This is a genomic window from Polyangium mundeleinium, assembly GCF_028369105.1.
Taxonomy (GTDB): Bacteria; Myxococcota_A; Polyangia; order Polyangiales; family Polyangiaceae; genus Polyangium; species Polyangium mundeleinium.
The window spans coordinates 3,155,001-3,212,671 of the sequence record NZ_JAQNDO010000001.1 but is presented as its reverse complement, the minus strand read 5'-3'; the positions used below and the strand labels follow the sequence as shown (position 1 = coordinate 3,212,671).

Sequence of the window (57,671 nt, the reverse complement as noted above, 5' to 3'; positions counted from 1 at the left end):
GACTTGGGCCATGTCTTCGGCGTCTCCTCGGCGCGCACTGCGCGCGGAAGCGAGAGGCCCGGGTGCGCTTGCCGCGCGAAGATCACCGGGCCCCCCCGTGCAAGCGGAGGCTACACCAGGCGTGCGGGCACATGGAATGTCTTGCGATGTGGGGAGGAGCCTCAAGCACGAGCCCGTCTCTTCCCTTGCCGGGGGTTTCGGGGGCGTAGCTTGGCTCGCCCGAGCGAAGCCCCGAGCGTTGACAGGGGGGCAGGATCAGGTCAGACAGACGACGCGCGATCCAGGCCGTTTCGCGGTCTTGACCAGCAGGCGGACCTGTGCTTTCTTTGCGCGCCCCGAAAAACGAAGGGTTCCGAAGGGTCCTACGATGAAGCGCACGTTCCAGCCCCACAACACCCGCCGCGCGCGTACCCATGGCTTCCGGGCGCGCATGGCCACGAGCGGTGGCCGCAAGGTCATCAACAACCGCCGGCGTAAGGGCCGCGCGCGCCTCGCCACGTCGATCTACAAGAAGTGAAGTCGTGGGCGAACCACGCCCTCGACAGACATTCACGCGAGCCCAGCGGTTACGGCGCCGCCCTGATTTCCTGCGCGTTCAGGAGGGCGGCGCTCGGGTCACGACGCGTCACCTCCTGATCCTGATCGCACCCCGCCCCGACGACACGACCACACGCCTCGGCGTGGTGGCGTCGCGGAAGGTGGGGTGCGCTGTGCAGCGCAACCGGGCCAAGCGTCTGCTCCGTGATGTCTTTCGCCGGAACGTGGCGTCGTTTCCGCGTGGCGTCGACGTCGTGGTGATCGTGCGTCCGGGCGTGGACGAGCTCGCCTGCGGAGAGCTCGAAGCGGAGATTCAGGCTGTGCTGCCGCTCGTACACAAGCGAGCGAGCGGCAAGCCGAACCCGAACGCGCAGGTGGACCCGAGAAACCGCTCCGACGACGGGCGCAAAGGCGGCCCTTGACCTTGCAAGCAGGAACGCGGGCCCCCAAGCTTCGCCTCGCGATCTCGTGATGGGAGCCTCGGCCGACGCGTCCTGCCTCGCCACACCTCGCGCCCTCCGGCGTCGTCCTCCGCGCCCTGCATCATGCTGGCCAAGCTCCTCCTCCTGTTGATCCGCGTCTACCAGCTGACGCTCTCGAAGGTGCTGCTCGCGCTCTTCGGCCCCGTCTGTCGGTTCGAACCCTCCTGCTCGCGGTACGCCGCCGCGTGCATCGCGGGTCATGGGGCGCTGCGCGGGAGCTTGCTTTCAGTGAAGCGCCTGTGTAAGTGCCACCCGTTCCATCCGGGCGGCTACGATCCTCCGCCGCCTCCACGGATCGGCCGCTCGCGTACGGAAGAGCCCGCGCGGCACGGCCCGGATCAAAGGGTGGGAAGTACGAACCTTTCTTCCCACGACGACGCTCGAGTTTCGCCGTGGAGCAGTGGCGCGGTCCATGAGGCTGGTTAGTTTCCCCTCGCATGCTCGCCAGGCGAGCGAGTCCGTCCGGGGGGATCACGCGGTCACGGGGCGGGGCAAGGACCAGTAGGGTTTCACGGCAAGGAGATTGCCGAAGGATTTCATGGAACGCGGCAAAATCGTTCAGTGGGTGCTCATCGGCATCGCTGCCATCCTGTTCTGGCAGTTCGGCGGCAGCCTGTTCGGCAAGGGCAACGAAGACGTCCAGCCGAACACGTTTTACGACGCCGATCGGCTGCCGGACGACAAGAGGCAGCCGGAGCAGATTTGCACGATCAACGGTCCGCGCTTCGAGGCGGAGCTGTCTTCGCGTGGCGGCTCGCTGCGCCACCTTCGGCTCACCGATGAAGGCAAGTACTCGAAGGCCGGCAAGCCGATCGATCTCGTCACGACCTCGCAGGAGTGGCGCCAGCCGTTGCGCACGGACCTGCGTTTGCCCGGGGTCGCGAAGCAGCAGACGCCCTACGACAACCTCGACTGGACGCTCGCAGCGCAGGACGGCAAGTCGTGCACGTTCGTCTACGAGGACGCGTCCTCGAAGCTCACGAAGGTTGTGCGCGAGACGGGCAAACCTTTCGAACTCGAAATGACGCTCGAGGTGAAGAACCTCTCCGCCGAGCCGCTCAAGCACAGGCTCACGGTGGACCAGACCTCGTGGCGCACGACCGAGGAGACCAAGGGCAGCCTCGGCCGCATCTCGGAGCACATGACGGACGTCGTCGCGGCGACGACGGAGAAGGTCGATCGCCTGCACGCCGACGCGTTCGAGCCGAAGGACTTCAAGGACAAGGAGTTCACGAACGAGCTCTGGCGCCGCAGCCCCGGCGCCGCGAAGTGGGTCGCCGTCAGCAGCGTCTACTTCACGAAGGCCGCGATCCCGGTCGAAGGCCCCGCGGCGTTTGCCGAGACGCAGATCGAAGAGGACTGGAACCGCGCCAAGTACAACGCGGCGGATCGCGAGAAGGACAAGGACACGCACGGTCACGTCTACCGCGCGCGCCTCGCGTACCCCGAGGTCGAGCTCGCGCCGCAGGCGACGCAGACGTACAAGGTCCTGAGCTTCACGGGCCCGAAGGAGCGCGAGGTGCTCGCGGCTGCCGGCCCCGGCATCACCGAGGTGATCGATCTCGGCACGTTCTCGCCGATCGCGAAGGTCCTCGTCGGCTACCTGAAGATCCTCCACAAGGCCGTGGGGAGCTGGGGATGGGCGATCGCGCTGCTCACGATCACCGTGCGCATGCTGCTCTTCCCGCTCAGCATCTCGCAGATCAAGAGCAGCGCGGCGATGCGCCGCCTCAAGCCGGAGATGGACGAGCTCAACGCTCGTTACAAGGACGACCCCGCGCAGCGCGGCCTCGCGCTCCAGGAGCTCTGGCGCAAGCACGGCGTGACGAACCCGGTGCTCGGCTGCATCCCGGTGCTGCTCCAGATGCCCGTGTGGTTTGCGCTCTACCAGGCCTTACAGACGGCGGTCGAACTCTACCACGTGCCCTTCCTGTCGGCCCGGATCATCCCGGATCTCTCGGACAAGGGCGCCTACTTCGTCATCCCCGTGATCCTCGGCGCGTCGAGCTTCTTCCAGCAGAAGCTCATGCCACCGCAGGGCGACCCGATGCAGCAGAAGATGATGCAGTACATGCTGCCGGGCATCTTCGTGGTGATGATGCTCTACCTGCCCGCAGGCCTCGGCGTGTACATGCTGACCAACACGTGGCTCGGCATCGCCCAGCAGGTCGCGGTCGAGCGCTACCTGAGCCGCAAGACGCAGGGCCCCGCCGGCATCGAGGTGCGCGAGAAGCCAGCGAAATCTTCGGGCGACGAAACCAAGTCGGCGCCTGCTCTTGGAAAGGGAAAGGCACGTGTCCGTGGATAATGGAGCTCCCGGGAAGACCAGCGTGAACGCCGAAGGCACCCGGCACGACGACGACGAGCGCGACGAGCGCGCCGCCGAGGCGAAAGCCCCGTTCGAGGAGGATGGTCGCGCCGATCAAGCGCTCGACTTCGTCATCGATACGCTCGCCGCGATGGGCATGGACTGCACCGTGGACCTGCTCGAGAACGAGCCGGAAGATCCGCCCGAGGAGATCCGGCTGGAGATCGAGGGCAGGGACGCCGGCCGCATCATCGGCAAGAAGGGCCAGACGCTCGCCGCGCTGCAGTTCCTCGCCAACCGCGTGATCAACCGGCCTGGCAAGCAGCGTCGCCACGTGATCATCGACGCCGAGGGCTACCGCGCGCGCCGCGAGGAGACGCTCACCTCGATGGCCCGTCGCCTCGGCAAGCAGGCCGTCGAGGAGGGGAAGATCATCACGTTCGAGCCGATGAACCCGCAGGATCGCCGCGTCGTGCACCTCGCGCTCGCGAAGTTCCCCGGCGTCGTCACGAAGAGCGACGGCGAAGGCGACGCGCGCCGCGTGCAGATCATCCCCGTTCGCCGTTGATTGTCCGAAGCGATCGTACGGGGCGGTGAGTTCGTCGCCCCGCGATCCACCGCATCCACACGCTCCATGATCGGTTGACAGCGTGGGGACGGTATGCATAATGCCGCTCCCTCGTCGTCTCCGGCAGGCGTGGAGCCGTTTGCCCCAACAGCCGGGACCATCCCCAGTCGAAGGACCGCGACATGCTCACCTCGAACGTACTTGCGAAGATCGAAACCCCGCAGCTCCGCGAGGGGCTCCCGGAGTTCCGGGTCGGCGACACCGTCCGGGTCCACTACCGCATCGTCGAGGGCGAGAAGGAGCGTATCCAGGTCTTCCAGGGCGTCGTTTTGAAGCAACATCGGGCTGGTGCGCGCAGCACGTTCACGGTCCGCAAGGTGAGCTTCAACGTGGGCGTGGAGCGTATCTTCCCGACGCACAGCCCCCGCATCGACAAGATCGAGGTGGTCTCGCGCGGCGTCGTTCGTCGCTCGCGCTTGTTCTACCTCCGCTCGCTGGCCGGCAAGGCCGCCCGCGTGCGCGACGCCAAGGACGGCTGATCCGGAAGGCCCCACCTCGGGGCCTCCCGTCTCCGCTCTCTCCCGCTCTCGTCGAACGCATTGCGAAGGGTGTCCCAGGGCTGATTCAGCCCAGGACACCCTTTCGTATTTCAGCCGTTCACGCATCTCGGTCCTGCGCCCTTCCGCGTCGGTCCGTGCTTTTTCCACGCGCCTGCGGCGCTCCGTCGTCGCTCCGGGTTCCGGCACGAGTGCCCTTCGACGTGCTGCGCTGCGTCGTGCTCCGAGGTGCCTCGTGCACCTCGCCGAGGGTAAAGAGTACTTCTTCTTGATCCTCGGTCCGGCCCCCACGGTATGCTGCCGCCGAGGCGGACGAGGTCTTTGGTCCGTCAACACGAGAAGGACACTATGAACTGCCCGCGTTGCGGCGCGCCTGCCACACCCGCCGACAAGTTCTGCGCGATCTGTGCCTCTCCGCTCGGACCTCCGGGGCCCGGCGCCTTTGGTCCTCCTCCGCCCCCTCCCGCCTTCGGGCAACCGCCGGGCTTCGGACCTCCGCCTGGGCCGCCGGGCTTCGGACCGCCTCCCGAGCCGCCGGGCTTCGGACCGCCCCCGCCGGCTCCACCCGGCTTCGGCGGCGGCTACGGGCCGCCCCCCTCGCCCACAGCAAACCCCGCTGCGTTCGGACCTCCGCCGCCTCCTGCGTTCGGCGCGCCCCCCGGGCCGGGTGGCTTCGGACCGCCTCCGCCGCCCCCCGCGTTCGGGCCGCCCCCGGCGGCGCCGGGGGTTTCCGGTGGATTCGGGCCCCCGCCTGCGCCGCCTGGATTCGGGCCCCCTCCCGAGCCACCTGCGTCGCCGGCCGGCTTTGGGCCGCCACCTGCGCCGCCAGGCTTCGGGCCGCCCCCCGAGCCGCCTTCCCCGCCGGGCGGTTTTGGTCCGCCGCCTGCGCCCCCAGGCTTCGGGCCGCCGCCTGCGCCCCCAGGCTTCGGGCCGCCTCCGCCGGAGCCCGCGGGTTTTGGTCCGCCTCCGGCCCCGGGTGGCTTCGGGCCGCCGCCTGCGCCCCCCGGCTTCGGGCCTCCGCCTGCGCCCCCAGGCTTCGGGCCTCCGCCTGCGCCCCCAGGCTTCGGGCCGCCTCCGCCGGAGCCCGCGGCCGGTGGGTATCCCCCGCCGCCTGGACCCCGGGCGTTCGGCGCGCCGCCGATGCCGGACAAACTCGAGGGGTACGGGCCTCCGCCGAAGCCCGAAAGTAGCTTCGAGCCGCCGCGGGGGCCTGGGCGCGGAAACGCCGCGACCGCGGTCCCGGGGACCCCTCCGCCGATGCCCGGTCGGCAAGGAGCCGCGCCGAGCCCCGACGGCCGCCGCGCGCTCGCAGGCTTCCTGGTGAGCTACCAGGAGGATCCGCTCGGTAAGTTCTGGCCGCTCTGGCAGGGCAAGAACTCGGTCGGCCGCGCGGACACGGGTCAAAAGGTCGACGTGGAGATCGCGCACGGCACGACGTCCACGCATCACGCGACGATCGACTGCGAAGGTGGGAGGTTCATCCTGAGTGATCTCGGCTCGACGAACGGCACCTTCCACAACGAGGAAGCCATCGGCTTCAAGGGCAGGCGCGAGCTGCGTGACGGCGACAAGATCCGTTTCGGCGGCTTCAGCGTCATCACCATCATCGTGACGGCTCGGACCTAGGGGTCGCGCGGAGAAGCCCCGTGCGAAACGCCCTTTTCACCCTATCCAGCTCCTCGACGAGATGACGCCCCCGCGCGCTCGCGTCGCCCGAGGCAGCCGTCCCCCGCGCTCATCGCGCAGGGCGGACGTGCTTCCCTGCCTCGACGCACGAGAGCACGCGGCGGCCACGCTCGTGGACCACGCGCGCGCGCGAAGGTGCTCGTCACCCCGCGCCTGCGCCGGCCCGCCGAGGACCCCCCATGTTGGAGGCTCAAGCATGAACCCGTTGCCCCACGGAGCCGCCCGCGCCGTCGCTCGATCGGCGCGCAAAGCTCCCCTGTTCGCGCTCCCCGCGCTCGCGGCGCTCGCGGCGATCCTCTTCGCCACCGCGCCCTCCTTCGCCGCTCCGGAGGCCAAGATCCTCCGCATCGATCCGCGCACGAGCACGGTCGACGGCTCGCCCGTGCTCACGACCGTGATCGACCTCGTCCAGAACAAGCGCATGTCGGACGCGACGCGGCCCTGCGCGGCGCTGAACGGCGACGCGTTCTACGACTGCGTGGCGAACGCGGTCGAGCAGCCGAACGCGCTCTACTCGTCGTTCGACTTCCCGGAGAAGAACGCGGTGCTCACCGTCGTCGTCGACGGCTCCGACACCGTGGCCCGGTTCGAGTCGAAGGCGCGCTGGGGTGAGAGCACGAGCCAGCCCGGCGTGGGCACCGCATGGCTCATCCTCATCGACGCCGCGTCCTCGATGGGCACGCGCTTCGACGAAGCGAAGTCCGTCGCCACCGCGTTCGTCAACGCGATGGGCCCGAACGACATCGTCGACGTGATGTTCTTCAACGACAAGAGCGTCGTCGAAGACTCGAAGTGGGTGAACAACAAGCAGACGGCGCTCCAGACGATCTCGAGCGTCAAGAACACGTTCCCCACGCAGGGCCGCACGCGCCCGCTCTTCAACATCATCAAGACCGCGGCCACCGACGGCTTCAAGGAGCTCGGCAACGTCGGCACGAACGTCGTCGTGCCCATGCACCAAGCCATGGTCGTGCTCTCGAACGGCGCGGCTGGCGCTGATCCGAGCTCGAACTCCGCGGCCTCGAACCTGCTCAAGGACTACCTCACGAAGGGCCGCTTCCCGGAGAACAACGAAGTCCTCCCGAAGACGCCGGTGCCGGTCATCTCGGTCTGGTTCCCGAGCAAGCTCGTCGAGGAGTTCGCCGCGAACTCGCGCGAGTTCATGGAAGGGCTCTCGAACCCCGAGATCGGCGGCTACTACAGCATCCTGCGCGACAGGCAGGAATCGCGCGCGGTCAACATCGTCAACGCGGTGCGCTCGCGCTTCAACAAGATGCACATCGTCAAGTGGCGCGTCTCGTGTGTCGCGCTGAGCTTGACGCAGACCTTCCGCCTCGCGTTCCTCAACACCGATCCGTTGATCGCCGGCGACGCGACGTTCCAGAACGTGCCCGTCGGCATCGACCCCTCGCAGTGGCCGCTCGACATCGATCGTGAAGCCACCGAGCGCGCCGCGCAGAAGGATCCGGTTCACCCGGGCGGGACCGTGAAGGTCTTCGGCAACTTCTGCTGGGGCGGCAACACGCAGCGGGCCGAGCTCTACATGGTCCCGAAGAACCAGCCCGCGCCCGCCTCGCTCCAGGGCGGCAGCATCGACGACGCGAAGAAGGCGCAGCGCACGCTCATCGAGCAAGGCATGCGCGGCAAGGCCACGACGGCCGGCGAGAGCATGGTCGAGTTCGAACTTCCGAACACGGACAAGTTCCTCGCCGGCAAGGGCGATCAGATGACCGCGCGCCTCGTCGTCTACGACAACCAGGCCAAGCGCACGAGCGCCATCACCGCCGACAAGATCATCACGGTGAAGGCGAAAGAAGCGCCGCTGCCCTACCTGCTCATCGGCGCCATCACCTTCGGCGGCGTCGTCCTCGTCCTGCTCGCCGTCTCGATCTTCCGCAGCGGCGGCAACAAGCGCCGCACAGGCCCCGCGCCCACGACGGCCCCGCGTCCTGGCGGTGGCTCGCCTCCGATGGGCGGCGGCTACGCGCCCGCCGTGCCCATGGGCGGCGGCATGCCCGGCATGGGCGGCCCGGACTTCGGCGGCGGGTACGGTCCTCCTCCGATGGGTGGCGGCCCCGTGGGCGGCGCCGCGAACCGCGCGGTGCTCTCCGGCTCGCTCGGCATCTTCACGTTCAACCCCGGCACGGAGATGCGCGTCGGCCGCGACGCCGCGACGTGTCAGATCGTGGTGAACGAGCCGCGCGTCTCCGGCAGCCACGCCGTCGTCAAGTTCGAGAACGGCCAGCTCTTCGTGCGTGACGAGAACTCGAACAACGGCACGAGCATCAACGGCAACCGCATCCCGCCGCTCGTGTGGACGCCCGTCTCGCCCGGCGCGATGCTCCGCTTCGGGCCCATCGAGTTCAACGTCCGTTTCGAGTAGTCTACACTCGAACGATCGTCGTCCCGGCCTCCACCCCCCGGCCCTTCCGCGATGAGCGACCCTCAGGCCCTCGGCACCCGCGTCCGGATCGAGTTCGCCCAGGCCAGCGATCCTGGCCGCGATCCGAACAAGCAGGTCAACGAGGACTCGTGCGGGTACGCCGAGACGCGCTTCGGCCACCTCGTCGTCCTCTGCGACGGCATGGGCGGGCATTACGGAGGCCGGGAGGCGAGCCGCACCGCGATCGCCACGATCTTCGAGGTCATCGATCAAGCCCCGCCCGGCGCCACGGCCGCGGCCGCACTCAAGGCCGCGATCGAGGAGGCCGGGCGTCGCGTGTACCAGCTCGGCGGGCCGCCCGAGAACCGCGGGCGGCCCGGCTCGACGGTCGTCGCCATGCTCATCGGTGATCGTGGCCTCGACGTCGCGCACGTCGGCGACAGCCGCGCCTACTGCATCCGCGCGGGCCAGATCTACCCACTCACGCGAGACCACTCGATGGTGCAGGGCATGATCGACGCCGGCATGCTCACGGAGGCCGAGGCCATCGGGCATCCCGACGCGAACAAGATCACGCGCGCCCTCGGCATGCGCCCCGAAGTCGAGGTCGAGGTTCGCCCCGAGCCGATGGAGATGTTCCCGGGCGACATCCTGCTCCAGTCGAGCGACGGCCTCACCGACCTCGTCCTCGGCGTCGACATCCTCGGCGCCGTGCGCCAGGCCCTCGCCTCGGGCGCGCTCCCGCACGCTTGCAACCAGCTCGTCAACCTCGCGAACGATCGCGGCGGCCACGACAACATCACCGTGCAGATGGTACGCATCGTCGAGCACGCGCCGCGCGCGTCGCACACCATCCCGCAGGCGCCCGCGAACGCGCCGGAGCCTACGAGCCCGCGGCCCGCGCCCCCGCAGGAGACGCGACCGATGACCGCGGTCGACACGGCGAAGACCGCGACGGGGACGAAGCTCGGCCTGCCCCCGCCCGTGCCGGTCCCCACCTTGCTCTCGCCTGCCGCCTCCTCCGCGGCGCCGACCGCGCCAGATCAGAGCGGCCTGCCCATGCCTCCGCCTTCGCCCTCGTCGCCGGGTTTTGCCCCGGTGCAGCCGACGGCCGTGGATCGCCCCGTCGCGCCCTCGCCCACGATGCCCGAGCAGCCGCGCCTCGCGCCGTTCGCGGCCCAGCTCCCCTTGCCGCCGCCCTCGGCGCGTTATGCGCCTCCCCAGGCCACCCAGGTCTCGGGCCAGGGCCCCTCGAAGACGCACCCGCCGGAGGCCCCTTCGCCCGTCCCGTCAGTGCCGATTTCCGTGGCGACCCGCGGGCGTCCTTCCCAGGCGGGCATCGTGTACGTGATCATCGGCATGTCGGCCGTGATCGCGGTGCTGCTCCTCCTGCTCATCTGGGCGCTTTTCCTGCGCTGAACACCGCTGGCGAACGCCGCCCCGGCGCGCCTATCCTGCTTCCGTCACGCGAGGCGCGGCCGTCCCCGTTGCTCTCCGCGGACGTTCGTGGTGAAAGGTAGCCCGCATGGTCCCCGGCTTCGGCAAGCAGACCCTCACGATCGGCAGCGCTCCCACGTGCGACGTCGTCATCGCGGATCCCAGCGTCGCGCCCGAACACGCGCGCCTCGTCCATCAGGGCGGCGGCAGGCTCGTGTTCATCGGCGGCGGCGCGGCGCCCTCGTTCGCGAACAACCGTCAGCTCGCCCCGGGTGAAGAAGTCCCCTTCGACTTCCGCACCCAGTTCGTCGTCGGCCGCGCGCCCGTCCCGCTCAGCCACCCCGCGATCATCCTGTCGATCATGACCACGGGCAGCACGCCTGCGCCTGCGGGGCAGCTCGTGATCGGCCGGGATCCGGCGCGCGCCTCGCTCGTCCTTCAACACCCGAGCGTGTCGAGCCAGCACGCGACCGTGATGCTCGATCGCATGCTCGTCGTCGACAACGGCTCGACGAGCGGCACGTACGTCGGCACCACGAAGATCCAGGCTGCGCAGCCCACGCCGATCGATCCGAGCGGCGTCGTCGCGTTTGGCCCCGTGCCTGTTCCCGTCGAGCTCCTCGCGCGCCTCGCGCAGGCCTCGCGTGGCGGCGTCGCGCCCGTGCCGAGCGGCGCGTATGCGCAGCAGCCTTCGGCGCCCATGCCACAGACGAACGTCTCGATGCCGCAGCAGGGCTATCCGCCTGCACAAGCGCAGGGCTACCCGCCCGCGCAGCCGCAAGGATATCCGCCCGTCTCGGGTGCTGCGCCGGCCGCGGGCGCGCCGGGCAAGAAGAACAAGACCGTCCTTGGCCAGCTCGATTTCGCGGGGCCGAGCGGCGGCGGGCAGAAGAGCATCGGCCGCACGCCCGACAACGACATCGTCATTCAGCAGCCGCAGGTCTCGAGCCGCCACGCGCTCGTGCACCAGATCAGCGGGCAGCTCTTCGTCGAGGATCGCGGCAGCGCGAACGGCACGTACGTCCGCGGCCAGCGCATCCCGCCGGGCCAGAAGATCGGCATCCAGAGCGGCGAGAAGTTCTTCATCGGCCCGATGCCGCTCCAGATCGAGCTCGGCTCTTCGGGCGCGGTCCAGGTCGTCCAGGAGGAGTACTCGGCCGATCGCTGGGCGGGCAAACCTCTCTACGAGATCGAGGCGTGGAGCCTTGTCCTCGAGGTCCCCGATCGCGACAACCCGAGCGAGATGAAGCGCCTGCTCGACGACGTCTCGTTCAAGGCGCTCCCGGGCGACATGATCGCGCTCATGGGCCCTTCGGGCGCGGGCAAGACGACGCTCTTGCTCACGTTGAACGGCTACCTCCCGCCGACCTCCGGCGTCGTCCGCATCAACGGCGAGGACCTCTACAACATCTACGACAACCTGCGCGGCTCGATCGGCTACGTCCCGCAGGACGACCTCGTGCATCCCGAGCTCACGGTCTTCGAGGCCGTGAAGTACAGCGCGAAGTTCCGCCTCCCGCCCGACTACTCCGAGGAGGAGATCGACGCGCGCGTCGAGCAGACGATCAAGGACCTCGGCCTCGAGGGCGTGAAGAACCTCCAGATCGGCAAGCCCGAGAAGAAGATCCTCTCCGGTGGTCAGCGCAAGCGCGTCAACATCGCGCTCGAGCTCGTCACCGACCCCGTCATCCTCTTCCTCGACGAGCCCACCTCCGGCCTCGCCGCCGACGACACCACCGCGCTGATCACGCTCTTGCACGACCTCACGAAGGCGACCGGCAAGACGATCATCATGACGATCCATCAGCCGGCGAAGGACGAGTACGAGAAGTTCACGCACACGCTGACCATGGGCTACGGCGGCGTGCCGATCTTCTTCGGCCCCACGCAAGGCGAGTCGTACCGCTTCTTCGGCACGTGGAAGGAGCGCGCCGGCCAGCGCAACGACATCGACAACCCGCGCGACATGTTCGAGATGATCGCCTCGCGCGAGAAGGCCCTCTACGACGCGATGCGCGCGCGCGATCCGAACGTGCCGCGCGGGACCGCGAGGAAAAACGCCGCGCTCGAGTGGCGCCGCGAGTACTTCAGCGATCAGAACCCCACCTACCGGAAGATGTACACGGGCCGGCGCGAGATAGGCGCCGGCCAGGGACAGCGCGCGATCCCCGAGCGACGCGCCACCACGAAGGGCCAGCTCGGCCTCCTGCTCTCGCGTTACTTCAAGACGAAGATGCGAGACACCGCCGGCACGGCCATCATGCTCGCGCAGGCGCCGATCATCGGCGTCCTGCTCGCGATCGTGTTCGGCTGGCAGGAGAAGGCCGTCCCTGCGTGGTGCCTCGGCGCGCTCCAGGAGCTCGGCAAGAAGTTCGGCGGCAACACGAGCACCGACAACATCTTGAAGAGCATGACGGCCACCGCCGACAACACCGGCGCCATCTTCTTCCTCGTCGTCGCCGCCGTCTGGTTCGGCACCTCCAACTCGGCGCGCGAGATCGTGGCCGAGCGGGCCATCTACATGCGCGAGCGCATGGTCACCCTGGGCCTGCTCAACTACGTCCTCTCGAAGTACATCCTGCTCGCGTTCTTCTGCATCGTGCAGTGCACGATCCTTCTCGCGATCGTGTTCTTCACGCTCGGCTTCCATGGCGGCCCCGCTGCGTTCTTGATGCAGCTCGCCTCGCTCGTGGCCACCTCGCTCGCGGCCGTCGCGCTCGGGCTCCTCCTCTCGACCGTCGTCACCTCCTCCGAGGCGGCCATGGCCTTGACGCCCCTCGCGCTCATCCCTCAGGTAGTCCTCGGGGGGCTCATGGTCCCGATGACGACGGTCCCCCACCTGAAGCCCCTCATGATGATCATGCCCGCCCGCTGGGGCTTCGAGGGCTCCATCGTCCATGAGCGCATCGCGCTCAAGGAGGATCCCTCGTGGGTCATCGATCTCGGCCGCACCGAGAGCGCGCCTGCCGACTTCATCGAGGCTGGCAAGTTCAAGTGCTCGATCGCGCAGATGGCCTCCGACAACCTCGCGGGCGGCTGGGGCTTCACGAACTACGAGAACACGTGGCTGCCCTTCGCGGTGCTCGGGGGCTTCACGATCTCCCTCGTCGTCGTCCTTTGCATCATCTTGAAGCGCCGCGATCCGGTATGACCACGTGAACCTGCTTCCTTGCCAGAAGAGCGCCCTCGCCCTCGTCCTCGCGGGGTTCGTCGCCGGGACCTTCTCCACCCCTGCCCTCGCGCAGCCTGCCCCGCCCGGCGACGCGCCTTCCCCGAGCGCGCCCGCCGCGCCCACGGGGGCCGCGATGCCCCGGCCGCTCAACTACCAGCCGCCGGTGTATCCGCCCGAGGCCGAGAAGGCCGGGCTCGAAGCCACCGTCACCCTCCAGCTCGACATCGACAAGACCGGCAAGGTCAAGAACGTCGTCGTCATCGAGCCCGCGGGGCACGGCTTCGACGAGTCGGCCGTCGAGGCCGCGAAGAAGCTTGAGTTCGAGCCTGCGCGCAAGGCCGACGGCACGCCTGCGGCCGCGCGCATCCTCTACCGCTACTCGTTCGCGCTGAAGAAGGCTGAGCCTCCGCCCGACGCCGGCTCCGGAGACAAACCCTCCGCCGCGCAGGCCAGCGAAGCGCTCCGCGGCGTCGTGCTCGCGAGCGGCGGCGACGTCCCGCTGGCTGGCGCCACGGTCCTGCTCAGCGGCCCTTCCGGGCAGAACGAAGCCACGGTCGACGGCGACGGCAACTTCCGCTTCGACGCGCTCGGGCCGGGCAAGTACCGCGTGATCATCACGGCGCCTGGCTACGACGCGCTCGACGTCACCGAGGAGATCGCCGCGGGCGAGTCCATCGAGGTCAAGTACCGCCTCGTCGCCACGAGCGACGGCCTCGAAGTCGTCGTGCGTGGCGCGCGCGCGCCGCGTGAGGTCACGAAGCGGACGCTCGAACAACGCGAGATGCTCCGCATCCCGGGCACGAACGGCGACGCCCTCCGCGCGCTGCAAAACCTGCCCGGCGTCGCGCGCCCGCCTGCCATCGCGGGCATCCTGCTCGTGCGTGGCTCGGCCCCGCAGGATACGCAGACGTTCCTCGACGGCACCCAGATCCCGCTCATCTACCACTTCGGTGGTTTGTCCTCGGTCGTCCCGACCGAGATGATCGAGCGCATCGACTTCTTCCCGGGCAACTTCAGCGCCCAGTATGGCCGCGTCATGGGCGGCATCGTCGACGTCGCGGTCCGCGCGCCCAAGAACGACGGCAAGTACCACGGCATGGCGCAGGCCGACCTCGTCGACGCGCGTTTCATCGCCGAGGGCCCCGTGCCTGGCACGAAGAACAAGGTCCGCTTCATCGCGGGCGCGCGGCGCAGCTACCTCGACGCCACGCTCGGCCTCGCCCTCGACGCCGCGGGCGCGGGCATCACGCAGCTCCCCGTCTACTGGGACTATCAGCTCGGCCTCGAGGCGAACCCGACGCCGAGCTCGAGCGTGCGCCTCACCTTCTTCGGCGCGGACGACTCCATCGCGCTCATCGCCGACCAGCCTCCGCCCGGCGAGCCTGCGATCAGCGGCAACGCGGGGTTTCACACGGGCTTTCACCGCATCCAGCTCCGCTACGACAACGACATCGACGACAAGAACCGCTTCTCCGCGGTCGCTGCGGTCGGCATCGACCAGCTCGATTTCGGCGTCGGCCCCTTCTTCTTCAACCTCACGAACTACAGCATCAGCGGTCGAGCCGAGTACACGCGCCGCATCAGCAAGGGCCTCACGCTGAACACCGGCCTCGACGTGTTCACGAACTACGCCGACGCGAAGTACCGCGGCCCTGCGCCGCCGCGCGCGGGCGAGCCCTCGGGCGGCCCCTTCTCCACGCGCCCCCTCATCGAATCCGAGTTCAGCGGCTGGATTGTCAGCCCGGCCGGCTACGTCGAGCTCGAGATCGCGCCGACGGGACGGGCCAAGCTCGTCCCGGGTGTTCGCGTCGACGGCTACAACCGCGTGGACGGCATCGACATCTCTCCGCGCGTCAATGGGCGCATCGACCTCACCTCCAAGTTCCCGCGCTCGACGCTCAAGGGCGGCGTGGGCGCGTACACCCAACCGCCGCAGCCGCAGGAGACGATCCCTCCGTTCGGCACGCCCGGGCTCCGTTCGAACCGCGCCATTCATTATGCGATCGGCGCAGAGCAGGAATTTTCGCGCAACATCGAGCTCAGCGTCGAAGGCTTTTACAAGCAGCTCGATCGCCTCATCTCCCAGCAGCCCGCGGCCGTCGGGGGCAGCACCGAGCGCGGGAACCTCGGCAAGGGCCGTATTTTCGGCGCCGAGTTCCTGCTCAAGTACAAGGCCGACGCGAACTTCTTCGGCTGGTCGCCTACACCCTCTCGCGCAGCCTCCGCACGCCGCTCCCCGGCGCCGACGAGCAGCCTATCTCCTTCGACCAGACGCACATCCTCACGGCGCTCGGCAGTTATCGCCTCGGCGGCGGCTGGGAGTTCGGCGCGCGGTTCCGCCTCGTCTCTGGCAACCTCACGACGCCGAACGTCTGCAACTTCGAGCAAGAAGGCTGCATCCCAAATCGCGCGAACTCCATTTACAACGCCGCCGTCGGCACCTACGTGGCGATCCCGTACAGCGGCCCGTTCAGCGAGCGATTCCCCATGTTCCACCAGCTCGACATTCGCCTCGATCGGCGGTTCCGCTTCAAGAGCTGGCAGCTCTCGCTCTACCTCGACGTCCAGAACGTCTACAACAGCCAGAACGTCGAGGGGATCGATTACAACTTCAACTACACCGCGCGGCAATACGTGACGGGCGTGCCGATCCTGCCGAGCTTCGGCATTCGTGGTGATTTCTAGGCCGATTCGCGAGGAGGGAATGGGATGAAGTACACGCGCTCCTTCCGACGTCACGTGCTCGGGGCGCTCGCGGCCGCGACGCTCGCCGCCCCGATCGCCTCTGCGAGCGGCTGCTCGCCTGGCTGGGTGTCGTCGAACCTCGTCAATGGCCTGCGGGTCTTCTCGGTCACTGCGGACAAACCTTACGCGCAGCCGGGCGAAGAGGTCCGCTTCGACATGTCCTTCTACGACGGCTACCCCGACCCCGAGGGCGACGGCCCGCGCCCCGTCCAGATCCTCTGGATCGGCGGCTGCTACAACCCGCCGGGCGACCTCTATTATGGCTGCTTCCCGCAGCTCTTGAAGACCTTCCAGAGCCTCGGCGAGAGCGGCGGCAACCTCCCGCCCGGGCTCATCGGCTTCGGGCCGACGTTCACGACCACCATTCCCGAGGACATCCTCTCCCAGCGCCCGACGCCCGACGGCGGCTCGAAGTACGGCCTGCAATTCGTGTTTTTCTTCGCCTGCGCCGGCGAGATCAAGCCGATCGAGCTCGACCCTTCGGGCAAGGCGGGCTTCTTCCCGTTCGGCTGCTTCGATTCCGCGGGCAATCGCCTCGCCGCCGACAGCTTCGTCCCCGGGTTCTCGCAGATTTACACTTTCGAGGACGGCCGGACGAACCAGAACCCGCCCGTCGCCGGCATGACGCTCGACGGCGAGCCCATCCCCGAGGATTTCACCGAGGCGCCGACGATCAAGGCTTGCCCCTCCACGGTCGACGAGCGCCGGGCCGTCGGGTGCTTCGCGGGCGACCCCTACGAGAATTGCCCCGAGCACGAGCTCGACCTCATCGTCGAGCCCACGATCGCCGAGATCGATCCCGGCGAAATGGTCGGCGGCGAGCAGATTTACGAGGCGGTCTGGGTCGACTGGCTGGTCGAAGCAGGCGACCTCACGGGCGGCGGAATCTCGCTCATCAGCGGCGTGACCGAGGGCTACAAAGACGAGCACAGCACGAAATGGATCCCGCCCGCCGAGCCCGGCCTTTATCAGATTTGGGGGGTCGTTCGCGACACGCGTGGTGGCTCGACCTACGTGCAGCGCTATATCCGAGTGGAGTGACCATGACCCAGGAACCCACGATCGCCTCCTCCGAATCGAAGGCCCGGACCTGCGCCTGCGGCCATGGCCGCGAGCACCACCTGGTGAGCCCCGAGGGCGTCTACACCATATCCGGGTATCTCCGCCTCTTCTTCGGCATCTCCGCACGGCCGACGAAGGTGAAATACCGCTGTCGCCGCTGCAATGAAGTATTCTCCGTGACGGCGGATCCCGCCATCCTCGACCAACATTACTGATTCCCGTCCGAACGACGCATTTTTCCTTGACGCCGGATCCTATGCGGCGAAAGGATCGTGCGTATGCAACGGTTTTCGCGTTATGCGCCGCTGGAGCTGAAGGCCCACCCCGATCCCGGGACGGAAGACCGCTCCGGGCCGACGCTGACGCTGGGAAGCCTGTTTACCATGCTCGTGACTGTCGGCGGGGATGACGTCCCGCCGGAATACGTCGCAGCGTGCCGCGACATCGACCCTGCGGCCTGGTATCTCGGCCAGGATCTCGAGACGATCCTCAACAAGCTCGAAGACCGGGATCCCGCGCTTCCGGAGCTCATCGGCCGGAACATCTATTTCATGTTCCGTACCCAGCTCCACGAGCTCGGGATCAAGACCGCGACTGATTTCATGGTCCAGCTCCCGGCCATGTGGACCTTTGCCACCCGGGGCGACAGTGGCACGTGGCACGCCACGATGAAGGGCGCGCGGCACGCGATCGTCGAGTCGCGTCAGCCCTTCAACTGCCACTTCGAGGCCGGCGGGCTGCGCGGGTTCATCGAGGCGCTCGACGGATACGACGTGGAGATCACGCATTCGACGTGCATCCGAAACGGTGCCCCTTTCTGCACACTCGACACGCGATGGCAGGAATGAGCGCCATCCGATGAGCGAAAAGGCAGAGGCCGAACAACAAAAGTCGACGCTCGCCGCGCGGCTCCTCGACGAAGAGATGGAGCTGCTCCGCTGGATTGGCGCGCGGATGAGCCGCGTCCTGCTCGGTCGATACGAGGAACTCCCCCTCATCGAGCGCACGGACGAGCTTGGAATCGTGGCGAACATGGTGGCCCGCGTGGCGCGGGAGCTGCGCCGGGGCCGGGAGCGGGACGAGGCGCGGCGCAAAGAGCTCGAAGCGCGCGTGAAGGAGCTGGAGGAGGCGCGCGCGGAGCAGGAGCGGCTGCTCGCGGCGGTCCGGGAGCTCTCCGCGCCTGTCCTCGAGGTGTATCGCGGCGTCTTGCTCGTTCCGATGGCGGGGGCGCTCGACGCCTCGATGCTCGCGCAGGCCGAGGGGCGCGTGCTCGCGCAGGTCTCCGTGGCGGGCGCGCGCACGGTGATCCTCGACATCACGGGGGCCACGGCGATTGATCCCGTCGTGGCCGCGGGCCTCGTGCGAATCGCGCGGGCGCTATCGTTGCTCGGGGCACGCGTCGTGCTTTGCGGCGTCTCGGCGGCGGCGGCCCGTACGGCCGCGGAGCAGGGGCTCGATTTCGCGCCGGCGATCCTGCGCGCCGACCTCGGCAGCGCGCTCGAAATGGCCATTGGGGCCGAGCTCCGCCGGACGCGCCGGATCTAGCGCAAACGGTCCCGGGTGTCCCCGGACAAACCAACCGACCGACCCGAAACGACGCTCGAATCGACGGGGCGGCCGCTCGACGTCCTAGGGAGCGCACCCCAGAGAACGCGTGTGGAAGGTGGCGTGGGGGGAAACGACGGGCGGACGGGCCGCTCGCGTGGACGCCGCGCCGAACGACCTTCAACTCGAAAGGGAGTGCGTCATGGCACAGGAGCAGAAAAAGGGCCAAATGACGGTCGAGGAGGCGGGGCGCAAGGGCGGCGAGACCGTCCGTGACGAGCGCGGCTCCGAGTTCTACTCCGAGATCGGCCACAAGGGCGGCCAGCGCGTGCGCGAGCTCATCGAGGAAGGCAAGCAGGCCGAAGAGGGAGGCAGCGGCGGCGGCAGCTCGAACAAGAGGTGAATTCGGCCGAGCTGATACGGCCAAGTGAAGCATGGCCGCGGCAGGGGCGCGCATCGTGCCCGGCCGCGGCCTTTTTTTCGATTCAGGGCTCGTCGTCGTCGAGGGTGAGCAAATATCGCTCGAGGTCGTCGAGATCGGCGTCCCCGAGGTGGCTCGTCTTGCCGTGCTGGTCCGCGGCATTCCGATCGCGGAGCACGGCGCGGAGCGTGAGCGCGGAGCCATCGTGCAAATACGGCGCGCTCTTCCAGAGCCCGCGCAGCGTGGGTGTATCGAGCCCTGGGAGCGGGCCGCCGAGCCTCGACCCGGAGCCGGGTCCGAGCGTCCCGACGTCGTGGAGCACGTAGTTCTTGTCGGCCGCGAGCGCGCTGTCCGTGAAGCGCGGCGGCGCGTGGCACGTCGAGCAACCAGCCTCGGCCGAAAAGAAGATGTCCTTGCCCTTCTGGCGTGAGGCCAGCGCGGAGGGGTCGTTCGAGCGGTACGGGCTCTTGCCGAACGCGCCGAGTGAAGCGACGTAGGTGGCGAGCGCGTCGAGCTCCGGGGACAAACCGTCCTTCGGGGCGCCGAGCGTCTGATCGATCATCCCCGAATGGAAGACATCGTCCGGCAGAAATCCCGCCCCGCCCATGGGGCCGCGGATGTCGTGCTCGAAGTCCTGCACCTCGTCGAAATTGGCGCTCCAATGCAGGGGCCCGTGCGCCGTGCCCGCCCGCCCCGCGAGCGGGATCGTATTGCGCAGGCCCTCACCTCGCTGGGTGAAATCCCATACGAGGTTGTCCCCTTCCCCGTCGAGGTGGCACGTGGCGCAGGACATGTAGCTCGTGCGGCTCATGCGGGGGTCGCGACTGCTGTAGAAGATCTGTTTGCCCCGCAAAACCTCGTCGGACAGCGGCTCGCTGTCCCCCGTGGCGAGCGTGCCGCGTGGGACGGGCGGGCTCGACAGATCACGCACGTCGTAGACGCGCACCTCGCGCGAGAGCGACGCGTGCACCCATAACGTCTTGCCGTCCTCGCTCAGGACGAGGCCGTCGGGGGCGTGGCCGACGTCGTCGATCGAGCCGGCGACGTCGAAGCTCACGGCGTCGCGCACCTCGACCCGCTCAGCGCCCTGGATCGCCACGTAGATCACGTCGCCCTCGGGGGAAAAGACGACCGCCGAGGCGAAATCGAGGTCGTCGAATGCATACCGCCCGGCCTTGCGCTCGAACGGTTTTTCCGTGGGCCCGCCGAGCTCGATCTCCGTGAGGATCGCGCGCGCGGTCGTCTCGAAGCTCAGCGGTTTGCCCGTCCTGTACATTCCCGTCACGGTGTTCGCGCGGAGCGAGGGGACGAGCGCACGGCCGCCGTCGGGCGAGGGGACGATCTGGTTCAAAAAGCTCGGCACGCCGCTGTTGTTCGTGTCGCTGTCGAGCCCGGTGTCGGGTGGGAGCAGGAGCGGCTCGCCCGCCTTGAGCGCCGCGGGGTTCGTCGCGTCGATCACGGCCACGTTCGCGCCCTCGGCCGTCGCGCGCCAGCGCGTGACGAGCACCGTCCCGTCCGCGATGGCCGCGACGCCGCGTACGTCCGGAAAAACGGGAATCCGCGAAAGGACCTGGTTCCCCTCGGCGCGGACGGCGGCGAGCTCGCCCGTGCCGGAGAGCGTCACGAAAAACACGCCCTCGCTGCGCGGATCGGCGACGATGCCGAAGGGCGCGCTGCCCGGCCCGAATTCGATTTTTCCGCTCGTCGCTTGTTTGTCGAGGTCGTAGAAGACGACCGTGCCGTCGCCCTGACAAGCCGCCGCGAGGGTCGCGCCCGAAATCGCGAGCGTACGCGGCGCGTCGCAGCTCACCTGCGGCGTTGGAGGGACGGGCGGCAGCTCCGTTTCGAGCCGCGCGACGTGATCGTGATCGGTGTTCGCGACCCATAGATCGCTGTGCTTGGGGTCGAGGACGATCGTGCTCGACGCATTCGGCCGGATCGCCATGGGCTTTTGCACCACAGCCACGCCGCGCGTGACCACGAGCTTCTGCCCCTCGGAGATCGCGGTCGCGCCGACGAGCCGTCGGCCGGGCGTCGTATAGACGTGACAAACCTTCGTGAACAGGACGGCCGGGGGAAAGGCCGTCCCGTCGCCGAGGTTCCAGGCGACCTGGGCGCTCGGGCCGCCCTTGACGGCAAGCGAAAAACAAGTATTTTCGCCGACGTAGGCGACCGCGGGGCCCTCGATCGTGCTCAGGGCGAACGGCTCGGGCGTCGGGGGTTTTTCCGAGGTCCCGTCGCCGCAAGACGCGAGGGCTGCCCCGGCGAGGAACGTCGCGAGGGGAATCCCGGCACGCGCGCGTCTCATTCCTCCTCCTCTTCCGAGTAGGGCGGTGGCGGCGGCGGGAGGGCGCAGGGGCCGGTCTTGAACGTCGAGCGGAATTCGGTCTGCGTGGGATTGCCGTTGAAATCCACGACCCCGCCGGCAGGGACGACGACCTCGTACTCGGTGTCGGGTTCGAGCGGCGAGGCGGGCCAGAAGTTCACGATGCCTTCCTGCCCCGAATACTGGCCCTGGATGGGCTCGGTCGTGCCGACCTTGCGGACGAGGAACGAGCCCTCCCATAACGATCCGATATCAACGAACTCGCCGAACGTGAGGCCGATCCGGGTCGTGAGCGGCTGCGCGCTGGCGCTGTCGCGCGGGTTCACCATGGTCACCTCGGGCCCGCGCGTGTCCGGGGCTTCGAGGAAGGGCGCGACGGCGCTCCCCTGGTCCTTCTCGGCTTCGTCGTCGACGCTGAGGACCACGACGTTGCCGATGGGGATGATCGTATCGAGGTCGCCCGTGAGATTGAAGCGGCGGAGGAGCGAGGGCTTCGTCGGATCGGAGACGTCGACGGCCTCGGCGAAATGGCTCTCGCCGATGAACGCCACGTTCTCCTTGAGGAAGACGTATCCACCGTTCCCGTCGGGCGCGTGGTAATCGCCGAGGTACTTGGGTGCCTCGGGGTTCGCGATGTCGTAGATGATGACGCCACCGCCCATGGATTTGCGGGCGTACCAGGCCTTGTCGCCGTTCAAATGGGCGTGATAGGCCTCCTGCCGGACGCCCGCGCCGTCCTGGATCTCGAACGTGCCGCCCGGGATGGGCGTGGGCCGCGCCGGGTCGCCAATGTCGAGCAGCACGGTGCGCGAGCCCTCGGCGGCCATGACCGCGAGCAGGTTGCCCACGGCGAAGATCGCGCCGGCGCGGAGCGGCGGATCGAATTTGAACTTCGTGATGGGGACGGGTTTGGCCGGGTCACTCGCGTCCACGACAAAGATGCCATTGTCGGCTGCGGCGACGTAGACGTACGGGGCTTGCCAGAAGACCGAGAGGACGACACGCGCATACGCGTCGGGCCAGAAGACGCCCTTGAACGAGAGATCACTCGTGACCACGGGCGCCGCGGGGTTGCCGAGATCCCAAAATTGAATGCCGTTCACGCCATTGACGACGGCCCTCCAGCCGTTCATCCGGGCAAACCCGGCGGCGTGGGTCTCGCGCATGAGCGGCGAGAAGCTCGTGCCGACGGGCGCGGGCGCGCAGGGATCGTCGAAGCGGAACGTGGAGAGGCCGCCGCCGCCCCACTCGGGCGCCCACGGCATGACGAGGTACCCGTCGAGCATGGTGACGGTGTTGTGGTGATCCTTGTCGTCCTCGGGGCCGCCATCGAGAAACGCGCAATTGACCCCGAGGACGTCCGTCGAATACGTCTGCGCCGGGCCCCCCGGCCCTTTCCAGGAGAGGGGGCTCGCCGGGCTCGCCGGGAGCGGGCTCGTGGCAGGCGCCGCACAAACGAGCCCCTCGGCCTCGACCGGCTCGCCCCCGCCGCACCCGGCGAGCGCCATCCCGCCGAGCACGGGCAAGACACGGCGGGACCATTCGATGACATCGTATTTTTGCATCCCTCTGCCTCCGAAGTTCCCCCGGAGAGAACATCGGAAGGGTCAGGAGGCGTCAATCGAGTATCAGCGCCGACGCGGCGGGGCCGCGCTCCGGGCCACCTCGCGCGAGAAGATCGCCGCGCGCAGGGTGCGTTTCGTGACGAAGCCGGAGAGGTCGATGCCAAGCTCGACGATGGTCTGTGCGACGGCGGGGCGGATGCCGCTGATGACCGCGTCGGCGCCGAGCAGGCGGATGGCGCGCACGATGCTCATCAGGTGATCGGCCGTGTGGGTCTCGATCGTCTCGAGGCCCGTGAGGTCGAGGACGACGCTCGCGACCTGCCGCTCGACGATGGCCGCGAGCAGGCGGTGCATGATCTCCTCGGCGCGGGTCTGCGTCATCGCGCCGACGATGGGGACCGCGAGCACGCCCCCCGCCACTTCGAGCAGCGGGGCGGAAAGCGTGAGGATCTCCTGGTGCTGGGCCTCGATGATGCCGAGCTTCTGGTCGAGCTCCTCGACGAGCGCGGCCTTGGCCTCGGCCTGCCGGAAAGCCTCGACGGCGCGACGCTCGACCTCGGTGGCCGCCTCTTCGAGCTTGCGGTGGGTCTCCAGGCGCGTGGTGATGTCGACGCTGCAGCCGAGCACGTGCACCTCGCCGCTCGGCCGGACGAGGGGGCGCTTCGTCGTCTGGTACCAGCGCAGCTCCCCCGTGTGCCAGAGGATCTCCTCCTCGACCGTGCGCTCCTCGAGCGTGGCGAAGACCTGCTGGTCGATGCTCAGGAAGCCGTCGGCCCGCGCGTGTTCGTTCAGGGCGCGCTCGTGCTGGCCGACGATCTCCTCGGCCGTCTTGCCGAAGATGTCGGCGAAGGCCTTGTTCGCGAGCAGGAAGGTGCCGCAGTCGTCCTTCACGAAGATCAGGTTCGGATCGCAGTCGATGACCTGACGGATGAAATCTTGCTGCTCGCGCAGATCCCGCTCGGCGCGTAGCTGCTCGGTGACGTCTTGCCCCACGCAGAGGACGAGCCGCTCTTCGGCGCCCTCGCCGTCGACGGGGACGAGGTGGAAGAACATCGAGCGCGTGCCGAGCGCGGTGGGCACGTCGCTCGTGATGATCTCCTCGGTGCCCGTGGCGAGGACACGCGCCTCGACCTCGCGCACGAAGTCGGCGTCGGCCGGGTCGATCAAGAGCGCGCGCGTACCGCTCTCGCGCTCTTCCTTGGCAGCGGCGCCGAGCAAGCGGGCGCGCGTCTCGTTGGAGAACAGGCTCCGGCCCTCGGCGTCGACGAGCGAGACCGTCACGGGCAGGCGATCGAGGACACGGCGCAGGAGCGTGGCGGGGAGCCGATCGTCGCTGGATCGGGGCGCAGGCTCGCGTACGGGCACGGGGCGCGCGTGCACGAGCGCGGCGCGCGTGTCGCCGTCGGGCACGGGCACGATCGTCACGGCGTGCTCCGCGGAGCGGGTCTCGAGCGTGACCTCGGCGCGCGTGGTTTCGCCCGAGAGGACCTTCGCGAGGGCGGCGGCGAGGGAGGGCTCGGCGAGCGGGGAATCAACAAACGTCGTGGTCCAGGCCGTGTTGGCCTTCTGGACCAGAAGGGCTCGGTCGACGATGGCGATCGGCTCGGGGAAGACGCTGAGCGCCGCATCCGAAAGGCGACCGTCGTTCATGGCTCCATGGCGCGAACGTGCATCACGTCGACGAGCTCGCCGCGTGCCCCGCGGGCCGCACGCGTTGGTTGGATGAAGGTCCCCGCGACACAGCGTGCGCCGCGCGCGGTGATGATCGCCCTCGCGGGCAAGGAAGGTCAAGCATGATGGAAGATCGAAGAAGCGGCAACTCAGGAGCGAGCGACCGAGCCGAGGAATGCCGCGAGGAAGGACTCCGATGCGGAGAGGATCCAAGGGAGCGACGCGACGAGTTCGTGGCCGTCGTCGAGCTCGTGGAGCGTGACGTGGCGGCGTTCTTCCGCGAAGTCGCGTGAGCGATCGATCGAGACGACATCGTCACGCGTGCCGTGAAGAACGAGCGTCGGGACACGCACATCGGGGAGCGTGCCGTCGTTGCCGTCCACGGCTTCGAGGTCCTGGAAAAACCCGTAGTCGACGCGGGCCTTGCCGCCCGTCGTGAGATCGTCGACCTCCAGGAAGCCTGTCTCGGCCCAGCGCGCCATGCCCGCTTCGCCGAGGCGCGCGCGCCAGCGTCGCGAGAGGTCGAAGGCGGGCGCGAGGAGCACGAGGGCCGCGACGCGCGCGTCGATCTCGGCCACGCGGCTCGCGACGAGGCCGCCGAGGCTCGACCCGAAGAGGACGGCGCGATCCCGATCGCCGCCGATGCGGCGACGAACCTCCGTGATCATCGCGGAGACGCGCAGGTGCTCGAACGAGGGCAAACGCAGGTCGAGGCGGTCGATGTCGACGCCGCGACGGCCGTAGTGCTCGGCCACGGCGACGCCCTTCTTGGAGCGGGGACCGGAGGCGAAGCCGTGCAGGTAGAGGAAACGCGGATTCGTCACGGTGCGATCGTAGCGCGGCGCGGGGGCCGCGTCTTTCGGCGCGCCTTCGTCCAGCCGCCGAGGTCTTCTTCGAGGGCGCGCGCGACGGCGATGGTGAGGGCATCTTCGTTGCGCCTTGCTGCGACCTGCACGCCGAGGGGCAAACCGAGATCGTCAAAGCCCGCGGGCACTTGCGTGACGGGGAACGCGAGCACGTTGAAGAGGGCCGTGCAGACGAAGTCGAGGGGCGTGAGCAGCGGCTCCCAGTGGCGCGGCGCCGAGCGCGTGTACGTCGGATGCAGGAGGACGCCACGCGGGCCGAGCTCGGCTTCGAGCTCTTCGCGCAGCCGTTTGCCCGCGGAAGACCAGGTGGCGATCGGCGCGGGCACGCTCTTCAGGAGCGCCTCGACGCCCGCGACGATCAGCGCCTGGACCGTGTGCGGCGCCGAGGGGAACGGCGCGCGGAGGAGCTCGCGTGCGATCCGGATCGGGCGGCCGTTGCCGAGCACCTCGCCGTACGTCAGCGCGCCGGCCTCTTCCTCCATCATCGCGGTCCAGATGAAGAGCGCCTTTGAAAGGCCCCGCGTGCGGAGCTCAGCGATCCGCGCGCCGCGGGCTTCGAGCGCCGCTGCCGCGCGTCGCACGGCTTGTCGCTTGCTCGGGCGGATGCGCGCTGCGCCTGTCGTTTCGAGCGGGTACACGGTGACGCCGCGCAGATCGATCGCGCCCGGATCCCCTTCGAGATCTCGCTCGGCCATGAGCCCGAGCAGCGGCCAGAGGTCCTCGGCACGGCGGGTCATGGGGCCCGTGCAGAGGAACGTGTCGAGCGCGCCGGGCACGTCGGGCCAGTAGCCCTGATTCGAGACGAGGCCACCCGTGGGCTTGTGGCCGAACACGCCGCACATCGCGGCGGGGATGCGGATCGAGCCGGCGATGTCGGAGCCGATGCCGAACGGAGACGCGCCAGCCGCGAGGATCGCGGCCTCGCCGCCGCTCGATCCACCAGGGATGCGCGCAAGGTCCCAGGGGTTGTTCGTGCGGCCGTAGATGCGGTTGTCGGTCTCGAGCCAGAGGCCGCCCTCGGGCATGTTCGTCACGCCGAGGACGATGGCGCCGGCCTCGCGCACGCGGCGCACGACACGGGCGTCCTCGGCGGCGCGCAGGTGCTTGCGCGCGAAGACGCCCGCCGTGTGCGGCATGCCCTCGACGGCGATGCCCTCTTTCACCGTGCAAGGGACGCCGAAGAGCGGCGGCAACGGTTCGCTCGTGGTCCTCTGGGCAAGTTTGTCCGCGGCTTCCCTCGCCTCGCGCCGCGCGTGCTCGAACCGATCGGCGACGACGGCGTTGAGGGCGGGATTTTCCGCTTCGATGCGCGCGATGTAGAGGTCGACGAGATCAACAGGCGAGAGGTTTCCTTCGCGCACGAGCGACGCGAGCTTCAGGGCGGAGGCGGAGAGCAGCTCGTCGGAACCGGCGAACGACATCGCGCGGAGTGTAAAGCACATGGCGGCCGCCAGGGTCCGCCATGGCGGCGCCACCCCGCGGCCAACGGTTCTCCCGACGAACCCCGCGCAAACCAAGGGAATCCCGCGCGGCACGGCGCTCGCTTTGGGACGGCGCTCGTGAACGCCAAACCACCCCTGCCCGATCTCGACGCCCTGCGCGCGGCCCACTTCGGTTTCGCGGAACTCCGGCCCTTCCAGCACGAGGCGATCGGCGCGCTCCTCGCCAATAGCGAAGGCGGCCGCGTGCTGCTTGTCGCGCCAACCGGAGGCGGCAAATCGCTCTGTTACCAGCTCCCCGCGCTCGCGCTCCCCGGCACGGCGCTCGTGGTCTCGCCGCTCGTCGCCCTCATGGAGGATCAGGTCCGCAGCCTCGAAGCGCGCGGGATCCCGGCGACGTTTTTCGCGTCGACCCTCTCGGCCGAAGAAAACGGACGCCGCCTCGCCGCGCTGCGCCGGGGCGCCTTCAAGCTCGTGTACGCGGCGCCCGAGCGGCTCGGGCATGCCGGGCTTTGGGCGGCGCTCGCCGCGGCGGGCACGTCGCTCGTGGCGATCGACGAGGCGCACTGCATCGTGCAGTGGGGCCACGACTTCCGGCCCGATTACCTGCGCATCGGCGAGGCCCTCGCCGCGCGCGGACCGACCCGCATGATCGCGTGCACGGCCACGGCGACGCGGGCTGCGCGCGGGGAAATCATGCGGCGGCTCGGATGGGATCCGCGGAAGGTCGTCACCGTGCTGCGGGGGTTTTTCCGACCGAACCTCACGCTCCGCGTGGCGCGGGCGCGGGCGCCACGCGAGGTGCTCGGGGAGGTGCGGCGCGCGCTCGCCGAGGCGCTCGCCGGGCCGGGCGCGGGCATCGTGTACACGGCGACGCGCAAGTCGGCCGAGGCCCTCGCCGCGGCGCTGCGCGCAGACGGATGGGACGCGCCCGTCTACCACGGAGGGACGGCCGCGCCGGAGCGCGCGCGGATCTCCGCGGCGTTCGCGGCTCGCGAGACACGCGTGCTCGTCGCGACGAACGCGTTCGGCATGGGCGTGGATCGTCCCGACGTACGGATCGTCGTGCACGCGGAGACGCCCGGCTCGCTGGAGGCCTACTACCAGGAGGTCGGTCGCGCGGGGCGCGATGGGCTCGACGCGCACGGGCTGCTCCTCGTGACGCCGAAGGATCTCGCGCTCCGGCGCAGGCTCTGCCGCCTCGGCCCCGACGGCGCGCCCGCGACCCGCGCGGAGGCGGCGCGCGCGCTCGGGCGCCTCGCGGAGCTCGTGCGGTACATCGACGGCAAGATGTGCCGTCATCGGATCCTGCTCCGGCACTTCGGCGACGATCCACGCTTGATCGACGGCGGTTGCGGGCGGTGCGACGTCTGCGTCGAGGCCACACCTCCCGACACCGTGCGGGATCCACCGCGCTTCGAGGACATCCACGAGGCGCTGACGAAGGCGCCCGACGAACAACCCGCCGCCCCCTCGAAGCCACGGCCCGTCGCCGCGCCCGCTGGCGTCCCTTCGGAGCTCCTCGAAGCGCTGCGCCGCTACCGGCGGGCGCGCGCGCTTTCCCTCGGCGTCCCCGCGTACGTGGTCGCGCCAAACCGCGCCCTCGTGGAGATGGCGATGCTGCGGCCCGCCTCGACCGAGGAGCTCCTCGGCGTCCGCGGCATGGGAAAAGGCCGCGTCGCCGCGCATGGCCAGGGCTTTTTGCGGGTGATCGGCGGGGAGGCCGTCGAGGCGTGAACGCGCGCGCATGGCATCGGCTATTCGGCGTCGCCGGAGGCCTGCGCGGGCGCTGTGCGCATGGCGAAGGCGCGGCGCGCCCGGTCGGAGAGTTCGACCGCAAACCGGTACATCACGGGCAGGACCACGAGCGAGAGGAGCGCGGCCGACACCGTGCCGCCCACAATGACGACCGCGATCGGCCGCTGCGTCTCCGCGCCCATCGCCTTCGACACGGCCGCCGGCAAGAGCCCCAGCGCCGCGAGCGCCGCCGTCATCAAGACCGCCCGCAGGCGCTCCTTCGCGCCCTCCATCACCGCCTCGTCGAGGCCGAGCCCCTGCGCCCTGCGCTCGACGATCGCCGAAAGCACGAGCACACCGTTCAGCGAGGCCTGCCCCACGAGCGCGATGAACCCGACGGCCGCCGCGATCGAGACCGGCATGTCGAAGGCCCACAGCGCGACGGCCCCGCCCACGAGCGCGAACGGCACGTTGAGGAGCACGAGGATCGCGAGCGGCATCGACCGGAAGGCGTTGAACAAGAGCCCCAGCGTGACCAGGAGCGCCAGGGGCAGGACGAGCGCGAGCCTGCGCATCGCGCGCTCCTTCGACTCGAACTCCCCTCCCCACTCGACGCTCATGCCGCTGTCGAGCGGCACCTTCGCCTCCACCGCCTTGCGCGCATCGTCCACGAACGTCCCGAGGTCACGCCCGCGCACGTTCATGCGCACGCCGATGTACCGCTGCCCGTTCTCGCGGTTAATCGAGGCGCGCCCGTAATCGACGCCGATCTCGCCGAGCGACGAGAGGGGCACGAGCGCGCCCGAGGACGTCGGCACGCGCAGGTTCTCGATCTGCTCCAGCGAGTCCCGCGAGGATTCGGGGAAGCGGAGCACCACGTCGAAGGATCGATCGCCCTCCCAGAGCTTGCCGACCGCGCGCCCGCCGAGCGCCGTGGACACGAAGCCCTGCACCTCCTCCATCGACAAACCGTACCGCCCGAGCGCCTCGCGGCTCGGCCGGATGCGGACCTGCGGCACCTCGCCGCTCTTGACGATGCCGAGATCGGCGATGCCCGGCACGTCGGCGAGCGCGCGCTTCGCGTTCTCCGCGGCCTCCTGCAGCTTGGGCATGTCGTCGCCGTAGATCTTGAGCGCCACCTGCCCGAACTGCCCCGAGATGTTCTCGTTCACGTTGTCGCGGATAGGCTGGGAGAAGTTCACCTCGAGCCCGGGGATGACCGAGAGCGACGTCTGCATCTTGGCGATGAGGGCCCCGAGCGTGGGGGCGTCCGGCCCCCACTCCGTGGCGGGCTTGAGCTTCACGAACATCTCGAGGTTGTTCGACATCGTCGGATCGGTGCCGTCCTCGGGGCGGCCGAGCTGGCTCACGCGCGCCTCGACCTCGGGAAACGCGTCGACGATCCGCGCGATGATCGGCGCGAACCTGCGCCCTTCGCTCAACGAAACGTTGGAGGGCAATGTAAACGTCAGGTAGAGCGCTCCTTCGTTGAGCTCGGGCAAAAACTCGCTGCCGCGCTGGGCGAGCAGGACCCCGCTCGCGCCGAGCGAAGCCATCGCGAGGAGCAGAACCGCGAGCGGGCGCCGCAAGGACGCGCGCAGCGCGGGCACGTAGAGCCGGGACGCCCAGCGCAGCACGGGCGACTCGCGGTGCGGCCTCGGCTTCCGGTAGGCGAACGTCGCCAGCACAGGCACGAGCGTGATCGAGAAGAGCAGGCTGCCCACGAGCGCCGCGACCACCGTGTGCGCGAGCGGCGCGAAGATCCGGCCCTCGACGCGCTGCAGGAGGAAGATCGGCAAGTACGCGGCGATGATGATCAGGAGCGAGAACACGGTCGGACGAACCACGTCCCTGACGGCCCGCTCGATGCGCTCCTGTACGCGTGCGGGCGGCTCGGAGGGCTCGTGGTGCGACATGCGGTGCACGATCGACTCCACGATCACGACCGCGCCGTCGACGATGATCCCGAAGTCCACCGCGCCCATGGAGATGAGGTTCGCGCTCATGCCCCGCGCCTTCAGGTAGATGAAGGCCGAGAGCAGCGACATCGGGATCACGGACGCCACGATCAGTGCCGCGCGCAGGTCAAGCAGCACCACGAAGAGCACCAGCACGACGAGCACGGCGCCCTCGGCGAGGTTCCGCGCCACGGTCTCGAGGGTCTTCGAGACGAGCTCCGTGCGGTCGTAGAAGGTCCAGATCTTCACGCTGCGCGGCAGGACCTTCCCGTTCAGCTCGTCGATCTTCGCCCGCACCGCAGAGAGCACCTCGCTCGGGTTCTCGCCGCGCCGCATGAGGATGATACCCTCGACCACGTCCGGATCGTCCGCGCGCCCCACGATGCCCTGCCGCGGCGTCCACCCCTCCTGCACGCTGGCGAGGTCCGAGAGGTAGATCGGCGTGCCGCCGCGGGTTGTCACCGCAATCCGGCCGATGTCCGCGGCGCCCGTGAACAGGCCTTCGCTGCGGATGACCAGCGCCTCGGCGCCTCGCTCCACGATGCCGCCCGACGCGTTCTCCGACGAGGCCTCGAGCGCGCGCACGAGCTCGCTCATCCCGACGCCCTTGGCCGCCATGGCCCCGGGATCCGGGTGGATCTGGATCTCGCGCACGAGTCCGCCGTAACTCACGACGTCGGCCACGCCCTGCACGCGGAGCAGGCGCGGGCGCACGACCCAGTCCTGCAGCGTGCGCAGTTCGAGCGGGTCGCGCTTCTCCGACGAGAGCGTGTACCGGTAGATCTCGCCGATCGGCGTGGAGAGCGAGCCGAGCTCGGGCCGCACACTCTCGGGCAGCTCGGCGTTGCGAAGCCGCTCCGTCGTCTGCGCGCGCGCGAAGATGGGATCGACGCCGTCGCCGAACGTGAGGGTCACGAACGACAAACCGAAGAGGTTGATCGCGCGGACCCGCACGAGCCCCGGCGTGCCGTTGACAGCACGCTCGATGGGGACCGAGATCTGGCGATCCATCTCCTCCGCGGGCTGCCCGGCGTAGAGCGTGATGACGTTGACCTGGGTGTCGGTCGGATCGGGGAACGCCTCGATGGTGACGCCCGTGAACGCCCAGGTCCCGAACGCAGCCACGATCAAAGTGACGAGCAGGACGGCGCCGCGGTGACGGAGCGCCGCGGCCACGATGTTCTCGAACACGGCTTCACCCCTCGACGTCGAGCGCGTTGAGCAAGAGGAGCGCGCCGCTGCTCACCACGCGCTCGCCGGCACGCACGCCGGAGAGGACCTCGGCGCGCTCCTTCGATTGGCGGCCCACCTCCACGTGGCGTCGCTGGTACGTGCCAGCCGCGGTCTCCACGAACACGACCGATCGCGCCCCGTCGCTCACGATCGCCGAGGCGGGGACCCCGACGACCGTCGCCTCGCCGGGCGGCATGAAGAACACGCTCACGAAGGCGTTTGGCCGGAGCAACTTCCGATCGTTCTTCACGCGCACGCGCACGGGCACGGTTTGCCGTTCGGGATCGACCACGTCCGATACGGACTCGATCGTGCCGGAGATCCCGACTGCCGCGCCGTCCGGGAAGCGGATCTCGGCCGTACGCCCGGGCGTGAGGGCGGGGGCATCTCGCTGCGCGACGTCGGCGAGGACCAGGACGTCCTCGAGATCGGCCACCGTGGCGATGGGTTTGTCCCCGTCCGGCCCAACCTGCTTGCCAGGCGTCGCGTCGAGCTGCACGACGGTGCCGGCCCGGTTCGCGAGCACCCAGTACGACGTGGCGCCGGCGGTCTTGATCGAGAGGCTGCGGATCTTTTCCGCCGCCATCTGCGCCGCGAGCCTCGCCTCGTCGAGCTCGCTCTGCGCTACCGTGAGCTCATTCTGCGACGCGGCGCGCGCTTCGACGAGCTTCTCGATCCGCTCGACGACGGCCTTGCGCGTCCTAATCGCGAGCTCGGCAGCACGCCGCTCGTGCTGGAGCGTCGGCAGATCCGAGGTACGTACCTCGATCAGCCGATCCCCCTCGGCCACGCGATCGCCGAGACGCACGTTCAAGTTGACCACGCGCCCCGCGAGCGGCGCGAAGCTCGGCGCCGTCAGGCTCTCCACCGTGGAGACGCGCGCCGTCACGGGCGGCAGCGGCAAAGGATCCCCCGCGGTGGCCTCGGTGGTCGAGAACTTCATTGGACCCGGCGTGGACGGGTCGAGGGCCACGACATCCTCGGCGGCCGAGAACGGCGGTCGTGCCTTGTCCTGCGGGCTCCTGTGGCACGCGGCGCCTGCCCCGCAGAGCAGCACGAGCGAGACGGCGGAAAGGGTTCGTCGGGGGCTTCGGTGTGATCGGGTCATCGGGGGTCCTCGTTCGTCCTTCCAAGCTCGGCGGCGATCTCGAGCGCCGCATCGAAGGCTTCGGCGAAGCTCTCGGCCTCGGCCACGACGAGCTCGCTCACCGTGCGCCGGGCCTGGATCACGTCCGTGAGCGGCAAGAGGCGGCCCTCCGCCGCGCGCGCGAGCTCCTTCAGCGTCCCCTCCGCGCGCGGCAGGATCTCCTCCGACAGCGAGCGCTGGCGCTTCTTCTGCGCGGCCAACCGCTGTTCGAGCACGGGCAGCCGCGAGCGGCTCGTCTCCAGGGTCTTCTGCCGCTCGGCCGAGGCGCGCGTGCGTTTCGCCTCCGCGGCCGCGAGCTCGGCTTGTCCGCGATCGAAGATCGGGAGCGGGATGCTCACGCTCAAGCTCAGGCTGTTCACATGGTTGCCCGAGATGACGAACTGATCCCGCAGGTAGCCAAAGCGCACGGTGGGATCGGGGATCGCCTGCGCCTTCGCCCATCGCACCTCCGCGGACGCAGCCTCGCCGTACGCCGCGAGCGCGCGCACGTCGGGCCTGTCCTCGACGCGCCCGGCGGCGCCCACGCGCTCGATCCAGCGCGCAAGGAACGTCCGCGCCGCGCCCGCGTCCGCGAAGGGCTCACAGGGAGCGCCGAGTGTCGCCGTGCAGTCGGCGAGCGCCGTGCTCACCTCGCTCTCGGCCGATCGGACGCTCTGCTCCAGGCGGCTCGCCTCGATCTTGAGCCGCTCGACCTCGAGCCCCGGCGCGAAGTCGGCCGCGTGGCGCGCCTCGCCGAGCTCGGCCTGCTTGCGCCCCTCGTCGGCCATGCGCCGCAGGCCTTCGAGCCGCATCGTCGTGGCCGCGAGGACGCCGAGCGTCCGCGCAAGCGAGAGCGCCCGCACGCGCACGTCCGCAGAGAGCCCGGCCCGCGCCGCGCGTTCGAGCGCGCGCGCCCGATCCTGCAGCGGTCCGCGCTTGCCGAGCGGAAACGTATACGCGAGCGAGACGCCGTAGTTCGGCACCTGCGTCATCGGCGACGAGAGCCCAGGGGGGTTCGTCTGTCCGATCGGGATCGTCCCCCAGCTCGCTTCGAGCGTGGGGTTCGGCAAGGTATGCGACTTCTTCACCTCGGCCGCGGCCAGATCCACTTCGAGCGAAGCGGTCTCCACGCCTCGCGCACGAGCACGCACGAGCGCCTCCAGCGCGCCGAGATCGAGCTCGGCGCTCGGGCGGAGTGCGGCGTCCTGCGGCGCGCTCGCGGCGCCCGCGGCGGAGGCGAACGACAAGCTCGCGGCGAGCGCGAGCGCCGCGCAGGGCCAGGGTTTCCGGTGGGCCATGCTCATCGGCGTACCGTCTAAGGTCCTGGGCTCTGACGAGCATGAACGGCCGATGAAGATTCCTTCAGCCTTCTCGTGCGCTTGCGACGGAAGATGAAGCGCGAATGAAGAAGTCTTCATCTGCGCTTCCACGCCGCCGCTGGAAAACCGCGCGTTCGAGGGGGAACACGGCCTGCGCGCGAACGGCGCTCGCCCGGCGCCACGCTAAGCTCGAACCCTGATGAAAATCCTCGTCGTGGAGGACAACAAGAAGCTCGCGAGCTTCTTGTCTCGGGCGCTCAGCGAGGAGGGCTACGCCGTCGACGTGGTCGCCGACGGCGCCACTGCGATCCAGCAGATCCAGGCGCTCTCCTACGATCTCGTAATCCTCGACTGGATGCTCCCCGAGATGGACGGGCTCTCGGTGTGCCGCACGGTGCGACAGAGGGGCAGCCAGGTGCCGATCCTCATGCTCACGGCGCGCGCCGAGGTCCCCGAGCGTATCGCCGGCCTCGACGCCGGCGCCGACGACTACCTCGCCAAACCCTTCGATCTCGGCGAGCTGCTCGCGCGGGTCCGCGCGCGCGGGCGTCGCGCCTCCTTCGTCGACACCGTCCTCCGCGTGGGCCCGCTCGTCGTCGATCGCGCCGATCGCCGCGCCACGGTGGACGGGCGCCGCATCGACCTCACGCCGCGCGAGTTCGCGCTCGTCGCTTACCTCGCGCGCGAGGCAGGCCGCGTCGTGCCGCGCACGGAGCTGCTCGCGAAGGTGTGGGAGACGAGCTTCGATCCCGGCTCGAACGTGGTCGAGGTGCACGTGAAGAACATCCGCGAAAAATTCGGCCCGAACGCCGCCCTCATCGAGACGGTGCGCGGGATCGGCTATCGCCTCTCCCCGAGCGGACCATGAAGCTCAAGAACCGCTTGAGCCTCGCCGTCACGGTCGTCAGCGCCGCGACGCTGCTCACCTCGTTCCTCACGGTCTACGTCCTCGTACGCCGCGACGAGACGCGCGATCTCGACCTCGCCCTGGCGGCGCAGGCGCACGCGCTCGCGCAGATCGCGGACGCGAAGAACCCGGGCCGGCCCGCTGTGCTCGACGGGGTTGCCGAGGTGCCCGAGAGCCTGCGCCCGACCCAGCGTTACATCGCGGTCTACGACGAGCGCGGCGCGCTCCTCTCGGCGACGATGAACTTCGGCAGCGAGGTGCCGAGCTTCGAAAGCCTCGGGGCTTCGACTGTGTTGCCCACGGAGGGCGTGCCGGTCGATCTCGATGTGAACGGCAAGGCCCTCCGCGGCGTCACCGTGCCCGTCGGAAACGGGGGCGCCGCACTGCTCTACGCCGCCTCGCGCCGGACCGTCGACGAGGACGCTAGCTTTCTGCACCGCACTCTCGGCGTGCTGTTCCTCTCGGCGACCGTCGCGACCGCGCTCTTCTCCCGCTGGCTCGGCGGCCGCCTCGCGGGCGACGTGCAAGCTATCGCGCGCGTGGCCCGCGAGGTCGAGCGCGGCAACCTCGAAGCGCGCGTCGGCGGCGGTGCCCACGGCAGTGCCGAGACGCATGCGCTCGCGGCCGATCTCGACCACATGATCGAGCACCTCGGCGCGCTCGTCGCCGCGCAACGCCTCTTCGTCTCGCACGCGGCCCACGAACTCCGCTCGCCGCTCTCTACGCTGCGTGGCGAGCTCCAGCTCGCGCTGCGCAGGCCCCGCGACGCCGCCGGCTACCAGCGCACGATCGAGGAGGCGCTCGTCGACGTCGAGGCCCTCTCGCGCCTCTCCGAGGACCTGCTCACGCTCGCGCGCGTGCAGGCGCCGCGCTCGCTGGGCTCCGACGTCATGGCCATCGGAGACATCGTCGCCGACGCGCTCCGCCTGGCGCGCGGCCCGGCCGAGGTGCGGCGCGTCTCGCTCGAACAGGCGCCGGAAAACACGAGCGCCGCGCCCCTGCTCGTCCGCGGGGATCGGGGCGAGATCATCCGCGCGCTCCGGAACCTCGTCGACAACGCGGTCGCGCATGGCCCCGCGGAATCGCCGGTCCTCACCACGATCACGCGCCGCGACACCTCCGTCGAGATCGCCGTGATCGACCGCGGCCCCGGCGTCGCGAAGGAGGACGAACCCCACATCTTCGAGCCGTTTTACCGGGGCACGAGGGACCGCGGCGACGACCGGCCCGGCGCTGGACTCGGCCTCGCCATTGCGCGTGGCATCGCGCGAAGCCTCGGCGGCGACGTGTGGCTCGACGTCGCCCACCAAGCCGGCGCGCGGTTCGTCTTGTCGCTCCCCGCGATCACCGACGCCGACGCTTGACCGGACGAGCCCAATCGCAGCCAAACGTATGTCGGGACGATCGCAAAGCGGCCCTTTCCGGAAATCTTTTCGCAACAGGATGTTTCGTGCGCGAAGAAGATTGACGCAGCGCATCGCCATGCTACGCGGACACGAGCCGATCGACCGTTCGCTGCGCGCATCTGCCGAACTCGTCGGTGAAAACGCGCGCTACCGAGGAGGCCCCCGTGTCGAACCCGCAAGCAAGTCAGAATCGCTATCGAGCCGACCTCCGCGAGATGAAGTTTTTGCTCTTCGAGCAATTCCGTCTGGGTGACATCCTCGGACGCGCGCCGTTCGAGGCCTGGGGGGTCGACGAGGCCTCGATGGTGCTGGACGGGACGTACAAGTTCGCCTGCGAGGTGCTCGGGCCGCTGAACGCGGTGGGTGACCGGTCCGGGTGTCGCCTCGAAGGCGGGCGCGTCTACACGCCCGAGGGCTTCAAGGACGCGTGGGACAAGCTCTACGAGGCGGGCTGGAAAAACGTCTCGGTGAACCCCGACTGGGGCGGCCAGGGCGCGCCGCACGCGCTCTTCGCGCTCATCGAGGAGATCCTCTCGGGCGCGAACACGGCGTTCAACATGTACCCCGGCCTCGCGCACGGCGCGGCCGAGGTGATCCAGCTCTTCGGGACGGCGCGGCAGAAGTCGCTGTTCCTGCCGCCCCTCTACGGCGGCGCCTGGGGCGGGACGATGTGCCTCACGGAGCCGCACGCGGGCTCGGACGTGGGCTCGTCGCGCACGACGGCGAAGAAGCGCGACGACGGCCGCTACCAGATCCGCGGGACGAAGATCTTCATCTCCGGCGGCGATCACGACATGGCCGAGAACATCGTGCACCTCGTGCTCGCGCGCGTGGAAGGCGCCCCGCCCGGCACGAAGGGCCTGTCGCTCTTCATCGTGCCGCGCCTCCGCGTGAAGGAAGACGGCACGATCGAAGGCTCGAACGACGTCGCCGTCGGGAGCATCGAGCACAAGATGGGCATCAACGGCTCGGCGACGTGCGTGCTCAACTTCGGCGAGAACGACGGGTGTATCGGCGAGCTCGTGGGCGAAGTCGAGAACCACGGCATGGCGCAGATGTTCAAGATGATGAACGGCGCGCGCATCGCCGTCGGCGTGCAGGGCGTGGCCGTCGCGTCGAGCGCCTTCCTGAACGCGCTCGACTACGCGCGCGACCGCAAGCAAGGCCCGTCGATCGACCACTGGAAGGATCCGACGGCGCCGCGCGTGGCGATCGTCGAGCACGCGGACGTGCGGCGGATGCTGCTCGAGATGAAGGCGAAGGTGGAGGGCATCCGCGCGCTCATCGTGAAGCTCGCGCTGCACCAGGACCTCGTGCACGTCCACCAGGGCTCGGACGACCAGAAGGCCCAGTACCACCAGGGCCAGGTCGATCTGCTCGTGCCGCTCGTGAAGGCGTACGGTTCGGATCAGGCCTTCCGCGTCTGCGAGATGGCGATCCAGACGTACGGCGGCGCCGGGTACATCCAGGACTACCCGGTCGAGCAGTACTGCCGCGACGCAAAAATCTTCTCGATCTACGAGGGGACGAACCACATCCAGGCGATGGATCTCGTGGGCCGCAAGCTCGCCCAGCGCGGCGGGCAGAACCTGCAGGAGTTCCTCGGCGACGTGGCCGCGTTCGTGCAAAAGCACCAGGGTCACCCGACGGTCGGGCCTTACCTCGCGGAGCTCGGCGCCGCGCAGGAGGCGCTCGCGGGCACGGCGATGCGGATGCTGACGTGGTTCCAGACGGGCCGCATGGCGATGGTGCCGCTCGCCGCGAACCGCTTCCTCGAAATGATGAGCGTCGTCGCGGTGGGTTGGCTCTTGCTCGAAGGCGCCGTGCTCGCCTCGGAGAAGGCCGCCGCGCTGCCGAACGACGAGTCGTCCGCGCGCGACCGCGCCTTCTACGAGGGCAAGCGCCACGCGGCCGCCTACTACGCGCGCCACGTCCTGCCCGAGGTGCGCTCCCACGCCGAGATCCTCGGCCGCGAGGATCGCTCGCCGCTCGACATCCCCACGGACGCGTTCGCCTCGCTCTGATCGTCCTTCCCCCGCTCGGGGGGCGTCGCTCGAACAAGCCGCGTGATGCCCCCGAATCCCTGTTCCCGCTCGGGGGCGCTCCGCGTCTCCACCCTATAAAACCCCCCTGTGCAGCCGTATGCTTTCGGCTGTCATGAAGCCGCTGGTGCACGAGACGATCGAGGAGCAGGGCGAGCCGCTCGTGCCCGCGGGCGAGCCCATCCCCGGCCTCGTCGGGATCTTCTCGTGCAAGGCTCCGCAGTTCGTGCCGCTCAGCCTCGCCCGCGGGCCCATCGAGCTCGGCCGGACCACACATGGCGCCCTGCTCGACGACGACCGCCTTTCCCGGCTCCACGTGCGCGTCGAGCACGAGATCGGGCGGTTTGTCGTGACGGACCTTGGGAGCCGCAACGGCACCTACGTGGACGGCGCGCGTATGCAGGGCAGGGCGACGTTCGATGCGCCCCGCGTGCTGCGCATCGGCCGGACGCTCTTGATCTTCGTCGCCGACGTCCGCCCGTACCAGCAGGGGACGGTGACGACGCGCGGGGACATGATCGTGGGCCCGCGCCTCGCCGACGCGCTCGCGCGAGTAGCCCGGTCGGCCACGCTGGGCAGCATGCTGCTCGTCACGGGCGAGAGCGGCTCGGGCAAGGAGCTCGCGGCGCGCCATTTCCACGCGTCCTCGCCCCGCGCGAGCGGCCCGTTCGTCGCGGTCAACTGCGCGACCATCCCCGTGGGCGTCGCCGAACGCTTGCTCTTCGGCGCGCGCAAAGGCGCGTACTCGGGCGCGACGAACGACGCCGAGGGCTTCGCGCAAGCCGCGCATGGCGGCACGCTCTTCCTCGACGAGATCGCGGAGCTCGAGAGCGGCGTGCAGCCGAAGCTCCTGCGCCTGCTCGAGGTGGGCGAGATCCTACCGCTCGGCGCGAGCCGGCCCGTGAAGGTCGACATCCACGTGGTCGGCGCGACGCTGAAGAACCTGCGCGCCGAGGCCGCGAAGGGCCGCTTCCGCGAGGACCTCTACTACCGCATCGGCAACCCCGAGGTGCGCCTACCGCCGCTGCGCGACCGGCTCGAAGAGATGCCGTGGCTGATCCGCGCGACGCTTCAGAAATCAGGCGCGACGCTCGAGCCGCATCCGCAGCTCGTCGAAGCCTGCGCCCTCCGGGCCTGGCCCGGCAACGTCCGCGAGCTCTCGCACGAGCTCCGGCAGGCCGCGGAGAACGCGCTCGCCGCGGGCCGTACGGTCGTCGAGGCCGGGGATCTCGACCCTTCCGCCGGTCTCGTGCTCGTCGACGACAACGAGTCGGAGCCGCAGAACGCGTCGAAGCCAAACGACGAGCGGATCGCGGAGGTCCTGCGCCGCGAATGCGGAAACGTGTCGGCGGCGGCACGCGCGCTCGGGATGCACAGGACGCAGCTCCGGCGCTGGCTCGCGCGGCGAGGCGGTTATCCGCAGGCAGTCATGCCGGACGAAGGCGGGCACGTGACGATCGAGACGGAGTGAGTCAGCCGAGCGAAAACGGCGTTTGCGCAGCGATCGGCGCGCCATCGCGGAGGACGGTGAGGGCCCGCGAGACGCCCCAGGGTTGAACGAGCGCGTTCTCGTGCAGGAGATCCCATACGACGAGGTCGGCACGTGCGTCCGGACGAACCACGCCCGCCACGTCTGCGAGCCCGAGCGACGCCGCGGCTTCGCGGGTCGCGCCGAGGATCACCTCGGGCACCGTGAGGCCGTACAGGCGCGCCGCGAGGGCGAGCGCGAGCGGTAGGCTCTCGGTGGGCGCCGTGCCGGGGTTCGCGTCGCTCGCCACGACGAGCCGGACGCCCGCGGCGCGGAGGAGCGCGATCGGCGGCGGATCTTGCCGCAGCGTGAAGCTCGCGACGGGGAGGAGCACGGCGCGCACGCCGGCCACGGCGAGGGCCCGCCCGCCCTCGGGGCTCACCTGTTCGAGGTGATCGGCGGACGCGGCGCCGAGCTCGGCCGCGAGTTCCGCGCCCCCAACGTCGGCGAACTGGCCCGCGTGCACGCGCACGCCGAGCCCGAGCACTCGCGCGCGCGTGAGAACGGGACGCGCTTCTTCGACCGAAAACGCGGAGCGATCCACGTACACGTCGACGAACCGCGCGAGACGCCGCGCCGCGATGGCCGGCAAGGTGCGCTCGCGGACGGCCTCGATGTACGCAGCGCGATCGGCGCGCGCCTCGGGCGGGATCGCGTGGAGCGCGAGGAACGTGGGCACGACGCGCGGGAGATCCAGCCGCGCGGCGGCGCGTTCGAGGGCCTCGAGTTGTTTCGTCTCGCCGGCTTCGTCGAGGCCGTAGCCGCTCTTCGCCTCGACAGTCGTGACGCCGAGCGAGGCCATACGCCGAAGCCTTGCCGAGAGCGCCCTGTCGATCTCGTCCGGGCTCGCCGCTCGCACGGCGCGCATGCTCGACACGATCCCGCCACCGGCCGCGGCGATCGCCTCGTACCCCGCGCCCGCGAGCCGGAGGGCATACTCCCCGTCGCGCGAGCCGACCCACGGGGCATGCGTGTGTGCATCGACGAGGCCCGGCGTCACGAGCGGCGCGGGTTCGCCGGACACGACCGGGAGCGCGCCGCGACGCGCGAGCACGTCCTCGCGCGAGCCGACGTCCACGATCGCGCCTCCCTCGACGGCGATGGCTCCGTCTTCGATCACGCCGAGCGGATCGGCTTCGGTGGCCCGCGTGGGATCACACGTCACGATCCGGCGCGCAAAAAGGACGAACGAACGCGCGTTCACGCGATACCCGCCTCGGCCGCGCGCCGCGAGATCTCCTCGTACAGCGAAACCGACGCGGGTCGCCCCACGCGCGAGGCGAGGTCCTCCGCTTCGAGCGCGGGCTTCGGCAGCATCCGCAGGCGCGCTTCGATGCCGCGCTCCGCGGCCTCCAGGCAACGCTCACGAAACGCGGGATCACGCTCGGCCTCGGCGACGAGCGCCGCGAGCGCGCGCTCTTGCCACTCCAGGTTCGAGCAGATGAGCAGCACGTCGCAGCCCGCGCGCACCGCCGCGATGGCCGACGCCTCGACCTGGTACTGCGCGGCCACGGCCGCCATCTCCAGATCGTCCGAGAAAAGCACGCCGCGGAAGCCCACGTCGCGGCGGAGCAGATCCGTGCACACGGCGCGCGAGAGCGTCGCCGGCACGCTCGCGTCGATCGACGTGACCACGACGTGCGCCGTCATCATCGTGCCTAGCCCCGCGCGCGCGGCAGCGCGGAACGGCGCGAGCTCGATCGCGTCGAGGCGCTCCCTGTCGTGATGAATGATCGGCAAGCCGACGTGGCTGTCGACCGAGGTATCGCCGTGCCCGGGGAAATGCTTGCCGCACGAGAGCACCCCGGCGTCCTCCAGGCCGAGGCCAAAGGCCACCGCGAGCTCGGCGACCTCGGCCGGGCCACGCCCGAACGCGCGATCCCCGATGATCGGATTGTCCGGATTCGAATCGACGTCGAGCACGGGCGCAAAGTCCAAATTGAACCCGATCGCCGCGAGCTCCTCGCCGATGAGCCTCCCTGCGCGGCGCGCGAGCGACGCATCCCCCACGGCACCGAGCAAGCGCATGGGCGGGAGCTTCGGGAACGGGCTCGGCATCCGCGCGACACGCCCGCCCTCCTGATCGACGCCGATGAACGGCGGGACGTACGGCTCTGCGGCCTTGCGAATCGCGCAGCAGAGCGCGTGGGTCGTCACGACATCCGGGACGTTGCGCCGGAACAGGATGGCGCCGCCGCGCAAGCCCGCACCGAGGGCCTCGGCATAGGAATCGGGCAAGGTCGTGCCGGGAAATCCGCCGACGATGAGCTGTCCACAGAGCTGCGGGAGGGTGAGGTCGGAGGGTCGCATCGGGGAGTCTCGCGCGAGGGTTAGCCGAGCAAGGCGTCCGCCGCTACCACGCGGCGCGCGATTGCTTATGCTGAGGCGCGAGGCGCGTGGCGATCCGAGACGAACGAACGGGCAGAGGGGCGGAAGGCCGCCGATCGGCGTTCGTGCTCGTGGCCCTCGCTGCAGGCTGCGGGAGCCCCCCTGCGCTCGACGCAAACAACGCCGGCGAGCGCTCGATCGGGATCCGGAGCACGATCGCCGGCAGGCCCATGAGCCGCGCGGACGCCGAAAGCTACATGCTCGACCTCATCAACCGCGATCGCGCCGCGCAAGGCCTCCCGGCGCTCCCGTGGGACGAGACCGCGGCGCGCGCGGCGCGGCGCCAGGCCGAGGACATGGCGGCGCGCGGGTTCACGGCGCACTGGGGCTCGGACGGCTCGGTGCCGGAGCAGCGCTACACCGAGGCCGGCGGCGAGGACGTCGCCTTCGAGAACGTCGGCTGTTCGTGGACGCGAGCGCCTCGCCGCTCGCGCTCGACGCGCCTTACATGGCGGAGGGGCTCGATCGGTTCCAGCGCGCGTTCATGGACGAAGAACCCCCGCACGACGGCCACCGCCGCAACATCCTGTCGCGCTGGCACACAGCGGTGGGCGTGGGCGTGGCGCAGGTCGAAGGCAGCCGCATCCCCTGCGTGGCGCAGGAGTTCGTCGATGATTGGGGCACGTACGAACATCTGCCCCCGAAGATCTCGGTCGGCGACTTCATCGACATTCGCGGCGAGCTTCACGAGCCGGCCGAGCTCGCCATCGTGGGCATTTCGCGGATCGACGCGCCGGCCCCGCGCGCCCCGCAGGACCTCAACCAGACAAGCGACTACCTCGTCCCCGAGGCGTACGAGGCCTTCCTGCCGCGCCGCCTCAAGACGCCGTTCCCGCGCCCCCGGGGCGTGCTCTCGCTCCTCGGGAGCACCTTCTCGCTCGGGACCTACCTCGACGACGAGGGCAAACCCGGGCTCTACGAGATCAGCATCTGGGCGAGGTTTCCAGGCGTAAACGAGGAGCGGCTCGTCTCGCTGCGCACGATCGACGTCGGGTCGCGCGCGCCCTGATCCGCTCAGCCCGCGGACTTCCGCGACCGCCTGCGCCACAGCCCGATCCCCGCCAGCGCCACGCCGATCGAGGGCCCGAGCGGGCTCTTGCTCGACGTGCGCGCCTCCTCCGACCAGGCGCAGCCGCCCGAGGTCGCGTCGAGCGTACCGTTGGACCTCCAAACATCCTCGCCAATCGCGAGCTCCCGCGGCGACTCGATCGACCGGCCCGCGTACCGCACGTCGACGATCAGCTTCGAGCCCGCCCTGCCGCGCTCGCCCGCGACGGCGAACCGGAAGAGCCCGTGCCGCACCTTCCTGATCGGCTGCACGATGACCCCGCCCGTCACCGAGACCTCGAGCTCGGTGCCGGCGATGCCGCTCGCGATCTCGCCGTCCTCGCGCCGGAGCTCCACCGTCCCCCACACGGGCCACGTCTCGTCGGGCCGCGCGTACGCGCTCGACAGCACCCACCAGCTCTTCTCGACGCTCGGCGGGCCCGACGACGCCTGTTCTTCCTCGAACGCGCGCCGCGCCCCTTCGAGATCGAGCGCGCCCACGCCGAGCTGCGTCTCGTGCCGCACGGTCCCCGTCGGCCACCTCGCGCCGGCCTGGAGCAGCTCCGTCACGCGCGCCTGCGTCAGCGTGGATTGCCCGTTGCGCTGCCGATCCAGCTCGAACAGGAGCGCGACCGCACCCGCCACGTGCGGCGACGACATCGACGTCCCCGCCGTGATCGCGTGCGTCGCGTCGACGACGTAACAGGGCTCCCCCTTGGGACAGCCGGACCCGTCGAAGAGCCCGCCCGCGACCTTGCGCGGATCGGTGTCCCGACTCATCGCGGCCGCGATGAACCCACCCGGCGCGCTGATCTCGGGCTTCGGCACGCCAAACGGCGTCGGACCGGCCGCGCTGAAGTAACAGACGTCGTCGGGCTGCCAGTCGATCCCGTTCGCCGGCACGAGCTGGATCGGCTCGATCGTGAGCGGATCCCAGCCAATCCGGTTCAACGTGCAGCCCACGGCGAGCAGGTCCGGGTGGCTCGCGGGAATCGAGATCGTCCCTTGCCGCACGGCCTTTTCGAACGCGAGCCCCGCCCCGCCCGACGGCGACACGTCCCCCTGCCCCGTCACCCAGAGCTGCGCGTCTCCGTGGCCCGAGAGCCGGATCGTGAACGCGCCCTCCTCCCACGCGCCGTCGAACGCCACGACCGCGCTGTTCGTATCGGCCGTGATCGGCGTCTTCCCGTTCGCGAGGCGGTTGATCACGGCCGCCGTCGTCTTGCCTTCGCCCGCATACCCGAGCTCGTCGCCCGGCTCGACGAGCCGGATCCAGCTCTCACCGCCGGGGCCTTCGAGCCCAACGCTCACCTCGTCGCCGGGCCGGAACGTGATCCACACGTAGCCCTTTCCATCCTCCGATTTGGGCGTCGCGATCGGCACGCGCACCTCCGCGCCCTCTGTCACGCGTACCTCCGTGTGGATGCCGAAGGGCCCGCGATCGCCGCGCCCATACAGGGCCCCGCTGTTCCCCGCGGCGGTCACGATCGCGCGACCCGGCTTGTCGTCGCCGATGAGCGCGGCGAGGCCCTTCTCGACCGGGCTCGTGCCGTCGTGCGGCCCGAAATCCCCACCGACGCTGAGGTTCACGACCGTCGGCAAGCCGAGCTCCTCGCCGACCTCGAAGATGAACCGCGCGGCGTTGAGAATATCCGTTTCCTTGAAGCCTCGCGTCGACGGAGGCTTCACGATGACGAGCGTCGCCTCGGGCGCGATTCCCACGTACTTTGGCGTGCTCCCGTTCATGAGCCCGCCGTTGCCCGCTGCGATGCTCGCCACGTGCGTCCCGTGGCCCTCGGTGTCGCGCGGAAGCTCGAGCTTGGATTGCCCGCTCATCATCGCGTCAAGATCCGCGCCCGAGAACACGGCGCACGACACTTGCTTCTCGGCGATGCAGCCGAAGCGCTCCTCGATCTGCGGGTGCAGCCCCGCCGGCTTCCTCCCCCACTGCAGCATCCACGCGACGCGGCTCTGGCCCGTCGCCGTGCGGAAGTCCGGGTGCGCGACGTCGAGCCCCGTATCGATGATCCCGACGACCACGTTTTTGCCCGTACCCATGCTCGTCGCCGCGCGGAACACACCGACGCGCGTCCACGTCCCCGACACGTCGAGCAGCGGCATGAGCGGCGGCGAGACGGTGAGCGCGAGATCGGGGTGCGCCGCGGCGAACGTGTCGACCTCCTCGGGCGCGAGCCGGATCGCGCCCACGCCCGGCGCGACCTCCAAGATCCCGAGCGAACGCACGTCCTTGCCCGGCGGGAGCGCCACGCTCACGGCCACGCGCCCGGAGTCGTCCGCGAGCGGGTGGACCTTCGTCGGCGAATGCAGGAGCCGCACGAGGGATCGCGCGGGCGCGCCGTCGGCGCGGGCGAACGTAGCGGAGAGGAGGATCAGCGGCAGGGCCGCGGAGAACGCGAGGAGCGGGCGGGCACGCACGGGTCCATCTTACCGCATGGCTCAGACGGGCGGCACGATGTGCTTCTTGCGCGGCCGCTCTTCGACTTTCCCGGCGTAGCGGGAGAATCGCCGCGCGATCTCGTCGCGCAGCGCGGTCGTCGGCACGATTCCGTCGATCACCATCTCGCTCGCGAGCTTCACGAGATCCACGTCCTCGCGGTACTCGTCGCGCAGCCGCTTCACCATCGCGTCGCGCTCGGGCCCCTCGGGGACGGCCTGGATCTTGTTGTAATAAACCGCGTTCACCGCGGCGCTCGGGCCCATCACCGCGATCGAGGCGCGAGGGAGCGCAATACACGCGTCGGGCTCGAAGGCGGGCCCGCACATCGCGTAGAGGCCCGCGCCGTAGGCCTTGCGCACGATGACCGAGAGTTTCGGCACCGTCGCTTCGCTCACGGCGGCGATCATCTTCGCGCCTGCGCGGATGATGCCCTGCTTCTCGACGACCGTACCGATCATGAAGCCCGGCACGTCGGCGAGGTAGAGCAGCGGCACATTGAACGCGTCGCAGAGCCAGATGAACCGCGCCGCCTTGTCGGCCGAGTCGACGAAGAGCACGCCGCCCTTGTGTTTCGGCTGGTTCGCGACGATGCCCACGACGCGCCCGTCGATCCGCGCAAAGCCCGTCAGGATCTCCTTCGCCCAGAGCTTCTTGATCTCGACGAAGCTGCCCTCGTCGATGACGGCGTCGATCACGGCCATCATGTCGAACGGCTTGTTCTCGTCGACGGGGATCACCTCTTCGAGCGGCTTCTGCCCCGGCTTCGGCAGCTTCGCCGCGATCTGCGCCGGCGTCTCCGTGCAGTTCTGCGGCATCATCGCGAGGTAACGCTTCGCCCAGGCGATCGCCTCCTCCTCGGTCTTCACGAGCACGTCGCCGCAGCCCGACTCCGAGCAGTGCATGCGCGCGCCGCCGAGTTCTTCGAGCGTCACCTTCTCCCCGATGACCATCTCGGCCATGCGCGGCGACCCGAGGTACATGCTCGCGTTCTTGTCGACCATCACCACGACGTCGCAGAACGCGGGGATGTACGCGCCGCCCGCTGCCGAGGGCCCGAACAGCAAGCAGATCTGCGGGATCTGCCCACTCATCTGCACCTCGTTGTAGAAGATGCGCCCCGCGCCCCGACGGCCGGGGAACATCTCGATCTGATCGGTGATGCGCGCACCCGCAGAGTCGACGAGGTAAAACAGCGGGCAACGCTGACGCGCGGCCGTCTCCTGGATGCGCAGGATCTTCTCCACCGTGCGGCGACCCCACGACCCGGCCTTCACCGTCGAGTCGTTCGCCATCACGGCGACCTGACGACCGCCGATCGTCCCCGTCCCGGTGATCACGCCATCGGCGGGCAGCTCGGGATCGACGGCGTTCGCCAGCGCGGCGTCCTCCACGAAGCTGTTCTCGTCGAAGAGGAGCTCGATCCGCTTGCGCGCGAAGAGCTTCCCCTGCTCGAGGTTTTTCTCGTGGTACTTGGGCGCCCCTCCGCGCTCCACGCGCGCGGAGAGGTCACGGAGCTTTTGATCGTCGAGCGACATGTCCCGCGCGGCATAGCGCTACTTTCGCCGCGCCAAAAGCTCCCTCGCCGCGCCCTCGAGCTCACCCGCGGTCCGGGCCACGAGGACACGGCTCGCTGCGGCCGCATACCGCGGCATCGCGCTGTCTCCGGTGCCCCAGGTCGCAGGCGGCTCGGGGCAGATCCAGAGCACCGATCCCGCGCGCCGGACGAGCCGCTCCACGACCGAAACCTCCTCCGGAAGGAAATTCGTACGCCCGTCTCCCAAGATCACGACGGTCGTGCGCCGGTCCACGCTGCGCCCGAGCCGCTCCTCGAACGCGACGAGCGCGCGGCCGTAGTTGGAGTTGCGCGTCCGATCGACCACGCGCCCGCTCTCGATGGCCGCGAGCGCCGCTTCGGACGACTTCCGCCGGAAGAGATCGGTCGTCTCGCCGACGTCGCTCACGAACACGAACGAGCGTGTCTCCGCGAAGAGCTCCTGCGAGGCCGCGACGAGCTCCAGCATGAAGCGCGACGCGAGCCGCACCGAGTCCGACACATCGCAGAGCAGCACGAGCCGCGGCTTGTCCCGGCGTCGCACGCGCCGCGCCGGCCGGAACGGGATCCCTCCCGTGCGCAGGCTGCGGCGGAGCGTGCGATGCGGATCGATCCGACCTCGCCGGCTGCGTTTCTTCCGCAGCCGCTCGGCGCCCCGCAGCCGCTCGGCGAGCCGCCGCAGCGCCCGCCGCACCTCGGCCATCTCCTCCGGCGACAGCGACGAAAACGGCCGATCGACGGCCCGCGCCGCCTGCTCGTCCGCCTCGCCGAGCTTGCGCGCGAGCGACGCCTCCACGTGCGCCCGCACACGCCGCTTCATCGCGTCGAGCTCCTCGCGCAGCGCCGCCGCGAGCGCGCTGCCCCGCTCCTCGCCGAGCGCCTCGCGTAGCGCGTCCCGCATCCGCGCGAGCGCGCTCCCGAGCGCCGGGATCCCGAGCCTCTTGTTCACCTCCTGCGTGAAAAACCCCGTCTGCAGCGCGCTCGTCATCGGCGCGAGCGCGCGCCCGATCCCCGCCGACGCAAGAAGCTGATCGAGCTCCAGCGCCTCCCCGGTGAACGCCAGCATCCCTGCCGCGTCCCCCGACGCGCGTTGCGCCGCCGCCGTCAGAAGCTCCCGCAACGCGGCGAGCTCCGCCTCGGAGAAACCTCGCACCCGGAGCCGGCTCCAGAGGTCCCCGAGGTGCGCGCGCTCCTCCGCGAAAAACCTGTCGAAACACGCCTGGAACAGCGTGAGCTCGTCCTTCTTCGTCGCGAGCACCGAGGCGAGCCCGTCGCGCAGCGTCTGCCGATCGGAAAAACCCACGAGCGCGGCCACGCGCGCCGCGTCGATGGCCTGCGCCGTCGAGACCGGCAGGCCCTCGCGGCGCAGCACCCACAGAAGCTCGTCGAGGACGCGTAACACGCTCGTTCGCTCAGCCCGATGGCGAGGGCTCGGCGAGCAGGCTCGCGACGATCTTCTCGAGCGTCGCGTTCTGGCCGGGCCCGAATCCCACAAAGACCTCGCGGATGATCCCCTTCTTGTCGACCACGAACATCGTCGGCAGCGAGCGAATCCCGTACAGAGCGGCTGTCTTATCGTCGGGATCCGAGGCCACGGGGTAACTCATCTTGAGCTCCGTCGCCGCCTTCTCCGCGACCCCCGAAGGCTCGCCCGTGAGCCCCACGATGGAGAGCCCCTTGTCGCCATACGCTGCGTGGAGTCGCGACAGATCCTTGGAGATCGCGCGACACGGCATGCACCACGAAGCCCAGAAATCGACCACGACCACGCGTCCGCGCAGCTTGCCGATGTTGTCCGGTACGCTCCCCGCCACCTTGTCGAGCGGCTTCCACGTCGGCGCGAATGTCCCGATCTTGTCGAGCCGCAGGACCTCGTCCGCCCCGGGATGCGCGATCGGAACCAACACGTGTTCGCGCTCGGCTGCGCCGCGACGAACCTGCAGCTTGAGCGTCGTGCCGGGCCCCACGATGGCCACGCGCGCGATGAGCTGCTCCGGTTTGTCGAGCGCGACGCCGTCCGCCGAGAGGATCACGTCTCCATCGACGAGCCCGCCCGAGCGCGCGGGCGAGCTCGTCACCACGTGCTTCGCGACCACCCCTTTGCCTGCCGGCCCCGGCGCGAGCTCGATCCCGATCCACGCGCGCCGCGCCGCTTGATGCTCGGCCGAAGCCTGCTCCGCCGGGACCATCGTCATCGCCGTGACGATCCCGATCCCGAGCAGCCCGCGGAGCACGGCAGCCTTCGCCCGAGACCGTCCTCGGCGGGATTTCGCCCGGGAATCAGCGCTTTGCATCGTTCGAGTGTAGCATGCGGCCATGCGCTGCTCCTGCCGAGCGCTCGCCCTCTTCGCCACGCTCACGGCCGCTTGCACGCCTTCCGCCGACACGAGCAGTTCCTCCGCGGCCGATCCTTCCGCCTGGTCGACCGAAGGCGCCGCGCCGCGCCCGACCTCCTCCGCCCCGACCGTCTCCACGACGCCGCACCGCTGGGAGCTTGCCGATCGGCTGAGCTCGCTCCGCAAGGCCACGCCCCGGGCGCGCTCGCAACATCTGGCGGGCGAACACGACGCCGAGGTCCTCGCGAACGACGAGGCTGCCGCCTACCCGGCGCTCGGCCCGCAGCGACCTCTCGCCGCCGGCGCGGTCCTCGTCGAGGCGCTCTACACGGCGGGCAGCTCGGACGTCGCCCTCTACTTCGCGATGGCCAAGCGGGCCCCGGCCCAGGGTGGGGAATGGGAGTACCTCGTCGTACGTGCCGACGGCCAGGTCGAGCAACGCGGACGCCTCGCCTTGTGTGAGCGCTGCCACGCCGAGGCGCCCGACGACCATGTCTTCGGTCGGGCGCGCTGAGCCCCAGGTACGCAAACGTTGCGGCCTTCGACAGGGATCACGACAGCGATGCCCGGATCCGCGGGAACGGCGTCACCCGTTCCAGCACGAAACCCGCGAAGAAACGCGCGCATTCCTTGGAGAGCGCGTGCCGGACGGGGGAAACCGGATCCGATGGCACGGCTGCTGCTCTAGTCGAGGTCGCTGCATCGTCGGTCTCCGGCGGTGTTCGCTTAACTTCCTCTGCAGCACCGCTTTTCCTCGAGAGCCCCGGCTTCGGCCGCTGCTTTCGCTTATCCCCCGGGTGTTGGGCTACGTCCGGCGGATCGCTTGGCTTACGACACTTGGCTTGCTGACGCTTGGCTTGATCGTCTGACTTCTTGGCTTTGCCTCTCTCCCTCGACATCGCTTGAACGGCCTTGAACGAGCGTACAAAGCGCGCGGCGGCTCCCCTGGACCGCCGCGCGTTGCTTTTTGTTCCCCCACGTCCGGGAGATGGCTTAAAAATCTCCACGCGAAACGCCCCGAAAAACAGGGGGCGTCGAAAGGCCGGACGATTTCTTCTTGACAGAACCGCCCGGGCCGCTTAAACGCCCCACCTCGTTGTCGCGCAGCAATACGCGACGCACCCGCGGGGGAACTCGTGTATCCCGCGGCACAACTTGACGATTGCGCCCATAGCTCAGCTGGATAGAGCATCGGCCTACGAAGCCGGGGGTCGGAAGTTCGAATCTTCCTGGGCGCGCCAAACCCTCTCCATTCCCATCCTTTCGAGCGCTTCGAGCAGCTCGTATGACGGATGGGTCATTCGATGACGAGCTCGGACAACCTCACAGCGCTCGCGGACGCCGCGACCGCCGACGAGCAAGCCCTCGCACGGGACGCGGCATTCATGCGCGCGGCCATCGAGGAGGCTGTGGCGGCTGCCAACTCCGGTGACGTGCCCGTCGGCGCGGTGCTGGTGGACGCGGCGGGCACGATCGTGGGCCGCGGGCGCAATCGGCGCGAGCTGCTCCAGGACCCGACGGCGCACGCGGAGGTCGAGGCCCTCCGGGACGCAGCAAGGCAGCGCGGCGCCTGGCGGCTCGCCGGGTTCACGGTGTACGTGACGCTCGAGCCTTGCCCCATGTGCGCCGGCGCACTCGTTAACGCGCGCGTCTCGCGCCTCGTCTATGGCTGTACGGACCCCAAGGCCGGCGCCGTCGACACGCTCTTCACGATCGGCCGCGACCTGCGCCTGAACCACCGCTACGAGGTCCAGGGCGGCGTCCTCGCGGACGAATGCGCCGGGCTCCTGCGCGCCTTCTTCGCCCCACGCCGCAAAGAAAAGGCCGACCCCGGCCGCTAGTCCTCGGGCGGCTCCGGCGCCTCGCCGTTGCCCTCGCTCGCCGGCGCCCCGTCGCTCCCCGAGGCCTCTTGCGAGCGCGCGGCGCGCTCCGGAGCGGGTTGCCCACGGACCACGGTCTCGCGCAGCCCCTCTTCGAGCTCCTCGTCGTTGATCCACTTCCGGCGATGCGCGACGTCCATGAGCTTGCGCAGGTAGTTCATCCAGCCTGGGCTCACGGCGCCGCCGATCGCGAAGTGCTGCTGCTTCGGGTTCGGCAGGATCGACGAGATGTAGAGCGCCTGCCCGATCGAGAGCTCGGAGGCCGACGTGTTGAAGTAGTACCGCGCGGCCGGGCCGATCCCGTAGATCATCGGGCCGAACTCGACGACGTTGAGGTAAAGCTCGAGGAGCTGCTCCTTCGTGAGCTCCTGCTCCAGGTACGTCGTGAGCACCGCCTCCTGGAGCTTGCGCGAGAGGTTCTTCACGCGGTCGAGGTAGAGGTTTTTCGCGAGCTGCATGCTGAGCGTGCTCGCGCCGCGCACGAAGCGGCCTTTGCGCAGGTTCTCCCGGATGGAGTTGCGGATGGCCTCGTTGTCGAAGCCGCCGTGCCGCCGGAAGCCACTGTCTTCCGTGGTCAGAACGGCCGTCTCCATGAAGCGCGAGATCACGCTGTACGGCACCCAGCCCGCCGTGCCGGGTCCGCTCTCGATCTCGACGCGCTCGCCGGCCGGGCCGAGCACCGAGCGGCGGAACGGCTTGCGCCACCGCGCCACGTCGACCTCGGGCGGCACCTCGGTGATCCGACACGTGTTCGAAAGATCCCACGCGACATCGAAGTCGCGATCGAGCCGCGCCGTGTCGAAGCGCGCATGTCCTTTGACCGCCAATGACCCAGCCATCCGCATGCCCGCGATCCGCGGCACGAGCCCACGCGGCGCGGCGTCCATGATCGACTGGCACGCCGTGAGCGGCGCGTCGAACTCGGCGCGGACGCGGTGGCCCTCGCCCACGCGGTCGTAGCGGCCGTGCGCGAGCAGGCGGACGGCGCCGAGATCGACCTCGCCCTCGTCGACGCGGATCGACGAGCCGTCGAGCGCGGTCTCGCCGCGCAGCCGGAACGCGAGCTCGAGGCCCGCGATCGGTTCGTCGGAGAGCGCGTCGCTGCGGAGCGAGAGGTTCTGCACGCGGCCGTCTCCGTCCACGCGGAGCTGCTTGCCGTCCGCGGACAGGACGAGATGCGAGCGCGTCGTCAGGGAGGTCTTGGCCACGTCGAAGAGGCCCAAATCCCCGTCGCGGATGCCCAGCGTGGACAGGTATAGAGGCCCGCCCTTCACGTCGGCGATGATCTCGCCGTCCGCCTCGCCGAACGGAACGCTCAGCGAAAAGGTGAGCGCTTGCTCTTCTTTTTCGGCGTGCGCGCGCGGCGAGAGCTCGACGAGCATGCGGCCCGCGTCGCGCCGAACCACGAGCGATCCCGGGCCGAGGTTCAGCGCGTCGCGCCCACGACGAACCTGCGCGTGAAGGCTGTCGAGCTCGACCTTCGCTCCTTGTTCGAGGACGGCGTCGAGCAAGGTCGCGCCGCGTACGAGCTGCGCCCGCACAGCCGCGCCTCGCTGCGAGGCTTTCCCGTGCTTGGCAGCCGGCTCGCGCGCCTCGCGGGACGGGGGCTCGTTCGGCGCCGCCGGCGCGCCCTCGACAGGCTTCGCTTCCTCGAGCGGAGCAGGCAGGGTGAGGGTCGCTTCGAGCGAACGCGCCGAGAGGGCGGCGACGCGGTACCCACCTTCCTGCTGCTTGATCAGCGTGAGATGCCCGCCCTGCACGGCGACCGCTACGGGCCCGACGGTGATCGTCGCCTCGGCCGCCGAGAGCCCGACCTTGCCCTCCTGGCGGGCGAAGTTCACGTCACTTGCGCGAACGGACTCGGTGGGTACGTCCCGGCGGTCCTGCCAGGCGATACGCAGCCCTTCGAACTCGGCGTCCGTCTTGCCCCCGCTCGAGCTCTCCCCGCTGCCCGTGGAGGACCTCCCGAGGTAGCGCTTCTGCCACTGCTCGGCCTCGCGGAGCACGACGTCTCGCGGCCCCACGGCGGAGACATCGCCTCCTTGCAGGGCGATCTTCTTGCCGCTCCAGCCGAGTGCGACGTCGATGGTCTCGAAGCGCACGTGCGCGCTGGGGACTTCCGGCAGCGAGACCTCCACGCCGCGCAGCTTCACGCCATGCAGCGAGGGACGCACTTCGTCGATCTCGACTACGGCGCCATAACGTTCCGCGGCCCGCGCGGCCTCATGGCGCACGATCGGACCGAAGGAAACCACGGCCGCCAGCGTTGCGACCGCGCCTCCTGCCAGTGCCAGCTTGACGCGCCGTGAAGCCACGAAACCCTTGCCTAGGGTAGCAACGCCTGTCCGCAGGAAAATAAATCAGCAAGCCGAGCCGCAGATCAACGAAGCGATCTGGACCACATTCGACAAGCACGCGGACGGACGGCCGAGGAACAGGAAGCGGCCCAAGCGGCAAAGACCTCCGGACCGGGGCACGAGGCTCGGAGACCCAGCGCGCGAGCGCGACCTGAGCGCGGATGCGAGGTGATGGAAAAAGAAAAGCCTGCAAGCTTTCACTTGCAGGCTTTAGAAAAGACCCGGCGGCGTCCTACTCTCCCACTGAGTCGCCCCAGCAGTACCATCGGCTCCAAGGAGCTTAACTTCCGAGTTCGGGAAGGGATCGGGTGTGGCCTCCTCGATATCACCACCGGAAACTATGTGTCTTCACGAAGGCCCCGTTGTGGTGAGGTAATCTTCGTGGTCGCGACTTCATCGCAGCTTCAAACCGCGTGTCCGCAGGACATGAAGCGCTCTGAATCACTTACCAGACGCGCGCGAACAGGCGCTTCGGTTAACGGACCCTAAACGGTCCCAGCAACAAAGGACCGCGGGGCACGAGACCCGATGTGCGATCCAAGCGCGAGCGCTAGGCTCGCAAAAAAAAGCCTGCAAGCGAATGCTTGCAGGCTTTAGAAAAAGACCCGGCGGCGTCCTACTCTCCCACTGAGTCGCCCCAGCAGTACCATCGGCTCCAAGGAGCTTAACTTCCGAGTTCGGGATGGGATCGGGTGTGGCCTCCTCGATATCACCACCGGAAAATTTGGGTGTCCACGAAGGCCCCGTGGCGGTGGGGTTCTCTTCATGGTCGCGTCCTATCGCAGCTCAGAGCTGCGCGGATTCGGTCACCCGAACTCCGCGCGCGAGCTTCAATGTTGCCTTAGAGGTATGGTCAAGCCGCACGACCGATTAGTACCGGTTAGCTCCGCGGATTACTCCGCTTCCACACCCGGCCTATCAACCTCGTGGTCTACGAGGGGTCTTTAGGAGCCTTGCGGCTCGGGACACCTAGTCTTGAGGCCGGCTTCCCGCTTAGATGCTTTCAGCGGTTATCCGTTCCGTACATGGCTACCCGGCTATGCCCTTGGCAGAACAACCGGAACACCAGAGGTACGTCCACTCAGGTCCTCTCGTACTATGAGCAGCTCCTCTCAAGTGTCCTACGCCCACGGCAGATAGGGACCAAACTGTCTCACGACGTTTTAAACCCAGCTCGCGTACCGCTTTAATCGGCGAACAGCCGAACCCTTGGGACCTGCTCCAGCCCCAGGATGCGATGGGCCGACATCGAGGTGCCAAACCGCGCCGCCGATGTGAACTCTCAGGCGCGATCAGCCTGTTATCCCCAGAGTACCTTTTATCCGATGAGCGATGGCCCTTCCATGCAGAACCACCGGATCACTAACGCCTGCTTTCGCACCTGTTCGACCTGTCGGTCTCACAGTTAAGCTCCCTTGTGCGTTTGCACTCTACGCCTGGTTTCCAATCAGGCTGAGGGAACCTTCGCACGCCTCCGTTACTTTTTAGGAGGCGACCGCCCCAGTCAAACTGCCCACCAGGCAGTGTCCCCGACCCAGGTCATGGGTCCAGGTTAGATTTCCAGAATATCCAGGGTGGTATTTCAACGTTGGCTCCGCCGAACCCAGAAGCCCGGCCTCAATGCCTCCCACCTATCCTACGCAGAATATCCCGAAAATCACTGCCAAGTTGCAGTAAAGGTTCATGGGGTCTTTCCGTCTTGCCGCGGGTAGAGGGTATCTTCACCCCCGATACAATTTCGCTGAGTCCCTGGTCGAGACAGCGGGGATGTTGTTATGCCATTCGTGCAGGTCGGAACTTACCCGACAAGGAATTTCGCTACCTTAGGACCGTTATAGTTACGGCCGCCGTTTACTGGGGCTTCGGTTCGGAGCTTCGCTTGCGCTGACTCGTCCCCTTAACCTTCCAGCACCGGGCAGGCATCAGACCCTATACGTCGTCTTACGACTTCGCAGAGTCCTGTGTTTTTAGTAAACAGTCACAACCCCCGTTTCTCTGCAACCACCCCACGCTCCGGTCGCGAGGACCTTCACGCAGAGCGGCACACCTTCTCCCGAAGTTACGGTGTCATTTTGCCGAGTTCCTTAACCAGGGTTCTCTCACGCGCCTTGGGATACTCACCCCGCCCACCTGAGTCGGTTTGCGGTACGGACACCAAAGGGGCTCTGTACGCGGCTTTTCTTGGAAGTCTGGGATCACCGAGTGTCTCGGACTAGGTCCGAACCTCATCACCTCTCGGATACACGAGCTGCCGTTTGTCCCTATCGGGTCCTGGCAACTCATCCTACGGGCTTGAACACGGCAAACCATCCGCCGTGCCCGGCCTACCCTACTCCGTCCCCGCTTACTTCAACGCCATCCTTGGTGGTGCAGGAATATTAACCTGCTTCCCATCACCTACGCCTCTCGGCCTCGGCTTAGGATCCGACTAACCCATGGGAGGATTATCCTTCCCCAGGAAACCTTGGGCTTACGGCGACCGAGTTTCTCACTCGGTTTATCGCTACTCATGCCTGCATAAGCTCTTCTCAGGTCCGTTACCGGTCGTCACCGTCCGGCGTGTATCTACCTGAGAATACTCCCCTACCGCTCTCTTTCGAGAACCCGTAGCTTCGGTGCCGAGCTTAGCCCCGTTATATTTTCGGCGCAGGTTCGCTTGACCAGTGAGCTATTACGCTTTCTTTAAAGGATGGCTGCTTCTAAGCCAACCTCCTGGTTGTCTGTGCGCTCCCACATCCTTTGACACTTAGCTCGGACTTGGGGACCTTAGCTGACGATCTGGGCTCTTTCCCTCTCGGCTACGGAACTTATCTCCCGCAGCCTGACTCCCGGATACTTGTCGGCGGCATTCGGAGTTTGATTGGGTTTGGTAATCTGGTAGGACCCCTAGCCCATTCAGTGCTCTACCTCCGCCGCAATTCGTCCGAGGCTATACCTCAATATATTTCGGGGAGAACCAGCTATATCCCAGCTTGATTAGCCTTTCACTCCTATCCACACCTCATCCCCCGCATTTTCAACTGCGGTGAGTTCGGTCCTCCAAGCGGTGTTACCCGCTCTTCAACCTGGACATGGATAGATCGCTAAGGTTTCGGGTCTACGCCACGCGACTCTTCGCCCTGTTAGGACTCGCTTTCGCTTCGGCTCCACCTCTCGGCTTAACCTCGCCACGTAGCGTAACTCGCAGGCCCATTATGCAAAAGGTACGTGGTCACACATTGCCTTGCGGCCATAGTGCTCCCACTGCTTGTAGGCACACGGTTTCAGGTACTATTTCACTCCCCTAACCGGGGTTCTTTTCACCTTTCCCTCGCGGTACTAGTTCACTATCGGTCGATCAGGAGTACTTAGCCTTGGGAGATGGTCCTCCCAGATTCCCGCCGGATTGCACGTGTCCTGCGGTACTCGGGTGTTCTGCGCGAGAGACTCGTCTTTCGCCTAAGGGGCTGTCACCCTCTATGGCCGGCCTTTCAATACCGTTCGGCTAGACTCGTCTTTTCTCACTCGCCGGAGAGAATGCCGTCTCTCCTGCAAAAACCCACGACCCCCAAACAGCAACGCCAGCATGCTTGCACTGCTTGGGTTTAGGCTCTTCCCCGTTCGCTCGCCACTACTAGGGGAGTCGCT

Annotated in this window: 40 protein-coding genes, 1 tRNA gene, 3 rRNA genes and 1 pseudogene (2 of these 45 cut by a window edge); 26 read left to right on the top strand and 19 right to left on the bottom strand. The window is 68.9% G+C overall.

Going from position 1 to position 57,671, the window contains the following annotated elements; translation table 11 throughout:
• Positions 1-12: the 5' portion of an OmpA family protein gene (locus POL67_RS12990; protein ID WP_271917601.1), read on the bottom strand. It extends 1,806 nt beyond the left edge of the window; 12 of the gene's 1,818 nt are visible here — the first part of the coding sequence; its start codon is at positions 10-12; its stop codon lies beyond the left edge, outside the window.
• A gap of 355 nt (positions 13-367) precedes the next feature.
• Between POL67_RS12990 and rpmH the strand changes: the two genes are divergently transcribed.
• The 16 genes from rpmH (at position 368) to POL67_RS12910 (ending at position 18,885) form a co-directional block, all read left to right on the top strand.
• A complete protein-coding gene (rpmH, locus tag POL67_RS12985) occupies positions 368-517 on the top strand; it encodes a 50S ribosomal protein L34 (RefSeq protein ID WP_271917600.1) in 150 nt (49 codons plus the stop codon).
• Between the two features lie 4 nt (positions 518-521).
• Positions 522-959 carry a ribonuclease P protein component gene (gene rnpA / locus POL67_RS12980; protein WP_271917599.1) on the top strand — a complete coding sequence of 146 codons (438 nt, stop codon included), beginning with the start codon at positions 522-524 and terminating at the stop codon, positions 957-959.
• Positions 960-1,082: 123 nt separating this feature from the next.
• Positions 1,083-1,445, top strand: coding sequence for a membrane protein insertion efficiency factor YidD (gene yidD, locus POL67_RS54205; protein ID WP_276075630.1), 363 nt, complete (start codon positions 1,083-1,085; stop codon positions 1,443-1,445).
• Positions 1,446-1,557: 112 nt separating this feature from the next.
• Positions 1,558-3,327: a membrane protein insertase YidC gene (yidC, locus tag POL67_RS12970; protein ID WP_271917598.1), complete on the top strand. Its 1,770-nt coding sequence runs from the start codon at positions 1,558-1,560 to the stop codon at positions 3,325-3,327.
• Positions 3,328-3,349: 22 nt separating this feature from the next.
• Positions 3,350-3,895 carry a Jag family protein gene (locus POL67_RS12965; protein WP_271917597.1) on the top strand — a complete coding sequence of 182 codons (546 nt, stop codon included), beginning with the start codon at positions 3,350-3,352 and terminating at the stop codon, positions 3,893-3,895.
• A gap of 182 nt (positions 3,896-4,077) precedes the next feature.
• The gene (gene rplS / locus POL67_RS12960; protein ID WP_136930103.1) at positions 4,078-4,434 is read left to right on the top strand and encodes a 50S ribosomal protein L19; all 357 of its coding nucleotides are present in this window, start codon (positions 4,078-4,080) and stop codon (positions 4,432-4,434) included.
• A 366-nt stretch (positions 4,435-4,800) separates the two neighbouring features.
• Positions 4,801-6,078, top strand: coding sequence for an FHA domain-containing protein (locus POL67_RS12955; protein ID WP_271917596.1), 1,278 nt, complete (start codon positions 4,801-4,803; stop codon positions 6,076-6,078).
• Positions 6,079-6,334: 256 nt separating this feature from the next.
• Positions 6,335-8,521 carry an FHA domain-containing protein gene (locus tag POL67_RS12950; protein WP_271917595.1) on the top strand — a complete coding sequence of 729 codons (2,187 nt, stop codon included), beginning with the start codon at positions 6,335-6,337 and terminating at the stop codon, positions 8,519-8,521.
• 51 nt (positions 8,522-8,572) lie between these two features.
• The gene (locus POL67_RS12945; RefSeq protein WP_271917593.1) at positions 8,573-9,940 is read left to right on the top strand and encodes a PP2C family protein-serine/threonine phosphatase; all 1,368 of its coding nucleotides are present in this window, start codon (positions 8,573-8,575) and stop codon (positions 9,938-9,940) included.
• Positions 9,941-10,046: 106 nt separating this feature from the next.
• Positions 10,047-13,109, top strand: coding sequence for an FHA domain-containing protein (locus POL67_RS12940; protein ID WP_271917592.1), 3,063 nt, complete (start codon positions 10,047-10,049; stop codon positions 13,107-13,109).
• 4 nt (positions 13,110-13,113) lie between these two features.
• Positions 13,114-15,768, top strand: coding sequence for a TonB family protein (locus POL67_RS12935; protein ID WP_271917591.1), 2,655 nt, complete (start codon positions 13,114-13,116; stop codon positions 15,766-15,768).
• Positions 15,769-15,839: 71 nt separating this feature from the next.
• Entirely contained in the window at positions 15,840-16,916 is a 1,077-nt protein-coding gene (locus POL67_RS12930) for a hypothetical protein (protein WP_271917590.1), read from the top strand.
• Positions 16,917-16,918: 2 nt separating this feature from the next.
• The gene (locus tag POL67_RS12925; RefSeq protein WP_271917589.1) at positions 16,919-17,152 is read left to right on the top strand and encodes a hypothetical protein; all 234 of its coding nucleotides are present in this window, start codon (positions 16,919-16,921) and stop codon (positions 17,150-17,152) included.
• A 63-nt stretch (positions 17,153-17,215) separates the two neighbouring features.
• Positions 17,216-17,785: a hypothetical protein gene (locus POL67_RS12920; protein WP_271917588.1), complete on the top strand. Its 570-nt coding sequence runs from the start codon at positions 17,216-17,218 to the stop codon at positions 17,783-17,785.
• A gap of 10 nt (positions 17,786-17,795) precedes the next feature.
• The gene (locus tag POL67_RS12915) at positions 17,796-18,482 is read left to right on the top strand and encodes an STAS domain-containing protein (RefSeq protein WP_271917587.1); all 687 of its coding nucleotides are present in this window, start codon (positions 17,796-17,798) and stop codon (positions 18,480-18,482) included.
• Positions 18,483-18,684: 202 nt separating this feature from the next.
• On the top strand, positions 18,685-18,885 hold the full coding sequence (locus POL67_RS12910; protein ID WP_271917586.1) for a KGG domain-containing protein: 201 nt from the start codon (positions 18,685-18,687) through the stop codon (positions 18,883-18,885).
• Between the two features lie 82 nt (positions 18,886-18,967).
• Here POL67_RS12910 and POL67_RS12905 read toward each other — a convergent pair whose 3' ends face one another.
• The 5 genes from POL67_RS12905 to POL67_RS12885 all read right to left on the bottom strand — a co-directional run bounded on the left by POL67_RS12905 (position 18,968) and on the right by POL67_RS12885 (position 26,752).
• Positions 18,968-21,211, bottom strand: a complete 2,244-nt coding sequence (locus tag POL67_RS12905; protein ID WP_271917585.1) for a c-type cytochrome — start codon at positions 21,209-21,211, stop codon at positions 18,968-18,970.
• The gene (locus tag POL67_RS12900) at positions 21,208-22,794 is read right to left on the bottom strand and encodes an Ig-like domain-containing protein (protein WP_271917584.1); all 1,587 of its coding nucleotides are present in this window, start codon (positions 22,792-22,794) and stop codon (positions 21,208-21,210) included. The genes POL67_RS12905 and POL67_RS12900 overlap by 4 nt, the downstream gene beginning before the upstream one ends.
• A gap of 63 nt (positions 22,795-22,857) precedes the next feature.
• The gene (locus tag POL67_RS12895; protein WP_271917583.1) at positions 22,858-24,444 is read right to left on the bottom strand and encodes a PAS domain-containing protein; all 1,587 of its coding nucleotides are present in this window, start codon (positions 24,442-24,444) and stop codon (positions 22,858-22,860) included.
• A 170-nt stretch (positions 24,445-24,614) separates the two neighbouring features.
• Positions 24,615-25,289 carry a YqiA/YcfP family alpha/beta fold hydrolase gene (locus POL67_RS12890; protein WP_271917582.1) on the bottom strand — a complete coding sequence of 225 codons (675 nt, stop codon included), beginning with the start codon at positions 25,287-25,289 and terminating at the stop codon, positions 24,615-24,617.
• Positions 25,286-26,752 carry an amidase gene (locus tag POL67_RS12885; protein ID WP_271917581.1) on the bottom strand — a complete coding sequence of 489 codons (1,467 nt, stop codon included), beginning with the start codon at positions 26,750-26,752 and terminating at the stop codon, positions 25,286-25,288. Before POL67_RS12885 ends, POL67_RS12890 begins: the two co-directional genes overlap by 4 nt.
• A gap of 138 nt (positions 26,753-26,890) precedes the next feature.
• Here POL67_RS12885 and POL67_RS12880 point away from each other — a divergent pair, with 138 nt between their 5' ends.
• Complete coding sequence (locus POL67_RS12880; RefSeq protein ID WP_271917580.1) at positions 26,891-28,507, top strand: RecQ family ATP-dependent DNA helicase; 1,617 nt, start codon at positions 26,891-26,893, stop codon at positions 28,505-28,507.
• 20 nt (positions 28,508-28,527) lie between these two features.
• Here POL67_RS12880 and POL67_RS12875 read toward each other — a convergent pair whose 3' ends face one another.
• From POL67_RS12875 to POL67_RS12865, 3 genes are read right to left on the bottom strand one after another with little or no spacing between them, the layout of a single operon-like run.
• Positions 28,528-31,656: an efflux RND transporter permease subunit gene (locus POL67_RS12875; protein WP_271917578.1), complete on the bottom strand. Its 3,129-nt coding sequence runs from the start codon at positions 31,654-31,656 to the stop codon at positions 28,528-28,530.
• A 4-nt stretch (positions 31,657-31,660) separates the two neighbouring features.
• Positions 31,661-32,806, bottom strand: a complete 1,146-nt coding sequence (locus tag POL67_RS12870) for an efflux RND transporter periplasmic adaptor subunit (protein WP_271917577.1) — start codon at positions 32,804-32,806, stop codon at positions 31,661-31,663.
• Entirely contained in the window at positions 32,803-34,122 is a 1,320-nt protein-coding gene (locus POL67_RS12865) for a TolC family protein (protein WP_271917576.1), read from the bottom strand. Before POL67_RS12865 ends, POL67_RS12870 begins: the two co-directional genes overlap by 4 nt.
• Positions 34,123-34,342: 220 nt before the next feature.
• Between POL67_RS12865 and POL67_RS12860 the strand changes: the two genes are divergently transcribed.
• The 4 genes from POL67_RS12860 (at position 34,343) to POL67_RS12845 (ending at position 39,969) form a co-directional block, all read left to right on the top strand.
• Complete coding sequence (locus tag POL67_RS12860; RefSeq protein ID WP_271917575.1) at positions 34,343-35,011, top strand: response regulator transcription factor; 669 nt, start codon at positions 34,343-34,345, stop codon at positions 35,009-35,011.
• Positions 35,008-36,414 (top strand): sensor histidine kinase, encoded by a 1,407-nt coding sequence (locus POL67_RS12855; RefSeq protein ID WP_271917574.1) that lies wholly within the window; start codon positions 35,008-35,010, stop codon positions 36,412-36,414. Before POL67_RS12860 ends, POL67_RS12855 begins: the two co-directional genes overlap by 4 nt.
• 206 nt (positions 36,415-36,620) lie before the next feature.
• A complete protein-coding gene (locus tag POL67_RS12850; RefSeq protein ID WP_271917573.1) occupies positions 36,621-38,480 on the top strand; it encodes an acyl-CoA dehydrogenase in 1,860 nt (619 codons plus the stop codon).
• A gap of 133 nt (positions 38,481-38,613) precedes the next feature.
• On the top strand, positions 38,614-39,969 hold the full coding sequence (locus tag POL67_RS12845; RefSeq protein WP_271917572.1) for an FHA and sigma-54 interaction domain-containing protein: 1,356 nt from the start codon (positions 38,614-38,616) through the stop codon (positions 39,967-39,969).
• A gap of 1 nt (position 39,970) precedes the next feature.
• Here the strand turns inward: POL67_RS12845 and hutI are convergent, their stop codons facing one another.
• On the bottom strand, positions 39,971-41,230 hold the full coding sequence (gene hutI / locus POL67_RS12840) for an imidazolonepropionase (protein WP_271917571.1): 1,260 nt from the start codon (positions 41,228-41,230) through the stop codon (positions 39,971-39,973).
• Positions 41,227-42,336, bottom strand: coding sequence for a beta-N-acetylhexosaminidase (gene nagZ, locus POL67_RS12835; RefSeq protein WP_271917570.1), 1,110 nt, complete (start codon positions 42,334-42,336; stop codon positions 41,227-41,229). The genes hutI and nagZ overlap by 4 nt, the downstream gene beginning before the upstream one ends.
• Positions 42,337-42,584: 248 nt before the next feature.
• On the opposite strand from nagZ, the pseudogene POL67_RS54200 reads away from it, so the two are divergent.
• Positions 42,585-42,767 (top strand): annotated as a pseudogene (locus tag POL67_RS54200) (CAP domain-containing protein); the annotation flags it as partial.
• A 53-nt stretch (positions 42,768-42,820) separates the two neighbouring features.
• Positions 42,821-43,423, top strand: a complete 603-nt coding sequence (locus tag POL67_RS12830; RefSeq protein ID WP_271917569.1) for a spore germination YkwD domain-containing protein — start codon at positions 42,821-42,823, stop codon at positions 43,421-43,423.
• A gap of 5 nt (positions 43,424-43,428) precedes the next feature.
• Here POL67_RS12830 and POL67_RS12825 read toward each other — a convergent pair whose 3' ends face one another.
• From POL67_RS12825 to POL67_RS12810, 4 genes are read right to left on the bottom strand one after another with little or no spacing between them, the layout of a single operon-like run.
• Entirely contained in the window at positions 43,429-45,897 is a 2,469-nt protein-coding gene (locus POL67_RS12825; RefSeq protein WP_271917568.1) for a S8 family serine peptidase, read from the bottom strand.
• Between the two features lie 21 nt (positions 45,898-45,918).
• On the bottom strand, positions 45,919-47,454 hold the full coding sequence (locus POL67_RS12820) for an acyl-CoA carboxylase subunit beta (protein WP_271917567.1): 1,536 nt from the start codon (positions 47,452-47,454) through the stop codon (positions 45,919-45,921).
• Positions 47,455-47,472: 18 nt separating this feature from the next.
• Positions 47,473-48,873 carry a VWA domain-containing protein gene (locus POL67_RS12815; RefSeq protein ID WP_271917566.1) on the bottom strand — a complete coding sequence of 467 codons (1,401 nt, stop codon included), beginning with the start codon at positions 48,871-48,873 and terminating at the stop codon, positions 47,473-47,475.
• Between the two features lie 10 nt (positions 48,874-48,883).
• Positions 48,884-49,705: a redoxin domain-containing protein gene (locus tag POL67_RS12810; protein ID WP_271917565.1), complete on the bottom strand. Its 822-nt coding sequence runs from the start codon at positions 49,703-49,705 to the stop codon at positions 48,884-48,886.
• Positions 49,706-49,787: 82 nt separating this feature from the next.
• Between POL67_RS12810 and POL67_RS12805 the strand changes: the two genes are divergently transcribed.
• The 3 genes from POL67_RS12805 (at position 49,788) to tadA (ending at position 51,648) form a co-directional block, all read left to right on the top strand.
• Positions 49,788-50,321 (top strand): hypothetical protein, encoded by a 534-nt coding sequence (locus tag POL67_RS12805; RefSeq protein ID WP_271917564.1) that lies wholly within the window; start codon positions 49,788-49,790, stop codon positions 50,319-50,321.
• Between the two features lie 650 nt (positions 50,322-50,971).
• Positions 50,972-51,048 (top strand) — tRNA-Arg (locus tag POL67_RS12800).
• A 63-nt stretch (positions 51,049-51,111) separates the two neighbouring features.
• Entirely contained in the window at positions 51,112-51,648 is a 537-nt protein-coding gene (gene tadA / locus POL67_RS12795; protein ID WP_271917563.1) for a tRNA adenosine(34) deaminase TadA, read from the top strand.
• On the opposite strand, the gene POL67_RS53565 is transcribed toward tadA, so the two are convergent.
• The 4 genes from POL67_RS53565 to POL67_RS12775 form a co-directional block, all read right to left on the bottom strand.
• The gene (locus POL67_RS53565; RefSeq protein ID WP_271917562.1) at positions 51,645-53,942 is read right to left on the bottom strand and encodes a biosynthetic peptidoglycan transglycosylase; all 2,298 of its coding nucleotides are present in this window, start codon (positions 53,940-53,942) and stop codon (positions 51,645-51,647) included. The two genes, tadA and POL67_RS53565, sit on opposite strands and share 4 nt — an antisense overlap.
• Positions 53,943-54,263: 321 nt before the next feature.
• Positions 54,264-54,380, bottom strand: a 5S ribosomal RNA gene (gene rrf / locus POL67_RS12785).
• A 267-nt stretch (positions 54,381-54,647) separates the two neighbouring features.
• A 5S ribosomal RNA gene (gene rrf, locus POL67_RS12780) occupies positions 54,648-54,764 on the bottom strand.
• 129 nt (positions 54,765-54,893) lie between these two features.
• Positions 54,894-57,671, bottom strand: a 23S ribosomal RNA gene (locus POL67_RS12775); it runs 228 nt beyond the window's last position.

What these genes read in the sequence shown, in the direction of transcription:
- POL67_RS12820 (WP_271917567.1), bottom strand. Translation starts at nt 47,454, where the DNA reads ATGTCGCTCGACGATCAAAAGCTCCGTGACCTCTCCGCGCGCGTGGAG.
- POL67_RS12915 (WP_271917587.1), top strand. Translation starts at nt 17,796, where the DNA reads ATGAGCGAAAAGGCAGAGGCCGAACAACAAAAGTCGACGCTCGCCGCG.
- rplS (WP_136930103.1), top strand. Translation starts at nt 4,078, where the DNA reads ATGCTCACCTCGAACGTACTTGCGAAGATCGAAACCCCGCAGCTCCGC.
- yidC (WP_271917598.1), top strand. Translation starts at nt 1,558, where the DNA reads ATGGAACGCGGCAAAATCGTTCAGTGGGTGCTCATCGGCATCGCTGCC.
- yidD (WP_276075630.1), top strand. Translation starts at nt 1,083, where the DNA reads ATGCTGGCCAAGCTCCTCCTCCTGTTGATCCGCGTCTACCAGCTGACG.
- rpmH (WP_271917600.1), top strand. Translation starts at nt 368, where the DNA reads ATGAAGCGCACGTTCCAGCCCCACAACACCCGCCGCGCGCGTACCCAT.
- POL67_RS12900 (WP_271917584.1), bottom strand. Translation starts at nt 22,794, where the DNA reads ATGCAAAAATACGATGTCATCGAATGGTCCCGCCGTGTCTTGCCCGTG.
- POL67_RS12945 (WP_271917593.1), top strand. Translation starts at nt 8,573, where the DNA reads ATGAGCGACCCTCAGGCCCTCGGCACCCGCGTCCGGATCGAGTTCGCC.
- nagZ (WP_271917570.1), bottom strand. Translation starts at nt 42,336, where the DNA reads ATGCGACCCTCCGACCTCACCCTCCCGCAGCTCTGTGGACAGCTCATC.
- POL67_RS12905 (WP_271917585.1), bottom strand. Translation starts at nt 21,211, where the DNA reads ATGAGACGCGCGCGTGCCGGGATTCCCCTCGCGACGTTCCTCGCCGGG.
- POL67_RS12910 (WP_271917586.1), top strand. Translation starts at nt 18,685, where the DNA reads ATGGCACAGGAGCAGAAAAAGGGCCAAATGACGGTCGAGGAGGCGGGG.
- POL67_RS12860 (WP_271917575.1), top strand. Translation starts at nt 34,343, where the DNA reads ATGAAAATCCTCGTCGTGGAGGACAACAAGAAGCTCGCGAGCTTCTTG.
- POL67_RS12845 (WP_271917572.1), top strand. Translation starts at nt 38,614, where the DNA reads ATGAAGCCGCTGGTGCACGAGACGATCGAGGAGCAGGGCGAGCCGCTC.
- POL67_RS12950 (WP_271917595.1), top strand. Translation starts at nt 6,335, where the DNA reads ATGAACCCGTTGCCCCACGGAGCCGCCCGCGCCGTCGCTCGATCGGCG.
- POL67_RS12920 (WP_271917588.1), top strand. Translation starts at nt 17,216, where the DNA reads ATGCAACGGTTTTCGCGTTATGCGCCGCTGGAGCTGAAGGCCCACCCC.
- POL67_RS12955 (WP_271917596.1), top strand. Translation starts at nt 4,801, where the DNA reads ATGAACTGCCCGCGTTGCGGCGCGCCTGCCACACCCGCCGACAAGTTC.
- POL67_RS12940 (WP_271917592.1), top strand. Translation starts at nt 10,047, where the DNA reads ATGGTCCCCGGCTTCGGCAAGCAGACCCTCACGATCGGCAGCGCTCCC.
- POL67_RS12805 (WP_271917564.1), top strand. Translation starts at nt 49,788, where the DNA reads ATGCGCTGCTCCTGCCGAGCGCTCGCCCTCTTCGCCACGCTCACGGCC.
- tadA (WP_271917563.1), top strand. Translation starts at nt 51,112, where the DNA reads ATGACGAGCTCGGACAACCTCACAGCGCTCGCGGACGCCGCGACCGCC.
- POL67_RS12895 (WP_271917583.1), bottom strand. Translation starts at nt 24,444, where the DNA reads ATGAACGACGGTCGCCTTTCGGATGCGGCGCTCAGCGTCTTCCCCGAG.
- POL67_RS12865 (WP_271917576.1), bottom strand. Translation starts at nt 34,122, where the DNA reads ATGGCCCACCGGAAACCCTGGCCCTGCGCGGCGCTCGCGCTCGCCGCG.
- POL67_RS12870 (WP_271917577.1), bottom strand. Translation starts at nt 32,806, where the DNA reads ATGACCCGATCACACCGAAGCCCCCGACGAACCCTTTCCGCCGTCTCG.
- POL67_RS12855 (WP_271917574.1), top strand. Translation starts at nt 35,008, where the DNA reads ATGAAGCTCAAGAACCGCTTGAGCCTCGCCGTCACGGTCGTCAGCGCC.
- POL67_RS12885 (WP_271917581.1), bottom strand. Translation starts at nt 26,752, where the DNA reads ATGTCGTTCGCCGGTTCCGACGAGCTGCTCTCCGCCTCCGCCCTGAAG.
- POL67_RS12930 (WP_271917590.1), top strand. Translation starts at nt 15,840, where the DNA reads ATGAAGTACACGCGCTCCTTCCGACGTCACGTGCTCGGGGCGCTCGCG.
- POL67_RS12925 (WP_271917589.1), top strand. Translation starts at nt 16,919, where the DNA reads ATGACCCAGGAACCCACGATCGCCTCCTCCGAATCGAAGGCCCGGACC.